Source organism: Streptomyces sp. NPDC029216 (genome assembly GCF_040648015.1).
Taxonomy (GTDB): Bacteria; Actinomycetota; Actinomycetes; order Streptomycetales; family Streptomycetaceae; genus Streptomyces.
This window is the reverse complement of sequence record NZ_JBEZWL010000061.1, coordinates 1-43036: the sequence shown is the minus strand read 5'-3', so window position 1 is coordinate 43036 and position 43036 is coordinate 1. Positions and strand designations below refer to the sequence as shown.

General features: G+C 71.2%; 30 protein-coding genes and 1 pseudogene. 12 read left to right on the top strand and 19 right to left on the bottom strand.

Annotated features, from left to right (window positions below; all coding sequences use genetic code 11):
- The 4 genes from AB0F18_RS21955 to AB0F18_RS21940 form a co-directional block, all read right to left on the bottom strand.
- Positions 1-1097: asparaginase (locus tag AB0F18_RS21955; RefSeq protein ID WP_362063163.1), on the bottom strand; the 1097-nt coding region annotated here is incomplete at its 3' end.
- A gap of 48 nt (positions 1098-1145) precedes the next feature.
- Positions 1146-2585, bottom strand: coding sequence for an amino acid permease (locus tag AB0F18_RS21950; RefSeq protein ID WP_362063161.1), 1440 nt, complete (start codon positions 2583-2585; stop codon positions 1146-1148).
- Positions 2582-3259 (bottom strand): FadR/GntR family transcriptional regulator, encoded by a 678-nt coding sequence (locus AB0F18_RS21945; protein ID WP_362063165.1) that lies wholly within the window; start codon positions 3257-3259, stop codon positions 2582-2584. Before AB0F18_RS21945 ends, AB0F18_RS21950 begins: the two co-directional genes overlap by 4 nt.
- Positions 3260-3344: 85 nt before the next feature.
- The gene (locus tag AB0F18_RS21940) at positions 3345-4136 is read right to left on the bottom strand and encodes a gamma-glutamyl-gamma-aminobutyrate hydrolase family protein (RefSeq protein ID WP_362063159.1); all 792 of its coding nucleotides are present in this window, start codon (positions 4134-4136) and stop codon (positions 3345-3347) included.
- Between the two features lie 248 nt (positions 4137-4384).
- Here AB0F18_RS21940 and AB0F18_RS21935 point away from each other — a divergent pair, with 248 nt between their 5' ends.
- Together AB0F18_RS21935 and AB0F18_RS21930 are read left to right on the top strand one after the other, a co-directional pair.
- Entirely contained in the window at positions 4385-5293 is a 909-nt protein-coding gene (locus AB0F18_RS21935; RefSeq protein WP_362063157.1) for a LysR family transcriptional regulator, read from the top strand.
- A 214-nt stretch (positions 5294-5507) separates the two neighbouring features.
- Complete coding sequence (locus AB0F18_RS21930) at positions 5508-6773, top strand: hypothetical protein (RefSeq protein ID WP_362063155.1); 1266 nt, start codon at positions 5508-5510, stop codon at positions 6771-6773.
- A gap of 25 nt (positions 6774-6798) precedes the next feature.
- On the opposite strand, the gene mmsB is transcribed toward AB0F18_RS21930, so the two are convergent.
- The 4 genes from mmsB to xylA all read right to left on the bottom strand — a co-directional run bounded on the left by mmsB (position 6799) and on the right by xylA (position 12341).
- A complete protein-coding gene (gene mmsB / locus AB0F18_RS21925; protein ID WP_362063153.1) occupies positions 6799-8034 on the bottom strand; it encodes a multiple monosaccharide ABC transporter permease in 1236 nt (411 codons plus the stop codon).
- A 3-nt stretch (positions 8035-8037) separates the two neighbouring features.
- Positions 8038-9585, bottom strand: a complete 1548-nt coding sequence (gene mmsA / locus AB0F18_RS21920; RefSeq protein WP_362063151.1) for a multiple monosaccharide ABC transporter ATP-binding protein — start codon at positions 9583-9585, stop codon at positions 8038-8040.
- 101 nt (positions 9586-9686) lie between these two features.
- Entirely contained in the window at positions 9687-10784 is a 1098-nt protein-coding gene (chvE, locus tag AB0F18_RS21915; protein ID WP_362063149.1) for a multiple monosaccharide ABC transporter substrate-binding protein, read from the bottom strand.
- A gap of 384 nt (positions 10785-11168) precedes the next feature.
- Positions 11169-12341 carry a xylose isomerase gene (gene xylA / locus AB0F18_RS21910; protein WP_362063147.1) on the bottom strand — a complete coding sequence of 391 codons (1173 nt, stop codon included), beginning with the start codon at positions 12339-12341 and terminating at the stop codon, positions 11169-11171.
- Between the two features lie 93 nt (positions 12342-12434).
- On the opposite strand from xylA, the gene xylB reads away from it, so the two are divergent.
- The gene (xylB, locus tag AB0F18_RS21905; protein WP_362063145.1) at positions 12435-13883 is read left to right on the top strand and encodes a xylulokinase; all 1449 of its coding nucleotides are present in this window, start codon (positions 12435-12437) and stop codon (positions 13881-13883) included.
- Entirely contained in the window at positions 13880-15100 is a 1221-nt protein-coding gene (locus tag AB0F18_RS21900; RefSeq protein ID WP_362063143.1) for an ROK family protein, read from the top strand. Before xylB ends, AB0F18_RS21900 begins: the two co-directional genes overlap by 4 nt.
- 47 nt (positions 15101-15147) lie before the next feature.
- Here the strand turns inward: AB0F18_RS21900 and AB0F18_RS21895 are convergent, their stop codons facing one another.
- The 4 genes from AB0F18_RS21895 to AB0F18_RS21880 form a co-directional block, all read right to left on the bottom strand.
- Positions 15148-16590, bottom strand: a complete 1443-nt coding sequence (locus AB0F18_RS21895) for a GH1 family beta-glucosidase (RefSeq protein WP_362063141.1) — start codon at positions 16588-16590, stop codon at positions 15148-15150.
- A 96-nt stretch (positions 16591-16686) separates the two neighbouring features.
- Positions 16687-17592 (bottom strand): carbohydrate ABC transporter permease, encoded by a 906-nt coding sequence (locus tag AB0F18_RS21890; protein ID WP_362063139.1) that lies wholly within the window; start codon positions 17590-17592, stop codon positions 16687-16689.
- A 4-nt stretch (positions 17593-17596) separates the two neighbouring features.
- Complete coding sequence (locus AB0F18_RS21885; protein ID WP_362063137.1) at positions 17597-18649, bottom strand: sugar ABC transporter permease; 1053 nt, start codon at positions 18647-18649, stop codon at positions 17597-17599.
- Positions 18650-18760: 111 nt separating this feature from the next.
- On the bottom strand, positions 18761-20113 hold the full coding sequence (locus AB0F18_RS21880; RefSeq protein WP_362063135.1) for an ABC transporter substrate-binding protein: 1353 nt from the start codon (positions 20111-20113) through the stop codon (positions 18761-18763).
- A 346-nt stretch (positions 20114-20459) separates the two neighbouring features.
- Between AB0F18_RS21880 and AB0F18_RS21875 the strand changes: the two genes are divergently transcribed.
- Positions 20460-21524 (top strand): LacI family DNA-binding transcriptional regulator, encoded by a 1065-nt coding sequence (locus tag AB0F18_RS21875; protein WP_362063133.1) that lies wholly within the window; start codon positions 20460-20462, stop codon positions 21522-21524.
- Between the two features lie 116 nt (positions 21525-21640).
- Here the strand turns inward: AB0F18_RS21875 and AB0F18_RS21870 are convergent, their stop codons facing one another.
- Positions 21641-23377: a glycoside hydrolase family 6 protein gene (locus tag AB0F18_RS21870; protein WP_362063131.1), complete on the bottom strand. Its 1737-nt coding sequence runs from the start codon at positions 23375-23377 to the stop codon at positions 21641-21643.
- A gap of 457 nt (positions 23378-23834) precedes the next feature.
- On the opposite strand from AB0F18_RS21870, the gene AB0F18_RS21865 reads away from it, so the two are divergent.
- Positions 23835-26786: a glycoside hydrolase family 48 protein gene (locus AB0F18_RS21865; protein WP_362063129.1), complete on the top strand. Its 2952-nt coding sequence runs from the start codon at positions 23835-23837 to the stop codon at positions 26784-26786.
- 119 nt (positions 26787-26905) lie between these two features.
- Here the strand turns inward: AB0F18_RS21865 and araA are convergent, their stop codons facing one another.
- Both araA and araB read right to left on the bottom strand, forming a co-directional pair.
- Positions 26906-28417 (bottom strand): L-arabinose isomerase, encoded by a 1512-nt coding sequence (gene araA / locus AB0F18_RS21860; protein WP_362063127.1) that lies wholly within the window; start codon positions 28415-28417, stop codon positions 26906-26908.
- 72 nt (positions 28418-28489) lie between these two features.
- Positions 28490-30199, bottom strand: a complete 1710-nt coding sequence (araB, locus tag AB0F18_RS21855) for a ribulokinase (RefSeq protein ID WP_362063125.1) — start codon at positions 30197-30199, stop codon at positions 28490-28492.
- Between the two features lie 355 nt (positions 30200-30554).
- Between araB and AB0F18_RS21850 the strand changes: the two genes are divergently transcribed.
- The 4 genes from AB0F18_RS21850 to yjfF all read left to right on the top strand — a co-directional run bounded on the left by AB0F18_RS21850 (position 30555) and on the right by yjfF (position 35354).
- The gene (locus tag AB0F18_RS21850) at positions 30555-31565 is read left to right on the top strand and encodes an ABC transporter substrate-binding protein (RefSeq protein WP_362063123.1); all 1011 of its coding nucleotides are present in this window, start codon (positions 30555-30557) and stop codon (positions 31563-31565) included.
- Between the two features lie 113 nt (positions 31566-31678).
- Positions 31679-33238, top strand: coding sequence for a sugar ABC transporter ATP-binding protein (locus AB0F18_RS21845; RefSeq protein WP_362063121.1), 1560 nt, complete (start codon positions 31679-31681; stop codon positions 33236-33238).
- Entirely contained in the window at positions 33235-34335 is a 1101-nt protein-coding gene (locus tag AB0F18_RS21840; RefSeq protein WP_362063119.1) for an ABC transporter permease, read from the top strand. The genes AB0F18_RS21845 and AB0F18_RS21840 overlap by 4 nt, the downstream gene beginning before the upstream one ends.
- Complete coding sequence (gene yjfF / locus AB0F18_RS21835; RefSeq protein ID WP_362063117.1) at positions 34332-35354, top strand: galactofuranose ABC transporter, permease protein YjfF; 1023 nt, start codon at positions 34332-34334, stop codon at positions 35352-35354. Before AB0F18_RS21840 ends, yjfF begins: the two co-directional genes overlap by 4 nt.
- Positions 35355-35433: 79 nt before the next feature.
- On the opposite strand, the gene AB0F18_RS21830 is transcribed toward yjfF, so the two are convergent.
- The gene (locus AB0F18_RS21830; protein WP_362063115.1) at positions 35434-36492 is read right to left on the bottom strand and encodes a LacI family DNA-binding transcriptional regulator; all 1059 of its coding nucleotides are present in this window, start codon (positions 36490-36492) and stop codon (positions 35434-35436) included.
- A gap of 343 nt (positions 36493-36835) precedes the next feature.
- On the opposite strand from AB0F18_RS21830, the gene araD reads away from it, so the two are divergent.
- Complete coding sequence (gene araD, locus AB0F18_RS21825; RefSeq protein ID WP_362063113.1) at positions 36836-37573, top strand: L-ribulose-5-phosphate 4-epimerase AraD; 738 nt, start codon at positions 36836-36838, stop codon at positions 37571-37573.
- Between the two features lie 259 nt (positions 37574-37832).
- Here araD and AB0F18_RS21820 read toward each other — a convergent pair.
- The 3 genes and pseudogenes from AB0F18_RS21820 to AB0F18_RS21810 form a co-directional block, all read right to left on the bottom strand.
- Positions 37833-39161 (bottom strand): annotated as a pseudogene (locus AB0F18_RS21820) (MFS transporter); the annotation flags it as partial.
- Positions 39158-39814 (bottom strand): TetR/AcrR family transcriptional regulator, encoded by a 657-nt coding sequence (locus tag AB0F18_RS21815; RefSeq protein ID WP_362063111.1) that lies wholly within the window; start codon positions 39812-39814, stop codon positions 39158-39160. The gene AB0F18_RS21815 and the pseudogene AB0F18_RS21820, both read right to left, overlap by 4 nt.
- Positions 39811-40104, bottom strand: a complete 294-nt coding sequence (locus AB0F18_RS21810; protein ID WP_362063109.1) for a hypothetical protein — start codon at positions 40102-40104, stop codon at positions 39811-39813. Before AB0F18_RS21810 ends, AB0F18_RS21815 begins: the two co-directional genes overlap by 4 nt.
- A 393-nt stretch (positions 40105-40497) precedes the next feature.
- Between AB0F18_RS21810 and AB0F18_RS21805 the strand changes: the two genes are divergently transcribed.
- Positions 40498-42966 (top strand): glycoside hydrolase family 9 protein, encoded by a 2469-nt coding sequence (locus tag AB0F18_RS21805; protein ID WP_362063107.1) that lies wholly within the window; start codon positions 40498-40500, stop codon positions 42964-42966.
- Positions 42967-43036 lie beyond the last annotated feature (70 nt).

Sequence of the window (43036 nt, the reverse complement as noted above, 5' to 3'; positions counted from 1 at the left end):
GTGGTGGGGGGGGTGGGGGGGGGGGGGGGGGGGGTGGTGGGGGGGGGGGTGGGGGGGGGGGGTGGGGGGGGCCGGGGGGGGGGGGGGCGGCCCCCCCCCCCCCCCCCCCTCAGCGGCGGCACCGGCCGTACGCCGCCGACGGGCCGGCCGCCGCCGGTCGTCGGCTCGCCCGCGAACCCGGCGAGCAGCCGCGGGTCGGCTCCCGCCCAGGCGAGGGCGGCTGCCGTGACGGGGATGCGCGCCCGGTCCGCCCCGTCGGCGATCTTCACGGCGACGGCGCTGCCGTCGGGCAGTGCGGCCACCTGGACCCCCTCGAAGCCGTCCTTGGCCAGCAGCCCGGGCACCGCGCGCATCAGCTCGGCCGTGTCCCGCCCGGTTCCGGAGGCCATCTCCGGGTGGAGGCGCAGCGCGTCCGCCACCCGGCGCTCGGCGGTGTCCGGGGCGGCCGTGGCGAGGCGGGCCGCGGCTCGGGCGAGGCCGTGCAGGGACACCGAGAACAGCGGGGCTCCGCAGCCGTCCACGGTGACGTTCGCGATGTGCTGGCCGGTGAGTTCCCCGACGACCTCGGCGATCGCCGTCTGGAGCGGGTGGGCGGGGTCGAGGTACGTCTCCAGGGGCCAGCCCGCCAGCTTGCACAGGTACAGCATCGCCGCGTGCTTGCCGGAACAGTTGTGTGCGAGCCGGGAGGGCCCGCGGCCCTCGCGTACCCAGGCGTCCCGGACCGCCGCGCCGTACGGCAGGCCGGGGACGTTGCGCAGGTCGTCCTCGGTGGCCCCGGCCAGTTCGAGGATCAGCCGGGTGCCGGCGAGGTGGTGGTCCTCGCCGGAGTGGCTGCCCATCGCGAGGGCGAGCAGGGCGCCGTCGAGCGGCAGGCCGGCGCGCACCATGGCGACGGCCTGGACGGGCTTGAGGGCCGAGCGCGGGTAGCAGGCGGCCTCGATGTCGCCGATGCCCAGCCGGACGTCGCCGGCGCTGTCGAGGACGACGACGGAGCCGTAGTGGACTCCCTCGATCACGCCGCCCCGGGTGACATGGGCGACCGGTGCGTACCGGGGCTCGCGGATCGCGGGTGCGTCCGCCAGGAGACTGCTGTGCATCACTGCCTCGTTCGGTGGTGGGTTGCCGCGTACGGCCCGGCGTCCGTCTCAGCCCTCGCGCTCGGCGGCGGTGCGCGCCACGCGGCCGCGGACCGCGTACCAGCCGGCGACCAGCGCCGCGCCGATCAGCGGCACGCACAGCACGGTGGTGCGCGCGGCCCCTCCGTCGGCGTACATGAGGACGAGGACGGAGGCGAGGAAGGCCAGCGTGACGAGTTCGGTCCACGGGGAGCCGGGCAGGCGGTAGGAGGGACGGGTCAGTGCGCCGTCACGGGTCTTCTTCCAGAAGAGGAGGTGGCAGACCATGATCATGCCCCAGGTGGCGAGGATGCCGATGGCGGCGAGGTTGAGCACGATCTCGAACGCGTCTGCCGGGACGACGAAGTTGAGCGCGACGCCGAGGACGCACATGCCGCTGGTCAGCAGGATCCCGCCGTAGGGCACCTGGGTGCGGCTGAGGCGGGCGGTGAAGTGCGGGGCGGAGCCGTTGACGGCCATGGAGCGCAGGATGCGGCCGGTGGAGTAGAGGCCGGAGTTGAGCGAGGACATCGCTGCGGTGAGGACGACCAGGTTCATCACGTCGCCGGCCGCCGGGACGCCGATGTGGGAGAGCACGGTCACGAACGGGCTCTGGCCGGCGCTGTAGCTGTTCCACGGCATCAGCATCGACAGCAGGACGACCGAGCCGACGTAGAAGAGGCCGACGCGCCACATGATCGAGTTGATCGCCCTGGGCATGATCTCCTCGGGGTTCTCGGTCTCACCGGCCGTGACTCCGACCAGTTCGACGGAGGCGTAGGCGAAGACGACGCCCTGGATGATCAGCAGCATCGGCAGCAGGCCGTTGGGGAAGATCCCGCCGTTGCCGGTGATCAGGGCAGGGCCGGGGACGGTTCCGTCGACGGGGTGCCGCGTGGCCAGCAGGAAGATCCCGATGGCCATGAAGACGACCAGCGCGCCGACCTTGATGATGGCGAACCAGAACTCCAGTTCGCCGAAGATCCGTACGGAGATGAGGTTGACGGTGAGGACCACGGCCAGGGCTATGAGCGCGATCACCCACTGCGGGATGTCGGAGAACAGGTGCCAGTAGTGGGTGTAGGTGGCGACGGCGGTGATGTCGGCGATGCCGGTGGTCGCCCAGTTGAGGAAGTACATCCAGCCGGCGGTGTACGCCCCCTTCTCTCCGAGGAACTCCCGGGCGTACGAGACGAAGGCGCCGGAGGACGGCCGGTACAGGACGAGCTCGCCGAGCGCGCGCACGACGAGGAACGCGAAGACGCCGCAGACGGCGTAGGCGACGAACAGTGAGGGCCCGGCCTCGGCGAGGCGTCCGCCCGCGCCGAGGAACAGTCCGGTCCCGATCGCGCCTCCGATGGCGATCATGTTGACGTGCCGGGGTTTCAAGGACTTGCTGTAGCCGGTGTCCCCGGCGTCGACGTGACGGGTCGTGGGGCGCTTCTCGTCTTTGAGGAACTGCTCGCTCACGCCTCGGGTCTGCCTTCCGTGGAAGTGGTCGTGCGCTGGGGGCGCACGATGTCGGTGAGGGTCGTCTCGACCCTCAGCAGGTGGTGGGACATGGCCTCCACCGCGTCGTGCTCGCAGCCGTCGACCAGCGCCTCGAGGATCGCCCGGTGCTCGCAGTTGGACTGCTCGCGCCGGTTGCCGAGTTCGTTGAGGAAGGTCGACTGACGTGCCAGTGCGTCGCGGATCTCCTCGATGACGCGGCGGAAGACGGGGTTGCGGGAGGCCTCCGCCACCGCCAGGTGGAAGACGGTGTCCATCGCCACCCACGCGGTGGTGTCGGTCTCCTGCTCCATGCGGTCGAGCAGGTGCGCCAGATGGTCCAGGTCCTCCGGAGTGCGGCGCAGGGCCGCGTACCCGGCGACCGGGATCTCCACGTGGCGGCGCACTTCCAGCAGGTCGCTGGCGGCGTAGTCGCCGAAGGTGGGGTCCTCGACGGTGTTGGCCAGGACGAAGGTGCCCTTGCCGCTCTTGGAGACGGTCAACCCCATGGCCTGCAGGGCCCGGAGTGCCTCCCGCAGTACGGGCCGGCTGACTTCGAGGGTCCGGCACAACTCGGCTTCGGAGGGGAGTTTGTCGCCCACCGCGTACTCACCGCGCTCGATGGCGCTGCGCAGGTGGCCGAAGACCGCTTCCATCGCGCTGACGCGCCGGGGAAGGGGGCCAGCTGTCTGGCTGTCTGACAGGTTCACGCTGCGATCTTGCGCGGTGCGCACCGGGGTGTCAAGACACCCGTGTCGGGAAAGTCCGGCCCGGCGCGCTTCGCTCCGTGCGCGCATTCCGTCCGGCCGTCCGGGCGGGACCGGTACCTTCGGCGGAGCCCGCGGCAGCCACCAGGGCCTGCATGACCAGTGCGTCGGCGCCCATCTCCGGGTGCCACTGGACGCCCACGGCGAAGCGGTGCCGGGTGCTCTCGATCGCCTCGACGGTGCCGTCCGCCGCACGGGCGGCGACGATCAACCCCGCGCCGAGGCGGTCGACCGCCTGATGATGGTGTGTGGCGACCTGGCGCGTCCCCGGCAGGAGGGCGCCGATCCGTGTCCCGGGCACGGTGGTCACGGCGTGGGCGCAGAAGTGGCCCCGGTAGGGGTTGTGGCCGTCGTGGCCCACGGTGTCGGGCAGGTGCTGGATGAGGGTGCCGCCCTCGTGTACGTTCATCAGCTGCATCCCCCGGCACACCCCGAGCACGGGTATGTCGCGGGCGAGGCCGGCGGCCAGCACGGCCCGCTCCCACCTGTCGCGCTCGTGCACCGGCGGCCCGGTACGCGGATGGGGCACGGCTCCGTACAGGGCGGGATCCAGATCCTCGCCCCCCGCCAGGAGGATCGCGTCCAGCCGCTCGACCACGTCGGCCGCGGCCTCCGGCAGGTCCGGCGGCAGCAGCACGGCGCGTCCGCCGGCCGCCCGGACGCAGTCCGCGTAGGCCGCGGGCAAAACTGCGGCGGGCAGGTCCCACTCGCCCCACTGTGCGGTGGTGAGGTAGGTGGTGAGTCCGATGAGTGGTGGCTGGGGCATACCACTTCCTTTCGGGGCATGAGGGGTGACCGTCGAGGGCCGGAGCCGAACCGTCCGCCCCCGCCACGGCAGGCTGGGGCGGGAGGCGAGGCGTTACGGGCAGAGGCCACCGTGACGGCGGGGGAGGGGTGTTCGCGGCCCAGGAGCGCAGGCTTGCGTTTTTCCTGCCGCGAGCAAGAATCCTGCTGGCGTTCACCCGCAATCACAAGAAAACACATCTTCGCGACAGATAAGTGAGCCTTAACTCCGTGCACGCACTCGACCCCCGCCTGCTCGCCACCCTCGAAGCCGTCGTGCGGCACGGCTCCTTCAGCGCCGCCGCACGCGAACTCGGCTACAGCGCGCCCGCCGTCTCCCAGCAGATCGCCGAACTCGAACGCCGCGCCGGCCTCAGGGTGCTCGAGCGCCGCCCCGTGCGTGCCACACCGGCCGGCGAAGTCCTCCTCGACGCGGAGCAGGGCGTCCGCAGTACGTTGGCGGCGGCGTCCGTCGAACTCGGCGCCATACGCGCCGGTACGGCCGGACGGATCCGGCTCGGCGCCTTCGCCTCGGCCGCCACCGGCATCGTTCCGCAAGCACTGGCCCGACTCCACGCGGCCTACCCCCACGTGCAGGTCAGCCTCTGCCAGCTGGAGCCGGAGGCCGGCTACAACCGGCTCAAGCGGGGGGACATGGACCTGGCCCTCAGCTACGACTACGACTTCATCCCCGTCCCGCCGCCCAGGACGCTGCGCCGCACGCTCGTCGCACGGGATCCGGTGGTGGCCGTGGTCCCGGCACACCACCGCCTGGCCGACCGGGAGGTCATCGACCTGGCCAGCCTCGCGTCCGAGACCTGGATCGCGGCTCCGGAGGCCGCACTGCGCCTGGAACTGCTCTCCCAGATGGCCAACACGCCCGGCTTCCAGGCCCGCGTGCAATACGAGGGGGACGACTTCAACACCGTCCTCGGCTTCGTGGCCGCAGGCCTGTGCGTGGCCGTGATGCCGCGCCTCGCGCTGCCCCGCACCAACACCCAGGTCGTGGCCCGTCCTTTGGCCGAGCCGCAGCTGACGCGCTTCATCTACGCCGTCCGCATCGACACCCGGCACGCCCCGCGCGCCGTGCTGGACCTGGAACAGATGCTCGCCGCGCAGGCGCTCGCCGCGGTCTCCTGAGGCGTACGGCGCCCCGAGGCCGCGAGGTGAACGGATCGGGGAGTACACGTGAAAAGCGGCCAACTTGACGGCCGTCGCACGCGCGTAGACCTCACCGGCACACCGGACTTCCCACCGTGTCCGACTACCGGACACGGTGGCTGAAAGTTAAACTATTGTCTGGCGGGCGCACTACGTTTGCCGCGGTTGACGTTCCACCGAGAGGAAACCCCTCATGACCGCAGCCGACAGCGCGCCGGGAACGGCCCGCGTCCTCAACGGCTACCGCCCCGAGGACGGCTTCATGGCCGCAGAGCTGGACCCGCCTCCGGCCGAGTACGTCTGGCACGACGAGCACGCCGAGCAGCAGGACCAGCGTTATGGCCCGGGAGTGGGCTACCAGCAGTGGCTGGCAGTGGACGCACGCGACGGCGCCGTCTGGTTCGGCGACACCGACTGGCGGGCTCCGGGAGAATCCCTCGGCAGCCGACTCCCCGGCGTCCCCCGCAGGGCACTCGGGGACGGGGCCGTCCCCGCCCCCGGAATCATGGTGCAGCTGCTCGGCCACCTGACCCACGACGAACAGCGCGGCTGCACGTGGCGCTTCTTCAGCGCCGAAGAACTGCACGCGCTCGCGCTGCGCGTACTGCCCGCCGTGCAGCGGCTCGTGGACTCGATCCACCGGATCGGGCCCGAAGGCGAAATGGAGTGGTCGGCCGAGGCGGCGACCGCATGGGACGACATCGAGCACGCCGCGACCCCCACCTTCGACCCTTCCGGGGAACTCCGCCGGCCCGCACCGCGCACGACACCGGTCCCGGCCTGGCGCGTCGAGGTCGGCGCCTTCCTGGCCGCCAACCCCGAGCTGTGCGACCCTTCCTGGGGCCTGGCCACGGACGCGGAACTCGACGCCTACGCCGACTACAGCCCCCAGAACGGCTACGGCGGTGTACCGGGGCGGATCTGCCGCGCCGCCGACCGGCAGATCGAGGACGGCTTCACCTTCTACGGCCACCGCGCCGCCCTGTACGCCTACCGGGCACGGGCCTGTGGCGACCGTACTCCGACGGACGCCCGCGTCTGGCTGGAGACGACGGAGGCCGGGCGGGACACCTGGGAGGCGGCCAAGCCCCCCGGCGCCACCCTCGCCGACGTCCCCGACTGCGTGCTGGCGTCCCTGGGCGAAAGGTTCCAGAACGCCGCGCACGAACACGGGCTGGTCCTGACGGGCCTGACCGCCTATCTCCGACGGCTGCGCGGCGAGGAACGCTCCGCCGTCGACCGGCAACTCGTCCACGAGGCCGAGGAAGTCGAACGCCTTGAAAGCATGCTCAAGGACTTCCGCGCCGCACGTAACCGCACGGTGACGCGGATCCTGGCCTGGTCCGACGGACGCGGGGACGCGGAGATCGCCCGGCTGGCGTCCCTGCCCGATGCATACGTCAGTGACTGGAGGGCCCGCCTGACCGACGAACAGACCACCACGACCCCCGGACCGTGAAGCCCGCGCGGCTACTGCCGTAGCGTCAGGCCCCGGCCCTGCGCTTGTTGTAGACGTCGAAGCCGACGGCCGCGAGCAGTACCAGGCCCTTGATCACCTGCTGGTAGTCGGTACCCACGCCGACCAGCGACATGCCGTTGTTCAGCACGCCGAGCACCAGACCGCCGGTGAGCGCACCGAGGACGGTACCCACACCGCCGCTCGCGGAGGCACCGCCGATGAAGGCGGCGGCGATCGCCTCCAGCTCGAAGTTGATGCCGGCCTGCGGCGTACCGGCGTTGAGCCGCGCGGCGAACACCAGCCCGGCCAGGGCCGCGAGGACGCCCATGTTCACGAAGGCCAGGAAGACGACCCGCTTGCTCTTCACCCCCGACAGCCGCGCCGCCGCCTCATTGCCGCCGATGGCGTAGGTGTGCCGGCCGAGGATCGAGTTGCGCATCACGTATCCGAAGGCGACCAGCAGGACACCGAGGACCAGCAGGACGATCGGCACGCCGTGGTAACTGGCCAGCAGGAGCGTGAAGGTCACCACCGCCGCGGTGATCGCGCCGAGCTTCATCAGGAACAGCCCGGCCGGGAGCGGCTCCAGCCCGTACGAGGCGGCCCGCCGCCGTCCGCGCACCTCCTGCAGGATCGCGACGGCCAGCACCGCGAGGCCCAGCAGCAGGGTGAGGTTGTGGTAATCGGTGTGGGGGCCGACCGCGGGGAGGAAACCGCTGCTGATGTTCTGGAAGCCCTTGGGGAACGGCGCCACCGACTGGCCCTGCAGGAGGATCTGGGTCCCGCCGCGGAACAGCAGCATGCCGGCCAGCGTGACGATGAACGAGGGGATCCCGAGATAGGCGATCCAGAACCCCTGCCAGGCTCCGGCGAGCGCCCCGATCAGCAGCGCGGCGACCAGCGTCACGGGCCAGGGCGTCCCGTGCTCGACCATCATCACGGCCGCGGCCGCACCGACGAAAGCGGCGAGTGACCCGACCGACAGATCGATGTGCCCGGCGATGATGACGATCATCATGCCGATGGCCAGGATGAGGATGTAGCCGTTCTGCTGGATCAGGTTGGTGATGTTGAGCGGCTGGAGCAGGATGCCGTCCGTCCAGAACTGGAACAGCAGCACGATCAGCGCCAGTGCGAGCAGCATCCCGTACTGGCGCAGGTTCCCGCGCAGTGCTCGGGCCAGTACGGCACCGGCCGAAGGCCGTTGGCCGGTCCTCGGCGTGCTGGGCGCGGAGTCCGGGGTGGTCTTGGTCTGGGCCATGCCTCACACCTGCTTGTCGGGGGATGCCGCACTCATGGTCATGAGCCGCATGAGGGATTCCTGGGTGGCTTCCGCACGGTTCACCTCACCGGTGATCCGGCCGGCGGCCATGGTGTAGATCCGGTCGCACAGGCCCAGGAGTTCGGGGAGTTCCGAGGAGATGACGAGCACCGCCTTGCCCTGGGCGGCGAGTTCGGCGATGACGGTGTAGATCTCCGCCTTGGCGCCGATGTCGATGCCCCGGGTGGGCTCGTCGAGGATCAGTACCTCCGGCTCGGCGAAGATCCACTTGCTGAGGACGACCTTCTGCTGGTTGCCGCCGCTGAGCTTGCCGGTCTCCGCGAACACCGAGGGGGCCTTGATGTTCAGGGACCGCCGGAACGATTCGGCGATCCGTGCCTCCTCGTGCCGGTCGACCCATCCGCGCCGGGCGACCTTGCCGAGGGCGCTCAGCGAGATGTTCCGGCTGATGTCGTCGTTGAGGTTGAGGCCGAGCTGCTTGCGGTCCTCGGTCACGTACGCGATGCCGTGTCCGATGGCCTCCGGCACCGTCCGGGTACGGATCTCGCGGCCGTCCAGCCGCACCCGGCCGCCGGTCCAGCGCCCGTAGGAGCGGCCGAAGACGCTCATGGCCAGTTCGGTGCGGCCGGCGCCCATGAGGCCGGCGATGCCGACGATCTCACCTCGGCGGACGTTCAGCGAGACGCCGTCGACCACCTTGCGCCGGTGGTCGATCGGGTGCCGCACGCTCCAGTCCTCGATCGCGAAGGCGACTTCGCCGACCGCCGGGGTGCGCTCCGGATAGCGGTGTTCCAGGTCGCGGCCCACCATGCCACGGATGATCCGCTCCTCGGAGACGCCCTCGGGACCGATCGCGAGGGTCTCGATGGTCCGCCCGTCGCGCAGGATGGTGACGGCGTCGGCGACCCGGGCGATCTCGTTCAGCTTGTGCGAGATGAGGATGCAGGAGATGCCCCGGGCCTTGAGTTCGAGGATCAGGTCGAGCAGCTTGCGGCTGTCCTCGTCGTTCAGGGCGGCCGTCGGCTCGTCCAGGATGAGCAGCTTGACCTTCTTGGCGAGCGCCTTGGCGATCTCCACCAACTGCTGTTTGCCCACGCCGAGATCGGCGATCCTGGTGTGCGGACTCTCGTCGAGTCCGACCTGCCGGATCAGGTCGGCGGCGTGGGTCAGGGTCCGGTGCCAGCTGATGACGCCCCGGCTGGCGTGCTCGTTGCCGAGGAAGATGTTCTCGGCGATGGACAGGTAGGGCACCAGCGCGAGTTCCTGGTGGATGATCACGATGCCGCGCTGCTCGCTGGCCCGGATGTCCCGGAACCGGCAGGGTTCGCCCTCGAAGTAGATCTCGCCCTCGTAGCCGCCGTGGGGATAGACCCCGCTGAGCACCTTCATCAGGGTGGACTTGCCGGCGCCGTTCTCACCGCAGACGGCGTGCACCTCGCCGGCGGCGACCGTCAGGTTGACCTCGGAGAGGGCCTTGACACCGGGAAACGTCTTGCTGATCGACCGCATCTCGAGAACGGGTCGGGCCATGGTTGTGCATCCGTATCGTCGGGGCGGTGCGGTGCCGGGTGGTCTCCCGGACTGCGCACCGCCGGTTCGGCGTCGCCGGACCCGTCGGCCGGGCCCGTCGGCTACTTGAGCTGGTCCGCGGTGTACTGGCCGCTGTCCACCAGGACCTTCCGGTAGTTCTCCTTGTCGACGCTGACCGGCTGGAGCAGCTGCGCCGGTACGATCTTGACGCCGTTGTGGTACTGACGGGTGTCGTTGACCTCGGGCTTGCCGCCGGTCAGCAGGGCGTCGCCCATCTGGACCGCGGCCTTGGCCAGTTGGCGGGTGTCCTTGTAGACGGTCTGGGTCTGCTCGCCCGCGATGATCGACTTCACCGAGGCCAGCTCGCCGTCCTGGCCCGTGACGACGGGCAGGGGCCGGCCCGCGCCGTAGCCGACGCCCTTGAGCGAGGAGATGATGCCGATCGAGATCCCGTCGTACGGCGAGAGCACGGCGTCGACGCGGGCGGCGGTGTACGACTTGCTCAGCAGGTTGTCCATCCGGGACTGGGCCAGACCACCGTCCCAGCGCAGTGTGGCGATCTGGGCGAGGGAGGTCTGGCCGCTCTGCACGACCAGCTTCTTGTCGTCGATGTACGGCTGGAGGACGCTCATCGCGCCGTTGTAGAAGAACGCGGCGTTGTTGTCGTCCGGTGAGCCGGCGAACAGCTCGATGTTGAAGGGGCCCTTGCCGTCCTTGAGGCCGAGCTTGTCGACGATGTAGCTGCCCTGGAGGACGCCGACCTTGTAGTTGTCGAAGGTCGCGTAGTAGTCGACGTTCCCGGTGCCGCGGATCAGCCGGTCGTAGGAGATGACGGGGACGTGGGCGTCGGCGGCCCGCTGCAGCACGTTGGTGAGCGAGGAACCGTCGATGGCGGCGATCACCAGCAGCCTGGCTCCCTTGGTGATCATGTTCTCCACCTGCGAGACCTGGTTCTCCACGACGTTGTCGCCGTACTGGAGGTCGGTCTTGTAGCCCTTGGCCTGGAACTCCTTGACCATGTTGTTGCCGTCGTTGATCCAGCGCTCCGACGACTTGGTCGGCATCGCGATGCCGATGAGGCCGCCTTTGGCGCCCCCTTCGCCGCCCGCTCCGTCGCCTGCTCCGTTGGCGCTCTGGCCGCAGGCTGCCAGCGACAGCGTCAGGCCGAGGGCGACAAGTCCCGCTGAAAGCTTCCGCACAGTTCCTCCAGTGATGTTCCGCGACCGGCACGGTGCGCTCCGGCTGGGAGAACCGGAAGCGGTCGAGCGGAGTCGGCCGGGTGTCGCGTCCTCGCACGGTGCGAAGGCGGATGTGCAGCGGCTCCGGCCTGGCGATCCTGAGTGTTAACGCTCACAAGTGCGCCGTCAAGGGTCTGTACGGATCATCGTGTCGGGCAACTGCGGTGCAGGGGGCTGCCCTTCCCTGCGGTGCGCCTCAGGGTCGGGTGCGCTGGGGTGCGCTGATCCTCCGGGTGATGGCTTCAGTGGCTCGGGGGAGATGTTGTTAGCGCTAACATTTCCCTTCTCTGTGAGGGCCCGGAGCCGGGCCGTGCACGTCACGGCCCGGCTCACGGGGACTCCGGGTCAGCGGGCGCCGAGGAGGTGTTCGAGGGCGAGCTGGTCCAGGTGTTCGAAGGCCATGCCGCGGCGGGCGGCGGCATCGACGTCGAACTCTTCGAAGACGGACCGGTCGGCCAGGAGCCCGGCCAGGCCGTCCTCGGCGGTGGGGAGGGCGAGTTCGGGCAGTCGGGAGGCGGTGAGCGCGGCCCCGACCTCCGGATCGGCGCGGAAGGCGCGCGAGCGCTCCGCCAGGAGCAGGTAGTTGCGCATGCAGGCGGCCGCCGAGGCCCAGACGCCGGCGGAGTCCTCCGTGCGCGGCGGCTTGAAGTCGAAGTGGCGGGGGCCGTCGTAGCCCGCCGACTCCAGCAGGTCGACCAGCCAGAAGGCCTGGCGCAGGTCGCCCGCGCCGAAGCGCAGGTCCTGGTCGTACTTGATGCCGGACTGGCCGTTGAGGTCGATGTGGAACAGCTTGCCGTGCCACAGGGCCTGGGCGATGCCGTGCGGGAAGTTCAGCCCGGCCATCTGCTCGTGGCCGACCTCCGGGTTGAGGCCGACCCGCTCGGGCCGCTCCAGTGCGTCGATGAACGCGAGGGCGTGGCCGATGGTGGGCAGCAGGATGTCGCCGCGCGGCTCGTTGGGCTTGGGTTCGATCGCGAAGCGAAGGTCGTACCCCTGCTCCTCGACGTACTCGCCCAGCAGGTCGAAGGCCTCCTTCAGCCGGTCGAGGGCCGTGCGCACGTCCTTGGCCGCGCCCGACTCCGAGCCCTCGCGGCCGCCCCAGGCGACGTAGACCGAGGCGCCGAGTTCGACGGCCAGGTCGATGTTGCGGATCGTCTTGCGCAGCGCGTAGCGGCGTACGTCCCGGTCGTTGGCGGTGAACGCGCCGTCCTTGAACACCGGGTGGGTGAAGAGGTTGGTGGTGGCCATCGGCACCTTCAGCCCGGCCGTGTCGAGTGCGGTGCGGAAGCGCTTGACCGCCTGTTCGCGGGCGGCGTCGCCGGTGGCGAAGGGGATGAGGTCGTCGTCGTGGAACGTGACCCCGTAGGCGCCGAGTTCGGCCAGCCGCTGCACGGTCTCGACCGGGTCGAGGGCGGGCCGGGTGGCGTCGCCGAAGGGGTCCCGCCCCTGCCAGCCGACGGTCCACAGGCCGAAGGTGAACCTGTGCGCGGGGGTGGGGACGAGCGGGTCGCTGGTCATGAGGCGCTCCGGATCGGGCCGAGGTCTATTTGTAAGGGCGAAAAACAAATTAGTATGCCGAGACGCCAGAAGGAACCCCACCGGAGGGACCCCATGTCCGCACAGCGTGTCGTGATCGGTGTCGACAGCTCGACCCAGTCCACCAAGGCACTCGCCGTCGACCTGGAGACCGGCGCCGTCCTGGGCGAGGGCCGCGCCGCGCACACCGTCAGCGCGGGCCCCGGACGCGAGAGCGACCCCGAACAGTGGTGGCGGGCGCTCGGCGAGGCCACGGCGGCCACCGGCTGGGCGGACCGGGCCTCCGCCTGCTCGATCGCCGGCCAGCAGCACGGCCTGGTCACCCTCGACACGGCCGGCCGGCCGGTGCGCCCGGCACTGCTGTGGAACGACGTCCGCTCGGCCCCGCAGGCCGCCGGACTCGCAGCCGCGTTCGGCCCCGCAGAGCTCGCCCGCCGCACCGGAAGCGTCCCGACGGCCGCCTTCACGGCCGCCAAATGGGCCTGGCTGCAAGCGAACGAGCGTGCCGCCGCCGACCGTGTCGCGGCCGTCCGGCTTCCCCACGACTTCCTGACGGAGCGGCTGACCGGTGAGGCGGTGACGGACCGCGGTGACGCCTCGGGAACCGGATGGTGGGGCCCGGACGGCTACGACCGGGACGTTCTGGGCCGGATCGGCCTCCACCCCGGGCTGCTGCCGCAGGTCCTCCCGCCGGGCGCGCGGGCGGGCCTCGTCCGAGCCGGGATGCCCCTGCGCGAGGGCGCGCTCGTGGCCACCGGGACCGGTGACAACATGGCCGCCGCCCTCGGGCTGGGCCTGACCCCCGGACGCCCGGTACTGAGCCTCGGTACCTCCGGCACCGTCTACGCCGTCGGCCGGACCCGGCCCGCCGACCCGAGCGGAACCGTCGCCGGCTTCGCCGATGCCCTCGGCGGCTGGCTGCCGCTCGCCTGCACGCTCAACTGCACCCTCGCCGTCGACCGCTTCGCCGCCCTCACCGGCCGCGACCGCGAGGACGTCGAGGCGGGCGGCACGGTGGTGGTGCTTCCCTACCTCGACGGCGAACGCACCCCCGACCTCCCGGGTGCTTCCGGTCTGGTCCACGGCCTGCGCCACGACACCACACCGGGACAGCTGCTCCAGGCCGCCTACGACGGCGCCGCCCACGCCCTGCTCGCGGCCCTGGACGACGTACTGCGTGCCGGAGGGGAGACCCCCGCCCCCGACGAACCACTGCTGCTGATCGGCGGCGGAGCCAGAGGCAGGGCCTGGCAGCACACGGTCCTGCGGCTGTCCGGCCGAGCCGTTCAGGTGCCCGAGGCCCGGGAACTCGTCGCGCTCGGGGCCGCCGCGCAGGCCGCCGCCCTGCTCACCGGTGAGCCCGCCGACGCCGTGGCCCGGCGCTGGCGGACCGCCGAGGGCCGGGTGCTCGCGCCCGTTCCCCGTGACGACGACACGCTCGAACGGATCACCGATACCCTGCGGCGGGCACGGGCCCTGCAGGAGGTCCCGCCGGAACAACGACAGGAGGGACGGGGGCGATGACCGCCATCGGCAGGACGGGCGCCGGAGTGGAGACCGCGCCCGCCTCGCAGCAGGGGATGCGCCGGCAGAACCTCGCAGCGGTGATCGGCGCGATCGCCGCACACGGCCCGCTCTCCCGGGCCGACGTCGCCGGACAGACCGGCCTGACCAGGCCGGCCGTCTCCTCCCTGGTCGACGAGCTCATCGGCCGCGCCGCGCTGACCGAGACGCAGACCGCCCCCAGCGGACGCGTCGGCCGCCCCGGACGGGCACTGGCCCTGAACGACCGGGGACCCGCGGGCCTCGGCCTGGAGATCGGCGTCACCCATCTCGCCGCCTGCGTCGTGGACCTGCGCGGCGAACCCCGCGTGTGGCGCCGGGCGGAGCGGGCCAACGCCGGCCGGCCGGCCGCGCAGGTGCTGGCGGAGGCCGCCACGCTGGGCGCCGACGCGGAGTCCGAGGCCGCCGCTCTCGGCCTGCGCGTCGAGGGCCGCGTGCTGGCCGTGCCGGGGGTGGTGCCGAACGCGCCCGGCGGACTGGTCGCCAACGCCCCCAACCTCGGCTGGCAGGCGGTCCGCCCCGCCGACCACTGGCCCGACCCCGACACCGTGCCCGAGCCGGAGAACGAGGCCAACCTCGGCGCGCTCGCCGAGCAGTGGCACCGGGGCCACCCCGCCGATACCTTCGTCCACGTCTCCGCCGAGGCAGGAATCGGCGCCGCACTCGTCATCGGCGGGCAGCTGTTCCGGGGCGCACGCGGCTTCGCGGGCGAACTCGGCCACCTGCCCGTCCACCCGGAGGGCGCCCGCTGCGCCTGCGGGGCGCGCGGCTGCCTGGAGCAGTACGCGGGTGAAGCAGCCGTACTGCGCGAGGCCGGGCTCGCGGACGTCGGCGACCCCGTGGCGCTGCTGGCCGAGCGGGCGGCCGCCGGGGACGCGGCGACCCTGCGCGCCCTGGACCGCGCCGGACGGGCCCTGGGCCTCGCCCTCGTCTCCGCGGTGAACCTGATCGACCCCGACGGCCTCGTCCTGGGCGGCGCCTACGCCGAACTCGCCGACTGGCTCCTCCCGCCGATACGCGCAGAACTGGCCGCCCGGGTCACGGTCCGGCCCTGGAACCCGGAGGCGGTGCGCCCCTCCGCCCTGGGGCGCCGCGGACCGGTCCTGGGCGCGGCGTGGTCGACCGTCCAGCGGATCATCGCCGACCCCACCCGCCTGCCCGTTCGCCGGGCCGTATGAGCCGCCGAGGCCGGCACCGAGGCACCCGTCCCGGCTGCCGGGTGGGGCTACGCGTCGCCGGGAGCGTGCAGCCGTCCCGTCCGGGCCACGCGGGAGTACCAGCGCGCGCTCGATTTGGGCGTCCGCTTCAGGGTGTCGTAGTCGACGTGGACGGCGCCGAATCGTTTGGCGTAGCCGTAGGACCACTCGAAGTTGTCGAGCAGCGACCAGAGGAAGTAGCCGCGCACGTCCACCCCGTCCGTGATCGCCCGGTGCACGGCTTCGAGGTGCGCGTGGACGTAGGCGGCGCGCTGCGGATCGTGGACCGTGCCGTCGGGGCCGACCACGTCCTCGTACGCGGCGCCGTTCTCGCTGATGACGAGGGGGAGACCGGGATAGCGGGCGGCGGTGCGGATGAGCAGGTCGTAGAGCGCACCGGGATCCACCGGCCACCCCATCGCGGTGCGTTCGCCCGGCGCCTGGTGGAAGGCGATGTCGTCCGCGCCGGGCCAGGGCGAGTGCTCGCTGTGGCCGTGACCGTCGTCCTGCGGCCGCTCGGCGCCCTCCGTGACGTGCGAGACGACGGTCGGGGTGTAGTAGTTCACGGCGAGGAGGTCCAGGGGCTGGTGGATCGTCGCGGTGTCGCCGTACCGGACGAAGGACCAGTCGGTCAGGTGCGCGGTGTCCACGAACAGGTCCCGGGGGTACGCGCCCTCCAGCATCGGGCCCAGCCAGATCCGGTTGCCGACGGCGTCGATGCGGCGGGCCGCCTCCCAGTCCTCGGCCGACGGGGTCAGGGGGCGGACCTCGTGCAGGTTGAGGGAGACCGCGATCTGAGCGTCGCCGGGCAGCGAAGACCGCAGGACCTGGACGGCGAGGCCGTGACCCAGGTTGAGGTGGTGGGCCGCGCGCAGGGCGGCGACCGGGTCGGTCCGTCCCGGGGCGTGGACGCCGGAGCCGTAGCCGAGGAACGCGCTGCACCAGGGCTCGTTGAGCGTCGTCCAGCGCTTCACCCGGTCTCCCAGGGCATCGGTCACGAGGCCCGCGTACGCGGCGAACCGCTCGGCGGTCACGCGCTCCGGCCAGCCCCCCGCGTCCTCCAGGTCCTGGGGCAGGTCCCAGTGGTAGAGCGTGAGCGCCGGCTCGATGCCCGCGGCGAGCAGTTCGTCGACGAGCCGGCGGTAGAAGTCCAGCCCCTTCTGGACGGCGGGTCCCCGGCCGGTCGGCTGTACGCGTGACCAGGAAACGGAGAACCGGTAGGCCCCCAGGCCGAGTTCGGACATGAGGCGGACGTCCTCGGGGAACCGGTGGTAGTGGTCCACGGCCACGTCACCGGTGTGGCCTGCGAAGACCTTGCCGGGGGTGTGCGAGAAGGTGTCCCAGATGGACGGGGTCCGGCCGCCCTCACGGGCGGCTCCCTCGATCTGGTACGCGGCGGTGGCCGTGCCCCACAGGAAACCGGACGGGAAGGTGCGGGTGGTGGTCAGTGGCCGGGTCTCGGGCACGGTCATAGGAGAACGCTCCCAACGCTGGATCGGAGGAGGTCGTACCGGACGGGCGGTGCTGGAAGAGGGGGCCGGCGGCCGGCCGTCGTGCGAAGGACGCCGTCAGTCCTTGACGGCGCCGGCGGTGATGCCGCCCACGATGTGCTTGCCGAGGACGGCGAAGACCAGCAGCAGCGGCAGCGTGGAGATGAGGGCGCCGGTCAGCACGACGGCCTGGTCGACGGTGTGGTTTCCCGCTCCGAGGCCGGCCAGGGCGACCTGCAGCGTCGGGTTGCCGTCGGGGGTCAGCGCGATGAACGGCCAGAAGAAGTCGTTCCAGGCCTGGACGAAGACGAGCATCCCGAGGACCGCCATCGCCGGCCGTGCCACGGGGAACACCACGTGCCAGATGATGCGGAGGCTGTGCGCGCCGTCCATCCTGGCCGCCTCCACCAGCTCCACCGGGAGTGCCTCGATGAGGTACTGGCGCATGAAGAACACCCCGAAGGCGGCGACCAGCGAGGGCAGGACGACCGACTGGAGCTGATCGACCCACCCGAGGTCCGTGACGATCTGGTAGAGCGGGATCACGCTGAGCTGCGGCGGGATGGTCATGGTGGCCACCACGAGCGCCAGCAGGGCACCCCGGCCCTTGAAGGGCAGTTTGGCGAAGGCGAATCCGGCCAGGGTGGAGAACAGGACGGTGGACAGGGCCACCAGGCCGGCCACGATCGTCGTGTTGACCAGCGCCTCGCCCATGTCGACCTGGTTCCAGGCGAAGGAGAGGTTGTCGAGCAGCCGGGGGCCGGGCAGCAGCGGCGCCGGGGCCTTCACCACGCGCTCGCCCGTGTGGGAAGCGGCGACGAGATTCCAGTAGAGCGGGAAGAGGGAGACCAGGGCGGCCAGACCCAGCAGGACGTAGGTCAGCGGTCCGGCGTGGTGCTGACGGCCGGCCGACGGGCGAAGACGCCTGGCGCGCGGCGCCCCGGACGTGGTCGTGGTCGTGGTCGTGTCGAGTGTGCGGGCCATGGGTTCAGCTCCCCGCCTTCGTGCGCCGGCGGCCGGCGCGGTCGCGGTCGCGGTTGCGGTTCGAGCGCGAGATCAGGGTCTGGAGGCCGCCGATGAGCAGGAGGAGCAGGAGCATGACCCAGGCGAGGGCGGAGGCCTGGCCCAACGCGCCGGTCACCCAGCCCTTCTCGTACATGAGCAGGCTCAGGGTCTGGAATTGGTTGCCGCTGCCGCCGCTGATCCCCACGCTGCCGCCGAAGAGCAGCGGCTCCCCGAACAGCTGGGTGGCGCCGATGGTCGAGACGACGGCGGTGAAGAGGATCGTCGGCCGGATGGAAGGGACGGTCACGCTGACGAACTGGCGCCAGCGCGAAGCCCCGTCCAACGCCGCGGCCTCGTAGAGGTCCTGCGGTACGGCCTGCATCGCCGCCAGGTAGATGAGCGCGTTGTAGCCCGTCCAGCGCCAGGTTACGATCGTCGAAATCGCGATCTGCGCGGGCCACTTGGAGGACTCCCAGTCGACCGGTGCGAAGCCGGCCCAGCCCAGGACCGTGTTGATCAGACCGTAGTCGGTGTTGAAGAGCTGGGCGAAGACGAGCGTGGCCGCCGCGATGGAGGTGGCGTACGGGGCGAGGACCGCGACCCGGAAGAAACCGCGGCCGCGGAGCCGGTAGTTGAGCAGGTGGGCCAGGCCCAGGGCCATCAGCAGCTGGGGAACGGTCGAGATCAGACCGATGGTGAAGGTGTTGGCCAGCGCGTTCCAGAAGAACTCGCTGGTCGCCAGGGAACTGTAGTTCTCCAGCCCCTTCCACTGGGCGTCGCCGCCGAGCTCGACCCGGTGGAGCGAGAGCCAGCCCGTGTAGATCAGGGGGAAGAGTCCGAAGGCGGCGAAGGTGAGGAAGAAGGGGGCGACGAAGACGTACGGGACCGCCTTCAGATCGAGGCGGTACAGAGTGCTGCGCCAACCGGTGCGGCCGGAGGGCCGCTGCCCGTGGGAGCCCGGGCCGGCGCCGGAGCCCGGGGCTTGTGCGGCGGGCGGCGCGGAGCCGTCGCCCGCCGCCCGTACGGAGGTGGCCACGAGGGCTTCCTTCCAGGTCGATGCGTGCCGTGATGCGGTGGTGCCGGTGATCGACGGCCCGCCTCACCCGCGGGGAGGCGGCGGTGGCGGCGGGCCGTCACACCGCCCCCGCTAGCGGTCGATCTTGTCGGTGACCAGCTTCCTGACGTTCTCCCAGGCCTTCGCCGGGTCGGTGCCGCGCTGCTCGATGTCGAGGATGCCGTTGTCGGTGAGGAAGGTCTTCACCTGGCCGTCCCAGCGGCTGATCGGGGCGGGCGTGATGCCGGCCGCGGCCTGCGAGTAGATCTTGCCGACCGGGGTGTCACCGAAGTACGGCAGCTTGGCGTCCTGGACGGTGGGGGAGGCGAGGGTGTCCTTGGAGGACGGGATGTTGCCGTTCACGCCGAAGACCTTCGCGTGCTGGGCCGGAGCGGTGAGCCAGGCGGCGAGTTCGGCCGCCTCCTTGACGTGCTTGCCCGACTTCGGCACGGCGAGGAAGGAGCCGCCCCAGTTCCCGGCCACGGGCGGCGCGGCGATGTCCCACTTCCCCTGGTTCTCCGGGCCCGCCTGTTCCTTGATGATGCCCGTCATCCAGCTGGGGCAGGCGACGGTGGCGAACCTCGAGTTCTTGAAGGCCGCGTTCCATGTGCCCTTCTCGTCGAACTGGCGCAGCCTGGCGGTCAGTTCGCCCTGCGCCGCCGCCACGGCGGTGTCCCAGGCCTTCTTCACGCCCGGGCTGTTCTCGTAGTCCAGCTCGCCCTTGGTGTTGGCGTACTGCACGGGCTCGCTGGCGATCACCGCGTTGAACAGCCCGCTGGCGGAGTCGTGGAAGGCGGTTCCGGCGGGGGCGTTCTTCTTGTACGTCTCCCCGGCCGCTATGAACTTCGCCCAGTCGCCCGCCCAGAGCCGGGCCACCTCCGAGCGCTCGGTCGGCAGCTTGGCCTGGGCGAAGAGGTCCTTGTTGTAGCAGATGGCCATCGGGCCGATGTCCGTGCCGAGCCCGATGACCTTACCGTCGCCCGTGGTGGCCTGCCTGACCTTCCAGTCGAGGAACGCGCCGAGGTCCGCGCCGCCCGTCTTGCCCAGATCGGCCCACTTGTCCGCCATCGCGGGGCCGGTCGCCTCGGCGATGTACCCCACCTCCAGGGCCTGGATGTCCGCGAGGCCGCTGTCGCGGGAGAGGCGCAGCTTGAGCGTGTCCCAGTACTTCTGGCCGTCCGCGACGTTCGATTCCTCGATCTTGATGCCGGGGTGGGACTTCTCGTACTCGGCGTAAAGCTTCGCCCCGGTGGCATTGTCGTAGCCGAAGGAGCCGAAGGTCGCGATCCGCAGCTTGATCTGCCGGCCCCCGTCCGCGCCGGCGCCCTCGCCGTCACCGCCTCCGCAACCGGTGAGCAGGGCCGTGCCGGTCACCACGGCGACGGCCGCGACGAGCGCGTTGCTCGCGGTGCGGCGGCCGCGACCACGTCTGCTGGAAGTGCGCATTCCACTCTCCTCGTCCAAGGTGGTGCTCGTTGTGCGCCAGGAGGTCCGGCGGCTGTTCGCGGCTCGGCGAGGACCCGCGCGGACCCGAAGCGAAGGCCGTTGTCGCACCCAGGATGGGAGCGCTCCCACATCGCTGCCGGAAGGTTGCTGCCTGGCGGGTATGGGTGTCAAGAGTTGAACACGGATTCCTTGGGTGAGGGCCTCCTGGGTGCGACCGCCACCCAGTCCTCGGGCGTAGGCCCCGGGGTAGTAATGCCGGCGTGGCGTGTTCAGGGAATCAAAGGTAGTGTGGGAGCGCTCCCACGAGGCTCATCAGCGTAAGGTGTGCCGCGCGACGCGGAGTGCGATGCACGAGGGGAGTTCGAGAGGCGTGAGCGGACGGCGGAACGGCAGGCCCACCCTGGAAGAGGTCGCGGCCCTGGCCGGCGTCGGACGGGGCACGGTGTCCCGGGTCATCAACGGCTCGCCGAGGGTGAGCGAGCAGGCCAGACAAGCCGTCGCCCGTGCGGTCGCCGAGCTCGGGTACGTGCCCAACCAGGCGGCCAGGGCGCTGGCCGGCAGCCGGACCGACGCGGTCGCACTGGTCATCCCGGAGACCGAGGCGCGGCTGTTCTCGGAGCCGTACTTCCTGGACCTGATCCGCGGGGTCAGCGCCGAACTCGCCCAGGCCGACAAGCAGTTGCTGCTCACCCTCGTCCGGACCGAGGCGGAGCGGCGGCGTTTCGAACAGTACCTGGCCGCCCAGCGGGTCGACGGCGTACTGCTGGCATCCGTCCACGGAGACGATCCCTTGCCCGACCGGGTGGCACGGCTGGGGCTGCCGGTCGTCATGAACGGCCGGCGCTCCGAGGCCGAACCCGTCGACTACGTGGACTCCGACAACATCGGAGCCGGACGCGCGGCCGTCGCCCACCTGGTGGGCCGGGGCCGCGGCCGGATCGCGACCATCAGCGGCCCGCTCGACATGTACGTGGCCCGCGCCCGTCTCGGAGGCTACCGTGCGGGTCTCGCCGAGGCCGGGATCGCCCCCGACGAGGCGCTCGTGGCGACCGCGGACTTCACCGAGGAGGGCGGCAGGCTGGCGATGCGCGAACTGCTGGAGCGCGCCCCCGGCCTGGACGCGGTCTTCGCCGCTTCCGACGTGATGGCGGCCGGCGCACGCGGGGTGCTGCGCGAGGCCGGGCGGCGGGTCCCCGAGGACGTGGCCCTCGTCGGCGTCGACGACTCGGTGGTGGCGCGCCTGATGGACCCGCCCCTGACGAGCGTGCGCCAGCCGATCGAGGAGATGGGCCGTACGATGACCCGGCTGCTGCTCCGGAAGATCGCGGAGGGTCCCGGAGCCGGTCCCGCGGCGGGGGAGGAGCAGCGGCGGGTCCTTCCCACGGAGCTGATCGTGCGGGATTCCTCCTGAGCGGCCGGCGCTATGCCCCGGTACCGACTGGTGCTGAGGCCTGAGCGCGGCACGGCCGGGAGCCGTACGGAAGCCGGGCGGCTCCGTACGGCTCCCGGTCCTTCAGCAGCGGCGGGTCACAGGGCCGGGTAGGCGTTCTTCATGAGTTCCTGGAACTGGGCGGAGAACCACTGTCCCGCGAGCGGTGCGTCCGGGAGCGAGCCCGACATGCTGTAGCCGTTGCGGACGTTGCCCGTGTAGGTGGGGTCGCACATCCGGTCGAAGCCCTTGCCCTCGTTGTTCGGGATCTCCTTGCTCGCCCCGTCCGACTCGCCCGGAGGCTTGATCCACACGTAGGCGTCGATGCCGGGTGCCGGTGCCGCCTGCGGCCGTTCACCGAGCCCGGCTCCCGCCTGGTTGCACCAGTTGCCGAGGTGGATGCGCCGGTCGTAGCGGCCGCCGTTGACGTAGGAGTCCACGCTGGTCGCCGCGCCGGGTCCGGTCGGGCGCGCCGTGCCGCCCCAGCCGTTGCGGGAGGTGTCGATGAGCATGCCGATGCCGGAGTCGAAGCCCAGGGAGACCAGCTTGGTGCGCATGGCCTGGGCGTAGGACAGCTCGTCGGTGTAGCGGTTCCAGTCGACCCACTTCGACTGGCGTACGGGGGTGCCGTTGACGGAGTCGTCGATCGTGAAGTGGTCCTCCTTCAGCGCGCTGTAGTTGGCCGTGTTGACGATGAAGCCGTGCACCTTGGAGAGCGTGGATCCCTCGGCGGTCGCGGCCTGCTTGAACATCTCCGCGGACGCGCCGAAGTTGTCGTCCCAGCCGAGCCAGCCGTGGTGGCCCGCGTCGACGTAGTTGTAGACGTTGGGGATCGAGCCCAGCTTGTTCAGTGCGTAGCCGACGCCCTTGATGTAGTTGCCGTTGGTCTTCATGACGTCGCAGGCGGGGGTGGCCGTCGGGCGCCCCGAGACGTTGGTGACGAGGTTCGGCAGCGAGTCGATCTCGACGGTGGTGACGATCCGCAGGCCGGCGTACTTGGGGTCGGCGAGGATCGCGGCGATCGGGTCGATGTACTGCGTCTTGTACTTGTCGATCTCGGTCGGGCCCAGTTCGCCGTTGGAGGCGAGCGCGGAGCAGTCCCGTCCCGGCAGGTTGTAGATCACCAGCTGGACGACCAGTTCGCCGCTGCCCTTCTGCCTCAGGGCCGCGTCGAGGTGGTCGCGCAGCCCCATCGTGCCGCTCGTGCCGGTGACGAGGGCGATCCGGTCCAGCCAGACAGCGGTGGGCTGGTTCGACACCCTCGTGCCGCCCGGCTCGGCGGCCGCCTTGGCGGACCACTCGGGATTCACGTACATCTTGGCGCCGGCGTAGGGGTTGTCGGCCCTGCCGCCCGAGGGCGGAGGCGTCGTGGGCGGTGTCGTCGGCGGTGTGGTGGGGGGCTGGGTCGGCTCGGTGGCACCGTTGCAGGTGACGCCGTTGAGCTTGAACGTCGCGGGCACGGCGTTCGTGCCGCTGTGGGAGCCGTTGAACCCGAAGGACGTGGAACCACCGGTGGCCAGCGACCCGTTGTACGAGAGGCTCTTGGCCGTCACGGCCGCCCCCGACTGGGTGATCGCGGCGTTCCAGCCCTGGGTGACCTGCTGGCCGTTCGCGTAGGACCACTCCAGGGTCCAGGCGGCGAGGGGGTCACCGGTGTTGGTGACGACCACGTTGGCGCCGAACCCGGTGCCCCACTGGTTCGTGATCTGGTATTCGACCTTGCAGCCGGCGGTGGCGGCGCCGGCGGAGGTACCGAACACGGTGGCGGTGGCGCCGGCGGCGGTGACGAGACTGAGGGCCGCCAGTAACGCGGTGCGGGGGATGATGCGGCTCATTTCGCGGGGTGCCTTTCCGGTCAGGGCGCGCAGGCGGTCGTGGTGCCTGGTGCCGATGGGGGGTGGGCGTTCCGTTCGTACGGGGAGAGCGCGCTCGTCGGAACAGGCCACGGAAGGGCCCGGAGCGCGACCGGGGCGAGAGCGGGGAGTCGGCGAGCCACCGGCTCAGGTCCCTGCGGACCGTGCCGGGGACGGGAAGGATCCGCCGAGCAGCGCTGACTGGCGCAGGGGTGACGACGGATGGAAGCGCTCCCACTGGTTCGGCCAGACCGTAGCGTCAAAGAGGGCAAAGAAAAAGAGGGGTTGAGTAAATTCCTCAGCGAAATGCTTTCGACTCTTCACGCGTCTTGACGTCATCGTGCCCCGTCTGCACAGTGGGAGCGCTCCCACTGGTTCAAGGCTTGTGCACGATCGTCCTGCCCCATCCGTCTCCCCGAGCCGCGAGGAGAACTTCGGCATGTCGGCACATCCCCCTCCCGGATCCCGAGGACGACGCAGATTCCTGATCGCGTCGGCCACGGCCCTGTCCCTCTGCCTTCCCCTGGGCCTCGCCGCGGCCGGCGCGGGCAGCGCCGCGGCCGCGGAAGTACAGTGCGGCGTCGACTACAAGACCAACGACTGGGGCTCGGGCTTCACCGTGGAGCTCACCCTCACCAACCGGTCCGCGACCGCACTCGACGGCTGGACCCTGACCTACGACTACTCCGGCGACCAGCGGCTGACCAGCGGCTGGAACGGCTCCTGGACCCAGTCCGGCAAGACCGTCCGCGTCGCGGCACCGGACTGGAACAGGACCGTCGCCGCCGGCGCGGCCGTCACGGCCGGCGCCCAGTTCGCCTACAGCGGGACCAACGCCGCACCCGCCTCCTTCGCCGTCAACGGCACCCGGTGCACCGGAGCCCACCAGCCCCCGGTCGCCGTCCTGACCAGCCCCACCGCCGGCGCCGTCTACACGGCGGGCACTCCCGTCCCCCTCGCCGCCACCGCCGCCGCGGCCGACGGCGCCACCATCGGCAAGGTCGAGTTCTACAGCGACACCACGCTCCTCGGCACGGACACCACCGCGCCCTTCACCTTCTCGGACGCCGGCCTCCCCGCCGGCGCCCACTCCCTTTACGCCAAGGCCTACGACAGCCTCGGCGCCTCCGCCGAGTCGGCCCCCGTCGGCATCACCGTCGCCGCGGGCCCCGCGCTCGTCGCCGCCCCCGCACAGCTCTCCGTGCGCCGGGGCGAGACGGGCACGTTCGACCTGAAGCTCTCCCGGCAGCCGGCCGCGAACGTCACGGTGGGCGTGGCCCGCACCTCCGGCAACACCGACCTGGCCGCGTCGCCCGCCGAGCTCACCTTCACCCCGGCGAACTGGAACACCGCCCAGAAGGTGACCGTCACCGCCGGGGCCGACGGCAGCGGCTCCGCCGTCTTCACCGCGACGGCCCCCGGCCACGCGAAGGCCGAGGTGACGGTCGCCGAGCTGGCCGCGGGTTCCACGTACGACGCCCGCTTCCTCGACCTCCACGGGAAGATCACCAATCCCGCCAACGGGTACTTCTCGCCCGAGGGCATCCCGTACCACTCCGTCGAGACCCTGATCGTGGAGGCACCGGACCACGGCCACGAGGCGACCTCGGAGGCGTACAGCTATCTGATCTGGCTCCAGGCGATGTACGGGAAGAACACCGGGGACTGGACCAGGTTCAACGGCGCCTGGGAGACCATGGAGAAGTTCATGATCCCCACCCATGCCGATCAGCCGACGACCGGCTCGTACAACGCCTCCAAGCCCGCCACCTACGCCCCCGAGCACGACCTTCCCTCGCAGTACCCGGCCAGGCTCGACGGGGGAGTCGCCCCTGGCGCGGACCCGATCGCCGGCGAGCTGAGGAGCGCGTACGGCACGGACGACATCTACGGCATGCACTGGCTCCAGGATGTCGACAACGTCTACGGCTACGGCAACGGGCCCGGAAAGTGCTCCGCCGGACCGACCGCGAGCGGCCCCTCGTACATCAACACCTTCCAGCGCGGACCCGAGGAATCGGTCTGGGAGACCGTGCCGCACCCCACCTGCGACAAGTTCGCCTACGGCGGCAAGAACGGCTACCTCGACCTCTTCACCGGGGACGCCTCCTACGCCAAGCAGTGGAAGTTCACCGATGCCCCGGACGCCGACGCGCGTGCCATCCAGGCCGCCTACTGGGCCGACGTCTGGGCCAAGGAACAGGGCAAGGGAGCCCAGGTCACCGCGACCGTCTCCAAGGCGGCGAAGATGGGCGACTACCTGCGGTACTCCATGTTCGACAAGTACTTCAAGAAGGCCGGGAACTGTGTCGGCCCGACCGTCTGCCCCGCCGGCACCGGCAAGGACAGCGCGCACTACCTGTTGTCCTGGTACTACGCCTGGGGCGGCGCCACCGACACTCCCCTGGCCTTCGGCATGGGGGACCCCACGGCCGGCTGGTCCTGGCGGATCGGCTCCAGCCACGCGCACAGCGGCTACCAGAACCCCCTCGCCGCCTACGCCCTCAGCCGGTACGCCCCGCTGAAGCCCAAGTCGCCGACCGGCGCCGCGGACTGGGCGGTCAGCCTCGACCGGCAGCTGGAGTTCTACCGCTGGCTCCAGTCCGACGAGGGCGCCGTCGCGGGCGGCGCCACCAACAGCTGGCAGGGCCGGTACGCGCAGCCCCCGGCCGGGACCCCCACCTTCCACGGCCTCTTCTACGACGAGAAGCCCGTCTACCACGATCCGGCGTCCAACCAGTGGTTCGGCTTCCAGGCCTGGTCCATGGAGCGGGTCGCCGAGCTCTACCAGCAGACGGGCGACGCGGGTGCCAAGGCCGTGCTCGACAAGTGGGTCGGCTGGGCCCTGTCGAAGACCACGATCAACCCCGACGGCACCTACCGCATCCCCTCCACCCTCACCTGGTCCGGCGCCCCCGACACCTGGAACCCGTCGGCTCCCGGCGCCAACACGGGCCTGCACGTCACCGTCGCCGACTACACCGACGACGTGGGCGTGGCCGCCGCATACGCCAAGACCCTGACCTACTACGCCGCGAAGTCCGGGAACGCCGAGGCCGAGCGGGTCGCCAAGGCCCTCCTCGACGGCATGTGGACCCACCACCAGGACCCGCTGGGCGTCGGCGTCCAGGAGACGCGGGCCGACTACAGCCGGTTCGCCGACCCGGTGTACGTGCCCGGCGCGTGGACCGGCAGGATGCCGAACGGCGACGCGGTGAACTCCGCGTCCACCTTCGCCTCGATCCGTACCTTCTACAAGGACGACCCGGCCTGGCCGAAGATCGAGGCGTACCTCGCCGGCGGCGCCGCGCCCGTCTTCACTTACCACCGGTTCTGGGCCCAGGCGGACATCGCCCTGGCCATGGGCGCGTACGCGGAGCTGCTCGAGTAACGGCCCGCCCCGCCCGCAGGACGGCTCCGCGTACGACGAGGCCGGGCAGCCCGAGCGGGCCTGCCCGGCCTCGGCACGCCGCCCGGCCCCCCCAGGGACCGGGCCGGGCTTCACCCGGTTCAAAGACCCAGTGCCAGCCGGTGGTACGCCTGGTTCCAGCGCAGATCGCGCCGGAACTGCTTCGGGGTGGTGGTCTCTTCGATCAGGAGCAGCTCCAGGCGGATCATTTCCGCGAGGTCGTCGAGGTGGTCGGAGGTCAGGGCGGTGCTGAGCACGGTGTGGTGCGGTCCTCCGGCCGTCAGCCAGGATTCGGTGGAGGTCCGCAGGTCGGGGCGGGGCCGCCAGACCGCGCGGGCGACGGGCAGGGCGGGCAGCGGGTGTGGGGGCGCCACTACGTCGACGTCGTTGGCGATCAGACGGAAGCGGTCGCCGAGGTCGGCGAGGCCGACCACCACCGCCGGGCCGGGGGCGGCGTCGAAGACCAGGCGGACCGGGTCCTCCCGCCCGCCGATGCCGAGGGGGTGGATCTCGCAGCTGGGCCTGGCGGCCGCGAGGGTGGGGCACACCTCCAGCATGTGTGCGCCGAGGATGAGCTCGTTGCCGGGGGTCATGTCGTAGGTGTAGTCCTCCATGAAGGAGGTGCCGCCGGGGAGGCCGGTGGCGGCCACCTTGAGGGCGCGCAGCAGGACGGCGGTCTTCCAGTCCCCCTCTCCTCCGAAGCCGTACCCCTGGGCCATGAGGCGCTGGACCGCGAGGCCGGGCAGCTGGCGCAGTCCGCCCAGGTCCTCGAAATTGGTGGTGAAGGCCTTGAAGCCGCCTGATTCGAGGAAGGTGCGCAGGCCGGCTTCGATGCGGGCCGCGTAGCGCAGTGACGCGTGCCGTTCGCCTCCCGGCCGGAGCTCCGGCGCCAGCTCGTACAGGTCCGCGTACTCCCCGACGAGGGCGGTCACCTCGCTCTCCTCCGCGCTGTCGACGACCTCCACCAGGTCGTTGACGCCGTAGGTGTTGACGGAGACGCCGAGGCGGAGCTGGGCCTCCACCTTGTCCCCTTCGGTGACGGCCACGTCGCGCATGTTGTCGCCGAAGCGGGCGACCTTGAGGGTGGCCAGTTCGGACCGCGCGGCGGCCGCCCGCACCCAGACGGCGACCCGTGCGGTCGTCATCGGGTCGCTGACATGGCCGGCCACGGTCTTGCGGGGCACGCCGAGGCGCGCCTGGACATGCCCGAACTCGCGGTCCCCGTGCGCCGCTTGGTTGAGGTTCATGAAGTCCATGTCGATGGTGTCCCAGGGCAGGGCCGTGTTCGCCTGGGTGTGCAGGTGCAGCAGCGGCTTGCGCAGCGCGTCCAGTCCGGCGATCCACATCTTCGCCGGCGAGAAGGTGTGCATCCAGGCGATGAGCCCGGTGCACCGGTCCTCGGAGTTCGCGTCGAGGCACATCCGGCGGATGGCGTCGGCGTCAGTGAGCACCGGCTTCCACACGACACGTGCGGGAATGCCGGAGTCGTCGGCCAGCGCGGCGGCTATCTGCCGCGACTGTTCGGCGACCTGTTTCAGCGTCTCCTCCCCGTACAGGCGCTGACTGCCGGTGAGGAACCAGATTTCCTGGGCGGGAGATGTTCGGCTGGGCATGGGGACTCCTGGAGGTGACGTCCCGCGACGGCAGCGAAGGCGGCGGGCGGGGAGGACGAACGGCGGCGCGGGTCAGTTCGCGGTGTGGGTCGTATAGCGGTGGGTCGTATCGCGGATGCTCCTCAGACGGTGCAGCAGGCCGCCGGTGCCGAAGTGGTCGTGGAGGAGCCGGTATTCGGCGAAGAGGGCGTCGTAGGCGTCGGCCCGGGAGGCGTCGGGCGTGTAGACGGCGGGCAGTCGGCGGCCCATGACGGCGGTGGCCGTCCGTACGTCGCCGTGCGCGCCCGCGGCCACGGCGGCGTGGATGGCCGACCCGAGGGCGGGCCCCTGGTCCGACGCGGCGAGGGAGACGGGACGGCGCAGCACGTCGGAGTAGATCTGCATCAGCAGCTCGTTCCTGGCCAGTCCGCCCGCGACGATGAACTCGTGCACCGGTACGCCGCCCGCTTCCAGGGCCTCCACGATGACGCGGGTGCCGAACGCGGTGGCTTCGAGCAGCGCGCGGTAGACGTCCTCGGGGCGGGTCGCGAGGGTCAGACCCACGATGACTCCGGAGAGGCGGTGGTCGACGAGGACCGAGCGGTTGCCGCCCAGCCAGTCGAGGGCGACCAGTCCGTGGCCGCCGACCGGCTGGGCGGCGGCCTTCCGGGTCAGCAGGGTGTGCAGGTCCTCGCCGCGCTCGGCGGCTTCGGCGAGGTAGTCCGGCGGGACGCCTTGGTCCAGTACCCAGGCGAAGACGTCGCCGACCGCGCTCTGGCCGGCCTCGTAGCCGTAGGTTCCTTCGACGATCCCGCCGCGCACGACACCGCAGATGCCGGGGACGTCGGCCAGGACGGGGGCGTTCACGACGTGGCAGGTGGAGGTGCCCATGATGGCGAGCAGCTGACCGTCCCCGACGGCCTGGGCCGCCGCCGCGGTGACATGGGCGTCGACGTTGCCGGCGGCCACGGCGATCCCGGCGCGCAGTCCGGTCCAGGCCGCCGCCTCGGCACTGAGCGAGCCCACGCGTGAGCCCAGCTCGGCCAGGGGGAATTCGAGGCGGGTGCGGGCGAAGTCGGCGAACCGGGGGTTCAGCGCGGCCAGGAACTCCTCGCTCGGGTAGGCGCCGTCCTGGTGGATGCCCTTGTATCCGGCGGTGCAGGCGTTGCGGGACTCGGTTCCGGTGAGCTGCCACACGATCCAGTCGGCGGCCTCGATCCACCGCGCGCAGGTGTCGTACACGAGCGGATCCTCCTCCAGGACCTGGAGGGCCTTCGCGAACTGCCATTCCGCGGAGATCCGGCCGCCGTAGCGGTTGATCCACTTCTCGCCGCGGGCGTGGGCGAGTGCGTTGATGCGATCGGCGTGCGGCTGGGCCGCGTGGTGCTTCCACAACTTGGGCCAGGCGTGCGGCCGTCCGGCGAGCTCCGTCTCGGCGAGGGGGGTCCCGTCGGCCAGGGTGGGCAGGACGGTGCAGGCGGTGAAGTCGGTGGCGATGCCGATCACCGCGGCGGGATCGACCCCGGCCGCTGCCAGGGCCTGCGGGACGGCGCGACGCAGTACGTCCCGCCAGTCCTCGGGGTGTTGCAGGGCCCAGTCCGGAGGCAGTCGCGCACCGCCCTGCGGCAGGTGCCGGTCGATGACGCCGTGCCGGTAGGCGTGGACCGCCGCCGCCAGCACGTGCCCGTCGCGGACCCGCACCACCACGGCGCGGCCCGACAGGGTGCCGAAGTCGACACCGACCGTGTACTGCTCCGGCTCCTCGGAGCGGGGGGTGGGCGTGAGGGGGTGGGGTGACGTCAACGGAATGCCCTTCGAAGGGGTGGTGGGAGCCGGCAACGGTGCGGCCGGCAGGCGGAGTCGCCGTCGCGCCATCCTGGCGGCCGGTCGAGAAGTCCGTACCCGATGCCATGCAGTGTGAGCGCTAACAATGCCGAGAGGCAAGAGGTGCGCGTGGATCACATGACGATCTCCCCTGGGCATCGCATCTAACGCGATAACGGACAGGTAACGCATGCAAAGGGGTTGAGAAGCAGGCTTGTTAGCGCTCACAATGCGACGGCTCCCTCTCCTTCACGGCATCTCCTTCCTGCCGATCCGGCCCGCCACACCCACGGCCGTGCGGAGCCTCTTCCGTACACCCCGAAAGGACACCGTCATGGCTCGCAGAGCAGCCCTCGTCCTCACCGCCGTACTTCTCGCCTCCTCGGCGCTGACCGCCTGCTCGACCCAGGGCCCCTCCGGCGGCCCGGCCACGGGCCCGGCCTCCGGGGCCAAGGCGGGCTCCGGAGGCCGGATCACCATGGGCTTCGCCCAGGTCGGCGCCGAGAGCGGCTGGCGTACCGCCAACACCAAGTCCGTCCAGGAGGCGGCGAAGAAGGCCGGGATCGACCTCAAGTTCTCCGACGCGCAGCAGAAGCAGGAGAACCAGATCAAGGCGATCCGCACCTTCATCCAGCAGAAGGTCGACGTGATCGCCTTCTCGCCGGTCGTGGAGTCCGGCTGGGACACGGTGCTGAAGGAGGCCAAGGACGCCGGCATCCCGGTCATCCTGACCGACCGCGCCGTGGACACGAAGGACACCTCCCTCTACAAGACCTTCCTGGGCTCGGACTTCGTCAAGGAGGGCAAGTCCGCGGGGGAGTGGCTGACCGCCGCGTACGCCAACGAACAGGGTCCGGTCAACATCGTCGAGCTCCAGGGCACCACGGGCTCCGCGCCTGCCAACGACCGCAAGGCCGGCTTCGCCGACGTCATCCGCGCCGACGGCAAGTTCAAGATCGTCGCCTCGCAGTCGGGTGAATTCACGCGCGCCAAGGGCAAGGAGGTCATGCAGGCGTTCCTGAAGTCCCAGAAGGACATCGACGTCCTCTACGCCCACAACGACGACATGGCCCTCGGCGCCATCCAGGCCATCGAGGAGTCCGGCAAGAAGCCCGGTACGGACATCAAGGTGATCTCGGTGGACGGAATCAAGGACGCGTTCGTCGCGATGACCGAGGGCAAGATCAACGTCGTGGTGGAGTGCAACCCGCTGCTCGGTGACCAGCTGATGGAGCTGGCCAAGAAGGTCGTCGCGGGCGAGACCGTGCCGGCCCGGGTCGAGACCCAGGAAGGCGTGTTCCCGCAGGACAAGGCCGCGGCCGCGCTGCCGTCCCGGAAGTACTGACGCGTCGGCTCCGGTGCCGCGGGAGCCTCGGCCCGGCCGTCCCCTCCGGATCGCGCCGGACCCGTGCAACCCGGCACCGCAGCCCGCTCCACCCCCACATGAGAGGAGGGCGGATGACATCTCCGTCCACCCCGCCGCCCACGGGCGCCCCCGGCCCGCGGCCGGTCCTGGAAGCCCACGGCATCCGCAAGCGGTTCCCGGGTGTGCTCGCCCTCGACGGAGTCGCCCTGAGGCTCTTCCCCGGCGAGGTGCACGCCCTGATGGGCGAGAACGGCGCCGGTAAGTCCACCTTGATCAAGGTGCTGACCGGTGTCCACCCCGCCGACGGCGGCACCATCCTCGTCGACGGCCGGCCCCACGCGTTCACCGACCCCCTGCAGGCGCAACGGGCCGGAATCAGCACCGTGTACCAGGAGGTCAACCTCTGCCCCAACATCTCGGTCGCCGAGAACATCCTCATCGGGCGCGAACCACGCCGGTTCGGCCTCATCCACTGGTCCGAGATGCGGCAGCGGGCGGCCGCTCTGCTGACGGAACTGGATCTCGACCTGGACGTCACCAGTCTGCTCGACGCGCATTCCCTGGCGGTGCAGCAACTGGTCGCCATCGTCCGCGCGGTGGACGTCTCGGCGAAGGTGCTCGTGCTGGACGAACCCACCTCCAGCCTGGACCGCGAGGAGGTGGCCCGGCTCTTCGCCCTGGTGCGGCGCCTGCGGGACCGCGGTGTGGCCGTCCTGTTCGTCACGCACTTCCTCGACCAGGTCTTCGACCTCTGCGACCGCGTCACCGTCCTGCGCAACGGCCGGCTGGAAGGCGAGTACCCCATCGGTGAGCTCACCCCTGTGACGCTCGTCCAGCGCATGATCGGCGGAGAACTGGCCACCCTCGACCGGTTGTCGGGCCGTGCCCACGGCAAGGGGGCCGAACGGGCGGCCGGCGAGCCGTTCCTCCAGGCGCGAGGGCTGTCCCGCACGGGCTCGATCGAACCCTACGACCTCGACATCCACACCGGCGAAGTCATCGGACTGGCCGGGCTCCTGGGCTCCGGCCGCACCGAAGCGGCGCGCCTGCTGTTCGGCGCGGACAGCGCGGACGCCGGAGAGGTGAGCATCGAGGGCAGGAAGGTACTCCTGCGCAGCCCCCGCCACGCCATCGCCCGGGGCATCGCCTTCTGCTCCGAGAACCGCAAGTCCGAGGGACTGGTGGGCGAGCTCACGGTCCGCGAGAACATCATCCTCGCCCTCCAGGCCGCCCGCGGCTGGACCAGGCCGCTGACCCGTGCGAAACAGGACGAACTGGCGCGGCACTGGATCGAGGCCCTGGACATCCGCCCCGCCGACCCCGAAGCGCAGGTACGCCACCTCAGCGGCGGCAACCAGCAGAAGGTCCTCCTCGCACGCTGGCTGCTGACCGCGCCCCGGCTCCTGATCCTCGACGAACCCACCCGGGGCATCGACATCGGGGCCAAGGCGGAGATCCAGAAACTCGTGGCCCGCCTGGCCGGCGAAGGCACCGCCGTGCTGTTCATCTCGGCCGAACTCGAAGAGGTCCTGCGCCTGAGCCACCGCATCGCCGTGCTCCGCGACCACCGCATGGTGGCCACCCTCGCGAACGACGACACCGTCACGCCCGAACGCCTCCTCACGACCATCGCCACCGGAACGGACTCATGACCCCCCATCCCGCCACATCCGGGGCCGCCGGCCGAATCGGGAGACGCCTGGCCGGCCACCGCCTGCTGTGGCCCGCGCTCATCCTGCTCGCCCTGCTCCTCGGCAACCTCGCGTTCCACCAGGACTTCTTCTCGGTCCGGGTACGCGACGGCCACCTCTACGGCAGCCTCGTCGACATCCTGCGGTTCGGCGCGCCCCTCATCCTGGTGGCGCTCGGCATGACCCTGGTCATCGCCACCCGCGGGATCGACCTCTCGGTGGGTTCCACCGTCGCCATCGCGGGCGCGCTCGCCTGCGGGCACATCTCCACCGCGACGCGTCCCGGCAGTGTCGCCACCACGCTCACGGCCGTCGGCCTCGCGCTCGGGGTCGCCCTCGTGCTGGGCCTGGCCAACGGCTTCCTGGTGTCCGGGCTGGGGGTGCAGCCCATCGTGGCCACCTTGATCCTCATGGTCGCCGGCCGCGGCCTCGCCCAGCTGATCACGGACGGCCAGATCATCACCGTGACCAGCGCCCCCTACAAGCTGATCGGGGGCGGCTACTGGCTGTCCCTCCCGTTCGCCGTCCTGCTGGCCACCGTCCTCGTCGGGCTCACCTCCTTCGCCGTCCGGCGCAGTGCACTGGGCATGCTGATCGAGTCCGTCGGCGGCAATCCCGCCGCCAGCCGCCTGGTGGGCATCCGGGCCGGCGGCCTGCTCGCCCTGGTCTACGTCTTCAGTGCGCTGTGCGCCGCCGTCGCCGGGCTGATGATCAGTTCGAACGTCTCCAGCGCCGACGGCAACAACGCCGGCCTGTGGATCGAGCTCGACGCGATCCTCGCCGTCGTCGTCGGAGGCACCGCCCTGACCGGAGGGCGCTTCTCCCTCGGCGGAACCGTCCTGGGCGCCCTGATCATCCAGACCCTGTCCACCACCGTCTACACCCTCGGCGTTCCGCCCGAGACCACCCTCGTCTTCAAGGCCTTCGTCGTCATCGCCGTCTGCCTCGTGCAGTCCCCGGCCTTCCGGGCCAAGGTCATACGCCGCCGGGGGGCCACCACCCCCCGATCCCCCACCACGGCGGGCAGCACCCCGCAGCAGCAGGAGGCACGAGCATGAGCACCGGCATCGCGAACGCAGGCGCGCGACTCACCCGCCCCTTCGCGACCGTTTCCCCGCGCACCCGAACCCGTATCCCGCTGATCGTCACCGCGGTCCTGCTGGTCGTCATGTTCGGCGTCGGGTCGGTGCGCTACGAGGGCTTCCTCTCCGCGCAAGTCGTGCTGAACCTGCTGATCGACAACGGATTCCTCCTGGTCGTCGCGGTCGGCGCGACCTTCGTCATCCTCACCGGCGGCATCGATCTGTCCATCGGCTCCATGCTGGCCCTCTCGACCATGATCACCGCCTGGCTGGTCGAGTCGCACGGCTGGCCCCTGGCCGCCGTCATCCCCCTGGTCCTGCTGGTCGGCGCCGCGAGCGGGGCGCTCATGGGCTGGATCATCCACACCTTCGAGATCCAGCCGTTCATCGTCACCCTGGCCGGCATGTTCCTCGCCCGCGGGCTCTGCTACACGATCAGCACCGAATCCATCACGATCAACGATCCCGCCACAGCGGGACTCGCGCAGACCCGGCTGTACGGCCCGGGGGGACTGTTCGTCTCGATCCCCGTGGTCATCGCCCTGGCCGTGCTCGTGATCGCCTTCGTCGTTCTGCACCACACGCGCTTCGGCCGCAACGTGTACGCGCTGGGCGGCAACGAGTCCTCCGCACGCCTGATGGGTCTGCCGGCGGGCTCCACCAAGATCGCCGTGTATGGCATCAGTGGCCTGTGCTCCGCGCTCGGCGGCCTGCTGCTCACCTTCTACACGCTCTCCGGCTACGCCCTCCACGCCATGGGCATGGAACTGGACGCGATCGCAGCCACGGTGATCGGCGGCACGCTGCTGACCGGAGGTTCCGGCTTCGTCCTGGGTACCGCTCTCGGTGTGCTGGTCCTCGGCACGATCCAGACGCTGGTCAACTTCCAGGGCACGCTCAGCTCCTGGTGGACCCGGATCGTCATCGGCGCCCTGCTGCTCGTGTTCATCGTGCTGCAACGCCTGATGAGCGGCCGCCGCCCCGCCGCGGGCTGACGCCCGGCCGCTCTGCCCGTCAGCCCCTGCCGCGGTGCCAGGCTCCCGCGGCAGGGGCTGACGGCCGGGCGGACGGGGGTCATTCGCCGGGGGGTGCGATCCTGCGGGCCGTGCTGGCACGCACGATGAGCTCGGGCGCCACCACCAGGTGTGTCGGCTCGTCGGCCCGGCCCTCGATGTGGTCGAGGAGCAGCCCTATGCTGTCGCGGCCGAGCGAGGCGAAGTCCTGGCGGATCGTCGTCAGCGGGGGCGGGAAGAACTCCGCCTCGGGGATGTCGTCGAAGCCGGCGACCGCCACGTCCTCGGGCGTGCGCAGTCCCGCTTCCCGCAGGGCCCGCAGGACACCAAGGGCCATCTGGTCGTTGGCGACGAACACCGCGGTGAGACCCGCTCCCCCTCCTCTTGAGGCCCGGACCCGCCCCGCGAGCTGCTGGCCGGCCTGGTACCCCGACAGGGGGCTCCAGTCGCCGCGCAGCAGGGGTGGCACCTCGGCTCCGGCGTCTCGCAGCGCCTCCTCCCACCCCTGGGTGCGGGCCTCGCTCTCGAGCCAGTCGGGAGGGCCCGCGACATGCCACACGGTGGAGTGGCCCGAGGCGAGGAGATGCTCCGTGATCAGGCGGGCGCCGAGGTTCTGGTCCAGCGAGACCCCTGGCAGGTCCAGGGTGTGGCCACCTTCCACGGTGACCACCGGGCACGGTGCTTCCAACGACGCCAGTGCCTTCACCGCGGCGCGTTGGGGAGTGACGGCGACGATCCCCTCCACCCCCCACCCGGCGAGGTGCTGCATGGCTTCGGCGAGGGCCGTCTGCGTGGCCGTCCGGAGCGTGACGGCGGACGTCAGATAGCCGCGGTCGCGAGCCGCCTCCTGAACTCCCGCCACGGTGCTGGCGGGCCCGTGCAGAGTGGTGTTCACCGCGATGACGCCCAGCGTGTGGGTCCGGCGCGTGGCCAGGGCCCGGGCTGCGGAATTGCGGCGATACCCCAGCTGTTCGATCACCTGTGTCACGGCGGCCCGGGTCTTGGCGCTGACGTTCGGGTGGTCGCTGAGCACCCGCGAAACGGTCTGGTGGGACACGCCGGCGACGCGCGCGACGTCCGTCATCGTGGGCGCTCGCGAGACGTCTGGGAGCTGGGTCAACTCTCTTCCTTTCCTCATCGAGCGGCCTTCCCTCAAGGTACCGAACCAGCCGCGGCCCGCACACAACTCGGACCGACCGGGAGATTGTCGACCAGGTATCGATGTTGGCGCTCACATTATGCAGCGTTGAGCGTGGGGTGTGGGCAGGAATCTGCTCGTATCTCTTGAGCTTATGCCTTGTTAGCGCTCACAATTCAACGGGGGTGACTGCCTTGGCCAAGCCGCGGTGCCGTCGCGGCCCCCGATCAGTCCGGCCCTCACGCGCGACTGGGGGGCCTGCGTCCAGCTGCCGGACGCCGGTACCGGGAATCGTCGCGCATGTCGGAAAGACGGTGGGCGTGCAGTGAGCGAGACCAACCTCAAGAACCTCCGCCGCGAGGTCCTCGCGGCCAACCTGCGCATCCCGGAGGCCGGGCTGGCCACCCTCACCTGGGGAAACGTCAGCGGAGTGGACCGAGACGCCGGCGTCTTCGTCATCAAGCCGTCCGGGGTCTCCTACGCCGACCTCACCGAGGAGGACCTGGTGACGGTGGCGCTGGAGGACGGGAGGGTCGTCGACGGGCACCTCAGGCCGTCCACCGACACCGAAACCCACCGGTGCCTCTACCGGGCGTTCCCCTCCATCGGTGGCGTCACCCACACGCACTCGGCGCACGCCGTCGCTTTCGCCCAGGCGCGCCGCCCGATCCCCGTGCTCGGCACCACCCACGCCGACACCTTCAACGGGCCCGTCCCCGTGACGGCGGACCTCACCGCCGAGCAGTGCGCGAAGGACTACGAGTACAACACCGGACAGGTGATCGTCGCCCGGCTCGGCGGCGACCCCCGCCGGGCCGACGAGGTCCCCGGAGCGCTCGTCTCCCGACACGGCCCCTTCACCTGGGGCGCCACCGCGAAGGCCGCGCTGGAGAACGCCATCGTCTGCGAGGCCGTGGCGGAGATGGCGCTGCACACGCTGGCACTGGGATCCCGCCTCGGGCACACCTCCGAGCCGCCGGGGCACCTTCTGGAGCGGCACTTCACCCGGAAGCACGGCCCGGACGCCTACTACGGCAACACCCCCCGCACCCCCGGAAGCTGAGGCAGCTGCATGACGAGGTCGAGCTCCGGGCGGGCGCCCTTCGCGCCGCCGGCGACGTAGCCGATGAGCATGTGTGGGAATCTATCGGGTGCACCGTTGGCCGACACTGAAGATCGGTCTGGTACATGACCGGATCAGCCTGGGTGTGTTCGGCGGTCGCTAAACTGCTTGGGTGTCGAGCGGGTGCCATCTGTGGTGTTGGTGCTTGCGCCGGGAGTGAGGCGGTCGCGGCGTCTCCTTCCTGGTGGGCCGGGCGCCAGGGCAGCCGCGACGCGGGCAGCAGGCCGAGAGCGGCGAGTGCGGCCAGGATCAGCAGGGTGGAGCTCATGGTTGAAGCAGCCGTGCCGGTTGCGCCGGCCGCGACGGCGATGCCGAAGGTCGGTCCGATGTTCATGGCGGTCTGCTTGAGTCCGCTGACGACCCCGGCGTACCCGGGCGGCGCGTCACCGACGACGGTCCCGGTGGCGGTGACCATCACGGTGGCGAACCCCGCACCGATGGCGGCAAACGCTGCAGCCATGGCCATCCATGTGCTGGCGGGACCGAGCCGGGACAGCCCCGCGATGCCGGCCACGACGAGGACCGTACCGGCGATCGCGGTGCGGCGCGCACCGTACCGCCGCAGTGCGGCGACCGCGGCGGGTGAGCCGAGGACCATGAGCACGGTCAGCGGGAGTACGCGCAGACCGCTGTCGAGCGGGTCGAGTCGAAGTACGTCCTGGAGGTAGAAGGTGGCCCTGAACAGCGCGCCGAACAGGCCGGCGGCGGTGACCAGCAGGATCGCCATCGACGCCGTCACCGGTACGGACCGCGCTACGGCTGGTGGAACGATCGGGTGCGTGGTACGGCGTTCGTGCCAGGTGAGCACCGTTGCGACGCCGACGACGGCGAGGAATTCGAGCAGCGTCGGCGCGGCGATCCACCCCCGTGCGGGTACGTCGACCAAGGCGTGGACCAGGATGGCGAGCCCGACCGCCAGCAGGCCCGCGCTGGTGAGGTTGAGCTGTGGAGGGTCGGCACGTTGAGGTGCCGGCGTCCGTACGGTGAGGGCGACGACCGCGATGACGAACGCGAGGGGCACGTTGACCCAGAAGACGGCGCGCCATCCCAGATGAGCCACGAGGACACCGCCCAGGAGCGGACCGGACCCTGCCGCCACCGCTATCGCACTGGTGCGAATGGCGATCGGCTTGCCGAGCCGGTCCGCGGGATACGCCAGCCGTAGCAGCGCGAGCGTCGCAGGCTGGAGGAGTGCGGCGAACCCGCCCTGCACCGCGCGCAGGACGATCACCCAGCCGACACCCGGCGCGAGCGCGATCCCGGCCGAGGCAGCCCCGAAACCGAGGACGCCGACGAACAGCAGGCGCGGGTGCCCGTACCGGTCCCCGAGGTGCCCGGCGATCAGGAGCAACGCGGCCACGGCGACCAGATAGCCGGTGCTCGTCCACTGGATCTGCGCCACGCTCGCGCCGAGATCACGCTGCATGCCGGGCTGCGCCATGAGCAGGATGGTTCCGTCCAGTGCGACGATCACCGCGCCGACCACGCTGACCAGAAGTGCGATCTGCCGCTGTACGGGGGCGGTCATGAGGTCACCGGGCCGAGATGGGCGTCCAGAACTGCCGCGATGAGCCGGTCGCGTTGGTCGTCGCCGGGGTCACCGCCCAGCGGTGGGGCGCCGAGGGCGAGTTGCAGGCTGCCCCAGGCCCACAGCTGGGCCATACCGTGCAGGTTCGACCACAGGGCGGCGGCGGTCACCGCGGGCGGCGGTCCGGTCTCGTTCGGCGCATCGGCGCGTCGCGCGGCCTCCCCCTCCGACAGGCATCGGGCGACGAGTCCGGTGAAGTGCCCGAACAGCGGGAAGGTCGACTCGCGCAGCCTCGGTTGGTCCGATGCCTGCGCCGCGCCGTCGAGCAGGTCGTGCCGCCACATGAGTTCGAACATGCCGCGGCGTTCCAGTGCGTACCCCACGTACGCCCGCGCGAGGGCCTCCAGTTGGCCGCGCGGTGTGGTCGCGCCGGCGACCGCGGCCTCGAACATGGCTGCGAGGTCCTCGAAGCCGCGACGGCCGATGGCCGAGAGCAGCGCGTGGTGCGTGGGGAAGTACCGACGCGGCGCCCCGTGCGACACCCCCGCTCGACGGGCTATCTCCCGCAGGCCCACGGACGCGGAGCCCTCGGCCAGCACAAGGTCGACCCCGACATCGATCAACCGCTCCCGAAGGGAGCTCTCATCAGTCATAGACAGTGTCTACTATGAATTCGTAGACACTGTCTACTCATTGGGTGAGTGATCATTCTGCTCAGCGGGTGGCGCCAGAACCCCCCTGAAGCAGCAGGGTTGGGTGCTTGGGGCCGCCGCGGGTGAAGCGCCGCAGCACCTGTTCTGCCCCGGCGCAGGGCGGTGGCGTTCACCGGCTTCGTCACCGCGGCCCGCAGGGTGTCGACGGTGATGAAGTGCCGGCGCACGTGCCGCAGCGCGGCTTCGGTCTCGCCGTGTCCGCCGGTCGCCACGATGGCCCGAATGCCCATGTTCGTTCCCGGTGCGAACAGGGCGAGCAGCAGGCGGCGCCGGGCGCGAGTGTTGATCTTCTGCTCCAGGGTGACCAGCAGGTCTACCAGGGCGTCGGTGATCTCCGTCAGCAGGGAGTCCAGGTCGACCGCGCCCGGGTCGCGCTTGAGCGCGGCCGGCAGGGTGGTGCCGTCCTCGTTGTCCTCCGCGACCGGCGCCGGCGCCGGGCCGTGCCCGCATCGCCCAAGCGCTCGATCGTCCGTGTGCGGAACGCCTTCTCCGCCCGGGCCTGGGCCGCGGTGATACGGGTGCGGTCAACTGCCCTGGCTAGCAGGCTACTTGACGGAGTCATCCGGCTGCTGGCTTGATTGGGAGCGCTCCCACACTCCCACTCGCCTAGGAAGGCTCCACCCGTGCCTCCTGTCACCCCCGCGCGCGGCGTGCCACGTCGCGCGGCCGCTGTGCTCGCCGGCTTCGCGCTGGCTGTAGGCGGCCTGTCCACGACCGCCCTGACCGCTCCGGCCGCGGCTGCCGCCCCCGCGGCCGTCGCCGTCTCACCCGTCCGGGTCAACCAGCTCGGCTACCTGCCCGACGGCCCCAAGCGGGCCACCGTGGCCAGCTCCGCGACCGCCCCGCTCGCCTGGCAACTGCGCGACGCCGCAGGCGCGGTGGTCGCCTCGGGCAGCACCACGGTGCGCGGCGCGGACCAGGCGTCCGGCCAGTCCACGCACCTGGTGGACTTCGGCGCGTACACCGGAACCGGCACCGGCTACACCCTGGGCGTCGACGGCCAGACCAGCCACCCCTTCGAGATCTCCCCGTCGCTGTACGACGCCCTGCGCGCCGACAGCATGTCGTTCTTCTACCAGCAGCGCAGCGGCATCGCCATCGACGCGGCCCTGGCGGGCGGCAGCGCCTACGCCCGCCCCGCCGGGCACCTGGGCATCGCCCCGAACAAGGGCGACAGCGGCGTCCCGTGCCAGGCCGGGGTGTGCGACTACACCCTGGACGTGCGCGGCGGCTGGTACGACGCGGGCGACCACGGCAAGTACGTGGTCAACGGCGGCATCTCCGTCTGGGAGATGGTCAACTCCTTCGAGAGGGCCTCCCGTTCGGGCGGCTCCGCGGCGCTCGGCGACTCGACGCTGCGGGTGCCCGAGCGTGGCAACGGAACGCCGGATGTCCTCGACGAGGCCCGCTGGGAGCTGGAGTTCCTGCTGCGGATGCAGGTCCCGGCCGGGAAGCCGATGGCCGGGATGGCCTTCCACAAGATGCACGACGCCAAGTGGACCGCTCTGCCGACGCGGCCCGAACTCGACGCCGAGCAACGGGAGGTGCACAAGCCGTCGACCGCCGCGACGCTGAACCTGGCGGCCTCGGCCGCGCAGTGCGCCCGGGTGTACGCGCCGTACGACGCCGCGTTCGCCGCGCGCTGCCTGGACGCGGCCCGCCGCGCCTGGACGGCCGCCAAGGCCAACCCGGACGTGCTCGCCACGGCGACCGACAACACCGGCGGCGGTGCGTACGAGGACGCCGACGTCTCCGACGAGTTCTACTGGGCGGCGGCGGAACTCCTGGCCACCACCGGAGAGTCACAGTACCGGGACGCCGTCACCTCCTCCCCGCACCACACCAAGCCCGTCGACGGGTTCTGGTGGGCCGGCACCGCCACGCTCGGCCGTATCACCCTCGCCACCCTCCCCGGCGTGGGCCTGCCCGCCGACGACATCGCCCGGCTGCGCGGTCTGCTGACCGCCGCCGCCGACGGCCACCTGTCCACCATCGCCGGACAGGGCTACCCCGTACCGCTCCCTGCCACCGGGTACGCGTGGGGCTCCAACAGCTCCGTCACCAACAACGCCATGGTGCTGGCCGTCGCATACGAGCTCACCGGCCAGCAGCGCTACCGGGCCGGAGCACTGGAGTCCCTGGACTACCTGCTCGGCCGCAACGCCCTCGACCTCTCCTACGTCACCGGCTACGGCGAGCGCCACTCCGAGAACCAGCACCACCGGTTCTGGGCGCACCAGAACGACGCCTCACTGCCGCACCCGCCGGCCGGCTCCTTCGCGGGCGGGCCGAACGCGGGACTGGAGGACCCGGTGGCCAAGGAGAAGCTCGCGGGCTGCGCACCGGCGGCCTGCTACGTGGACGACATCGGCTCGTACTCCACCAACGAGGTGGCGATCAACTGGAACGCCTCGCTGGCCTGGCTGGCGGCCTTCGCCGCTGAGCGGCGCGGCGCCCCGGCGGTGCCCGTGGTCCAGGTGGCACCGGCGGCGGTGACGGTCCCCGAGGGCGGTTCGGCGCCGGTGGGCGTGCGGCTCTCGGCGGCGCCCGCGCAGAACGTCACGGTGACCGTCGCCCGGAGCTCCGGCGACCAGGATCTGTCGGCGGCCGCGAGCCTGGTGTTCACTCCGGCCAACTGGGCGACGGTGCAGCAGGTTCCGGTCGCCGCCGCGCCCGATGCCGACGCGTCGCCGGGCAGCGCGACCTTCACCGCCGGTGGCCCCGGCGTGCAGTCGGCGACGTTCACGGCGACGGAGGCGGACGACGACGCACCGGCGGCCCCCTGCACGGTGGCGTACCGGATCGACAACGCCTGGGGCAACGGCTTCACGGCGACGGTCAGCGTGCGCAACACCGGAACCTCGGCGATCTCCGGGTGGACCCTCGGATGGAGCTTCGCGGGCGACCAGCGGATCGGAAACGCCTGGAACGCCACGGTGAGCCAGACGGGCAGCACGGTCACCGCCCGGGACGCCGGGTGGAACGGCACGCTGGAGCCCGGCGGCAGCGTGAGCTTCGGCTTCCAGGCGACGTATTCGGGTACCAACGCGCTCCCGGCGCGCTTCACGCTGGGCGGAGCGGTCTGCTCCTGAACGACGAGCTGCGCGACAGCTCCACCCAAGGTGCAAGTCGACGTTCCCCCTGCGGGAACTCTCGGCGAAC

Bases quoted from the DNA above. Each gene is read 5' to 3' on its own strand.
- AB0F18_RS21850 (WP_362063123.1), top strand. From the start codon at position 30,555: ATGGCTCGCAGAGCAGCCCTCGTCCTCACCGCCGTACTTCTCGCCTCC.
- xylB (WP_362063145.1), top strand. From the start codon at position 12,435: ATGTCCGCACAGCGTGTCGTGATCGGTGTCGACAGCTCGACCCAGTCC.
- AB0F18_RS21890 (WP_362063139.1), bottom strand. From the start codon at position 17,592: ATGGCCCGCACACTCGACACGACCACGACCACGACCACGTCCGGGGCG.
- AB0F18_RS21845 (WP_362063121.1), top strand. From the start codon at position 31,679: ATGACATCTCCGTCCACCCCGCCGCCCACGGGCGCCCCCGGCCCGCGG.
- araA (WP_362063127.1), bottom strand. From the start codon at position 28,417: ATGCCCAGCCGAACATCTCCCGCCCAGGAAATCTGGTTCCTCACCGGC.
- AB0F18_RS21810 (WP_362063109.1), bottom strand. From the start codon at position 40,104: ATGGGCATTCGGGCCATCGTGGCGACCGGCGGACACGGCGAGACCGAA.
- AB0F18_RS21945 (WP_362063165.1), bottom strand. From the start codon at position 3,259: ATGGAAGCGGTCTTCGGCCACCTGCGCAGCGCCATCGAGCGCGGTGAG.
- AB0F18_RS21930 (WP_362063155.1), top strand. From the start codon at position 5,508: ATGACCGCAGCCGACAGCGCGCCGGGAACGGCCCGCGTCCTCAACGGC.
- AB0F18_RS21870 (WP_362063131.1), bottom strand. From the start codon at position 23,377: ATGAGCCGCATCATCCCCCGCACCGCGTTACTGGCGGCCCTCAGTCTC.
- AB0F18_RS21815 (WP_362063111.1), bottom strand. From the start codon at position 39,814: ATGACTGATGAGAGCTCCCTTCGGGAGCGGTTGATCGATGTCGGGGTC.
- AB0F18_RS21880 (WP_362063135.1), bottom strand. From the start codon at position 20,113: ATGCGCACTTCCAGCAGACGTGGTCGCGGCCGCCGCACCGCGAGCAAC.
- xylA (WP_362063147.1), bottom strand. From the start codon at position 12,341: ATGACCAGCGACCCGCTCGTCCCCACCCCCGCGCACAGGTTCACCTTC.
- AB0F18_RS21940 (WP_362063159.1), bottom strand. From the start codon at position 4,136: ATGCCCCAGCCACCACTCATCGGACTCACCACCTACCTCACCACCGCA.
- mmsA (WP_362063151.1), bottom strand. From the start codon at position 9,585: ATGGCCCGACCCGTTCTCGAGATGCGGTCGATCAGCAAGACGTTTCCC.
- AB0F18_RS21900 (WP_362063143.1), top strand. From the start codon at position 13,880: ATGACCGCCATCGGCAGGACGGGCGCCGGAGTGGAGACCGCGCCCGCC.
- AB0F18_RS21895 (WP_362063141.1), bottom strand. From the start codon at position 16,590: ATGACCGTGCCCGAGACCCGGCCACTGACCACCACCCGCACCTTCCCG.
- mmsB (WP_362063153.1), bottom strand. From the start codon at position 8,034: ATGGCCCAGACCAAGACCACCCCGGACTCCGCGCCCAGCACGCCGAGG.
- AB0F18_RS21875 (WP_362063133.1), top strand. From the start codon at position 20,460: ATGCACGAGGGGAGTTCGAGAGGCGTGAGCGGACGGCGGAACGGCAGG.
- yjfF (WP_362063117.1), top strand. From the start codon at position 34,332: ATGAGCACCGGCATCGCGAACGCAGGCGCGCGACTCACCCGCCCCTTC.
- AB0F18_RS21840 (WP_362063119.1), top strand. From the start codon at position 33,235: ATGACCCCCCATCCCGCCACATCCGGGGCCGCCGGCCGAATCGGGAGA.
- AB0F18_RS21865 (WP_362063129.1), top strand. From the start codon at position 23,835: ATGTCGGCACATCCCCCTCCCGGATCCCGAGGACGACGCAGATTCCTG.